This is a genomic window from Pseudomonas sp. WS 5411, from assembly GCF_012985595.1.
In the GTDB taxonomy this organism is placed as follows: domain Bacteria; phylum Pseudomonadota; class Gammaproteobacteria; order Pseudomonadales; family Pseudomonadaceae; genus Aquipseudomonas; species Aquipseudomonas shahriarae.
Genome location: NZ_JAARMC010000001.1, coordinates 458322 through 513781, shown reverse-complemented (window position 1 = coordinate 513781; position 55460 = coordinate 458322). Strand labels below are relative to the sequence as shown.

Below are 55460 nucleotides of genomic sequence, written 5' to 3'. Positions count from 1 at the left end.
GTCGACGATGTGCTTGCGGTTGTGCTTGAGCTGGCCGTCGCGGATGTAGTCGATGGTGTTGCCGGGGCCGGCGATCTTGCTGGCGAGGATCCAGTCGGCGCGGTCGCCCCGACTCTTGAAGTAGTTGCCGATGTAGCGTTCGGTGGTGGCGTAGGTGTCAGCCTTGGGGGGGACCGGGTACATTTCTGCGGTATCGAGGAAGTTGATCCCCGCACCTTTGGCTCTTTCAATCTGGGCGAAGGCCTCTGCCTCGGTGTTTTGCTCGCCCCAGGTCATGGTCCCGAGGCAGATCGCGCTCACGTTCAGATCGGTCCGGCCCAGCTGTCGATAATCCATCGGGTGCTCCTTCGGGGAAAACAATCATAAAAGCAGGTTGAATTTTTTTTCGCAATCTGCATAATTGCCCACCTCTTTCTGCAGTGGAAGTGATGCGCCGCCTGCCGAAGAATCTTGCCGTTGAACGGACGCGCTGACCCGAGCCCCCGATAGCGTCTGTATCCGGCTGCCTTTGACTTGTCAAAGTACGCACTATTCAGTAAGATCCGCCGTCTAATTTACAGGGCGGCCCCTGAGGCTATTAAAGAATGACAACTTTTACTGCAAAACCGGAAACAGTTCAGCGCGACTGGTTTGTCGTCGACGCCGCTGGTCAGACCCTGGGTCGTCTGGCCACTGAAGTCGCCAGCCGTCTGCGTGGCAAGCACAAGCCTGAGTACACCCCTCACGTTGATACCGGTGACTACATCGTAATCATCAACGCTGAGCAGGTTCGTGTAACCGGCAACAAAGCAAGCGACAAAATGTACTACCGTCACTCCGGTTTCCCAGGCGGTATCAAGTCTTCGAACTTCGAAGGCCTGATTGCCAAGAAGCCTGAAGCCCCGATCGAGATCGCGGTTAAAGGTATGCTGCCGAAGGGCCCACTGGGTCGCGACATGTATCGCAAGCTGAAAGTCTATGCGGGCGCTGCTCACCCTCATGCTGCTCAGCAGCCCCAAGAACTGAAGTTTTAACGGAATAGTTCATTATGTCGGCGACTCAAAATTACGGCACTGGCCGTCGCAAAACCGCAACCGCACGCGTTTTCCTGCGTCCGGGCACTGGTAACATCTCGATCAACAACCGCACTCTGGACAACTTCTTCGGCCGCGAAACTGCCCGCATGGTAGTTCGTCAGCCGCTGGAACTGACCGAGACCGTTGAAAAGTTCGACATCTACGTCACCGTTATCGGTGGCGGTGTAAGTGGTCAAGCTGGCGCAATCCGCCACGGTATCACTCGCGCTCTGATGCAGTACGACGAAACCCTGCGCGGCGCTCTGCGCAAAGCTGGCTTCGTGACTCGCGATGCCCGTGAAGTTGAACGTAAGAAAGTCGGTCTGCGTAAAGCGCGTAAGCGTCCGCAGTACTCGAAGCGTTAATTCGCTTTACGTTCCACAAAAACGCCCAGCCTCCTCGCGGAGCTGGGCGTTTTTTATTGCCCGCTTTTTATGCAGGTTTTTTCTGTGTGACAACTTGCCACATCCGTAGACCCCCTATACTACAAGGCTTGGGGCTTAGGCTCCGGGTAATTACCTTGTCAGAGGTGGGGCTTTTCATTACCATTCGGCAAAATTTTTATAAGTTCAGATTTAATACTTAGTAGACGCCTGATTTAACAGGCCAAAAAGCTGATGGGAGAGGACTGAATGAGCAATGACGGCGTGAATGCAGGCCGGCGTCGCTTCTTGGTAGCAGCCACATCCGTTGTGGGTGCTGCAGGAGCGGTGGGGGCTGCGGTCCCGTTCGTGGGGTCATGGTTTCCCAGTGCCAAGGCGAAAGCCGCAGGTGCACCGGTGAAGGTGAATGTCAGCAAGATCGAGCCAGGCCAGCAGATGATTGCTGAGTGGCGCGGCCAGCCAGTATTCATCGTTCGTCGTACCGAGGAAATCCTGGGGAATCTGAAGAAAATCGAGGGCCAGTTGTCTGACCCCGAATCCAAGAATTCCGAACAACCCGCCTACGCCCAAAACGAAGCGCGTTCGATCAAGCCAGAGATTCTGCTGCTGGTCGGTCTTTGCACGCACCTGGGCTGCTCGCCGACCTTCCGCCCGGAAGTCGCGCCTGTGGATCTGGGCAAGGACTGGGTTGGCGGCTATTTCTGCCCTTGCCACGGTTCCCACTACGACCTGGCCGGTCGCGTCTACAAATCCCAGCCTGCTCCGTTGAACCTGCCGGTTCCGCCGCACAACTACGAATCTGACGACGTTATTGTCATTGGTGTCGATAAGGAGAGCGCGTAATGAGCAAGTTCATGGATTGGGTGGATGCGCGCTTCCCCGCCACCAAAATGTGGGAAGACCATCTCAGCAAGTATTACGCGCCGAAGAACTTCAACTTCTTCTATTTCTTTGGCTCCCTGGCATTGCTGGTACTGGTCAATCAGATCGTGACCGGTGTCTGGCTGACCATGAGCTACACCCCGTCGGCGGAAGAAGCGTTTGCCTCCGTCGAATACATCATGCGCGACGTCGAGTACGGCTCGATCCTGCGTCTGTTGCACTCCACTGGCGCTTCGGCGTTCTTCATCGTGGTCTATCTGCACATGTTCCGTGGCTTGCTCTACGGCTCGTACCAGAAGCCGCGTGAGCTGGTGTGGGTGTTTGGCATGCTGATCTACCTGGCACTGATGGCAGAGGCCTTCATGGGCTACCTGCTGCCTTGGGGCCAGATGTCCTACTGGGGTGCCCAGGTGATCATCTCGCTGTTTGGCGCGATCCCGGTCATCGGCAACGACCTGACCCAGTGGATCCGTGGTGACTACCTGATTTCGGGCATCACCCTGAACCGCTTCTTTGCCTTGCATGTGGTGGCCTTGCCGATCGTGATTCTCGGTCTGGTGGTGCTGCACATCCTGGCGCTGCACGAAGTGGGTTCGAACAACCCGGACGGCGTGGACATCAAGAAGCACAAGGACGAGAACGGCATTCCGCTGGACGGCATTCCTTTCCACCCTTACTACACCGTGAAAGATATCGTCGGCGTGGTGGTGTTCCTGTTTGTCTTCTGCTCGATTGTGTTCTTCTTCCCGGAAATGGGCGGCTATTTCCTCGAAAAGCCTAACTTCGAACAGGCGAACGCATTCAAGACTCCGGAACACATTGCCCCGGTCTGGTACTTCACGCCGTTCTACGCCATTTTGCGGGCGATCCCCGACAAGCTCATGGGCGTTATCGCCATGGGTGCGGCCATTGCGGTGCTGTTCGTGTTGCCTTGGCTCGACCGTAGCCCGGTCAAGTCCATGCGCTACAAGGGCTGGCTGAGCAAAATCTGGCTGTGGGTGTTCTGCATCTCGTTCGTGATCCTGGGCGTGCTGGGCGTACTGGCGCCGACCCCTGAGCGGACGTTGTTGTCGCAGGTCTGCACCTTCCTGTACTTCGCCTACTTCATTCTGATGCCGTTCTACACCCGGCTCGAGAAGACAAAACCGGTTCCGGAAAGGGTGACTGGCTGATGAAAAAATTATTCGCTGCATTGATTCTTGCTGCCCTGCCGGCACTGTCCTTCGCGGCCGGGTCTGGCGTGGCACTGGAAAAAGTCGACATTGACGTTTCTGACAAGGCTGCCATGCAAGACGGCGCCCGTACGTTCGCCAACTACTGCATGGGCTGCCACAGCGCCAAGTTCCAGCGTTACGAGCGCGTGGCCGATGACCTGGGCATCCCTCATGAGCTGATGCTCAAGAACCTGGTGTTCACCGGTGCCAAGATTGGCGACCACATGAACATCGGCATGCAACCGGCCGACGCCAAGGCCTGGTTCGGGGCTGCACCGCCCGACCTGACCCTGGTAGCACGCGTACGTGGTACCGACTGGCTGTATGGCTACCTGAAATCGTTCTACGAAGACCCTACGCGCCCATGGGGCGTGAACAACAAGGTCTTCCCGAACGTGGGTATGCCTAACGTGCTGGTCGGCCTGCAAGGCCGTCAGGTGGTCGGATGCAAGCAGGTTCAAGTCGTGGAAAACGGCAAGAAGCAATATGACCCGCTGACCGGCACGCCGTTGACCCACGAAGCCTGTGACCAACTGACCATCGTGCCCAAGAGCGGCGCGCTGAACGAGGAGCAGTTCGACGAGAAGATCAAGAACCTGGTGACCTTCCTGGCTTACTCCGCCAACCCGGTCAAACTGGAGCATCAACGCATCGGTACCTATGTGTTGCTGTACCTGGCTTTCTTCTTCGTATTCGCTTATTTGCTCAAGCGTGAATACTGGAAGGATGTGCATTGATCCAACCTTAGGCAATTGCTGTTAATCTTGCGCGCCCAGCGACGTCTCTGAACGGGTAACGCTCTGGTTGATCCAGGTGTTACAGGAGATGCTTTCTGGGCGCGCTCGTTTTTGAGCTTTCGATAATTTCAACAAGCGAGGAGGACCGCCATGGGCGTGACCAACCGGTTGGCCTGTTACTCCGACCCCGCCGACCACTATTCCCACCGAGTACGCATCGTGCTCGCAGAGAAGGGTGTCAGCGCCGAGATCATCAGTGTGGAGGTGGGACGTCACCCGCCGAAACTGATCGAAGTGAACCCTTACGGCAGCTTGCCCACCCTGGTCGATCGTGACCTGGCGTTGTGGGAGTCAACCGTGGTGATGGAATATCTGGATGAGCGTTACCCCCATCCACCTTTGCTGCCGGTGTATCCGGTGGCGCGTGCCAACAGCCGCCTGCTGATCCATCGGATCCAGCGTGACTGGTGTGGGCTGGTGGATCTGATTCTGGATACACGCAGCAAAGAAGCGGCCCGTGTGCAGGCGCGTAAGGAATTGCGCGAGAGCCTGACCGGCGTTTCTCCATTGTTCGCCGACAAACCTTTTTTCCTCAGTGAGGAACAAAGCCTGGTGGATTGCTGCCTATTACCCATACTCTGGCGTTTGCCGATTCTGGGCATTGAACTGCCGCGGCCTGCCAAGCCGCTGCTTGATTACATGGAGCGCCAGTTTGCGCGTGAGGCTTTCCAGGCAAGTCTGTCTGGCGTCGAACGTGATATGCGCTAAGGCTTAAGGAGCCGTTGATGAACTCCAGTCGACCTTACCTGGTCCGCGCGCTCTACGAGTGGATTGTGGACAACGATTGCACCCCGCATATGCTGGTCAATTCCGAGTTTCCTGCGGTGCAGGTGCCACAAGGTTTTGCCAGTGACGGACAGATTGTCCTGAACGTTTCGCCCAGTGCCGTGCGTCAACTGCACATGGACAATGAAGCGGTCAGCTTTGAAGGGCGTTTTGGTGGGGTACCCCATACGCTCTATGTGCCCATCGGCGCGATCCTGGGCATTTATGCCCGGGAGAATGGCCAGGGCATGGTGTTTGATCTGGAGTCGTCCCTTGAAGACGACGAAGCGATTGAAATTGAAGATGATCTGCCGCCACCTGATTCCGAGCCACCGCGCCCTAGCGGCCGGCCGAGCTTGAAAGTGGTGAAGTGACAAAACATGCGCCTTCGGGCATGTGTTGAAAGTGCCCCGGCTTAGGCTGGGGCATTTTTTTGCGCGCGATAAACCTTGGGCAAATCATGCAGGGCGGTGATCGTACAACTCGCTTGGGCTATGATGCCCTTTTGAATCATCGAGATAGTTGCCTGCCCATGGAAAACCTCAGCACAGCCCCGCGTCTTCCCCGCAAGCGCCGTAGCCTTGCCCAGGAACTGGTCACGGTGTTGTCCGAACAGATCCGCGATGGCCAGCTCAAGCGTGGCGACAAACTGCCCACCGAGTCAGCCATCATGGAAGCCCATGGGGTCAGCCGCACGGTGGTGCGCGAAGCGATCTCGCGGCTGCAGGCAGCCGGGCAGGTGGAAACCCGGCATGGCATCGGCACCTTTGTGCTGGATACGCCGAGCCCCAGCGGGTTCCGCATTGATCCGGCGACCGTGGTCACGCTGCGTGATGTACTGGCGATCCTCGAATTGCGCATCAGCCTGGAAGTGGAGTCTGCTGGTCTCGCGGCCCAGCGTCGCAGTGACGAGCAGTTGGCAGCGATGCGCGCGGCCCTCGATGCCCTGAATGAAAGTGCAGCGCACGCCAGTGATGCGGTAGCGTCGGACTTCCAGTTCCACTTGCAGATTGCCCTGTCCACCGGCAACCGTTACTTCACCGATATCATGACCCACCTGGGCACCAGCATTATTCCGCGGACCCGCCTGAATTCTGCGCGCCTGGCCCATGACGACCAGCAGCACTACATGAGCCGCCTGAGCCGTGAGCACGAAGAGATTTATGAGGCGATTGCCCGCCAGGATTCGGATGCAGCGCGGGCGGCGATGAGATTGCATTTGACCAATAGTCGAGAGCGGCTGCGCCAGGCTCATGAAGAGGCGCAGGCGCAGCGGGGGTAATTCGGTGATTGCTAGGGAGGCATTTACGCCAGGAAAAAGTCGATTTGCTTAACTTCGCCATCTTTGATTTGGAAGTTTTTGCCTATGATCAATTCAGGCGGATCACCATCAAGTTGAACGGTATCACCGATATTGGGTAGGTCCACAGCATCGATATTTTGCGTTGCTGCTTTGAATTTGTTGGATTTGGATGTAAACGTGCATTTTCTAGTAGCCATGGCATGCCTCACTATTTCTCGATTACTGAAGGGCCTCCAGGGTGACTGCACCTCTTGCGGCTGAGGTTGCCCGGTGGTGGCGTTCAATCTAGGGGCGACGGGTACATCGCTGATACTGTCAGAATTCACAGTGACGACGAACGGTCCCCTGTATACGAGTCATCCGTACACAGGGGCGCTGTGGCTACATCAAGGCAGCGGGTTATTTGGCTTGTAGTCCTTAAGCAACAGATACGTACTCCACCCCCACCAATCATTGGTCCACTGCTTGTCATTCAAGTTGTTGACGTCCTTGCGCCGCAATACCTTGTCGCCCTCGGCCTTGAACAGTGGCGAAAAGTTATTCGCTGGATTGTTCGCCGCGTTCAAGTCCGGCACATGCAGTGGTGCCTTGAACGTGGCCGGGGAGGGCGCGATACCGCTGATGTACGCGTCGAAGATCTCATCGGCCGAAGCCTGTACCGCACGCTTGACCTGAGTGCGGTTGGCGGCGTCATTGCTATCGAAATAGCGTTTGTCGCCATAGGCATGCCACTCATCGCCCAGGGCATTGCGTACATTGAGCCCGAACTTGCTGTCTTCATCGTGCATAAAGCGGCTGATCAACGACCCCAGTTCACCCGGTGTCACCACGGCCGCCAGTTGTTTGCGTGGGACGCGCAGGTGCCCTGCGGAAAACAGGTCGGTCAAAAAGTGATCAGCAAAGCTGTTCATGGCGTAAGCCAGTTCCAATTGCTGGCTACTGCCGCTTTGGTGAGCCACCACCGCTTGTTGCAGGGCGGCAGAATGCCCGGCCAGGTAGGCAGACAGCGCCCACTCGCCGAAATGGTCGGCATTATCGGCCGCCAGCTTCAAGTAGCGCCCCAGGGGAACCATGGCTGAAACCACGCTGCCGCCGCCGGTGATACGGTTCCACTCTTCAGACAACGTATCTCCTAGTGCGTCGTAAGCCTCATGGGGTTGCTTGCCATCCTGAATGGCCTGCTTCACTGCGTTGATCTCTTTTTGCATGACCGCGAGGATTTTGCCCGCTTCCTCCCTTGACGCCGGCAAAGTCGCCAGCGAGTTAAACGCGGCGGTGAAGCGCTGCACACGCTCGGTGGGTGACGCACCGTCACTGATGGGCTGGCCGGGAATTCCGTAGAAGTCACCGCCCAGGGAGATGATCTGACCATAGGTCAGGGCCAGGCCGTTGGGTAGGTGAAGCTTGACTTGCGCGCCCGGAATAGAGGGCGCGCCCTGCACGAAGCGCAGCTGGGTGTCATCGCCAATGGCGGTGTGCTCGCCGCCTTCAAAGCGCAGGGAGGGGAGGGTTTTGCGAGTAATGACCGATTCAAGTTCTGACATGTTAGCTCCTTGCTATGTCGTAGGAATCTTCCTTAATAACTGTATGCATATACAGTTATTGCGAGAATAGAGGAATAATTCCCTACGTCAAGGCGCTCGCTACTAATGACCTCGAAATACCGGCAAGCCGACAAAAGAAGGTTGACGAACATTTTTATAGTTGTACGATGACGTACGACATCAATAATAACGTTCCAGTCTTCGTCTTTGCCCAGGGTGTTCAAATAATGAATCCACAAGAACTGAAGTCCATCCTCTCCCACGGTCTGCTGTCTTTCCCGGTCACCGATTTCAATGCCCAGGGTGAGTTCCACCCGGCGGGCTATATCAAGCGCCTGGAGTGGCTGGCCCCGTATGGCGCCTCTGCGTTGTTTGCGGCGGGCGGCACCGGTGAGTTTTTCTCCCTGGCAGCCAGTGAATACGCCCAAGTGGTGAAAACCGCCGTTGATACCTGCGCCACCAGCGTGCCGATCCTCGCCGGTGTCGGCGGCTCCACCCGCCAGGCCATCGAGTACGCCCAGGAAGCCGAGCGCCTGGGAGCCAAGGGCCTGCTGCTGTTGCCGCACTACCTGACCGAAGCCAGCCAGGATGGCGTCGCCGCCCATGTCGAGGCGGTGTGCAAGTCGGTAAAAATCGGTGTGGTGGTCTACAACCGCAACGTCTGCCGCCTGACCGCGCCGCTGCTGGAGCGCCTGGCCGAACGTTGCCCGAACCTGATCGGCTACAAGGATGGCTTGGGTGATATCGAGCTGATGGTGTCGATCCGCCGTCGTCTCGGTGATCGTTTCAGCTACCTGGGCGGCTTGCCGACTGCAGAGGTTTACGCCGCTGCCTACAAGGCCCTGGGCGTGCCGGTGTACTCCTCGGCAGTCTTCAACTTTATTCCCAAGACCGCGATGGACTTCTACCACGCCATTGCCCGGGAAGATCACGCCACCGTCAACAAGATCATCGACGACTTCTTCCTGCCTTACCTGGACCTGCGTAACCGCAAGGCCGGCTATGCCGTGAGCATCGTCAAGGCGGGCGCAAAAATCGCCGGCTATGACGCAGGCCCGGTACGTACCCCGCTGACCGATCTGCTGCCAGAAGAATACGAAGCCCTGGCCGCGCTGATCGACAAGCAAGGTGCTCAGTAACCCATTAATAAAGCCGCTGAGTGATCAGCGGCTTTTTGCGTAAGGAGAAGAGGCGTGTCCCAAACCAAGCGTTTTGACAACTACATCGGCGGCCAATGGGTGGCCGGTGCGGACTACTCAAGCAATATCAACCCGTCGGATCTGTCGGATGTCATCGGCGATTTCGCCACGGCCGACCTGGCCCAGGTCAACGCCGCCATCGACGCAGCCCGCGCAGCGTTCCCGGCGTGGTCGACCTCCGGCATCCAGGCCCGGCATGACGCCCTGGATAAAGTCGGCAGCGAGATCCTCGCCCGCCGTGGAGAACTCGGTACGCTGCTGGCCCGCGAAGAGGGCAAGACCCTGCCGGAAGCCATCGGCGAAGTGACCCGTGCCGGTAACATCTTCAAGTTTTTTGCCGGCGAGTGCCTGCGCCTGTCCGGTGATTACCTGCCGTCGGTGCGCCCTGGGGTCAATGTTGAAGTCACCCGCGAAGCCTTGGGCGTGGTAGGCCTGATTACCCCGTGGAACTTCCCGATTGCCATCCCCGCCTGGAAAATCGCCCCGGCCCTGGCCTACGGCAACTGCGTGGTGCTCAAACCGGCAGACCTGGTGCCCGGCTGTGCCTGGGCCCTGGCCGAAATCATCTCCCGCGCCGGCTTCCCCAGTGGCGTGTTCAACCTGGTGATGGGCAGCGGCCGCGTCGTCGGCGATGCGCTGGTCAACAGCCCGCAGGTCGATGGCATCAGCTTTACCGGCTCCGTGGGCGTGGGCCGACAGATCGCAGTCAGTTGCGTGTCGCGCCAGGCCAAGGTGCAGTTGGAAATGGGCGGCAAAAACCCGCAGATCATTCTCGACGATGCCGACCTCAAGCAGGCCGTCGAGTTGTCGGTGCAGAGCGCGTTCTACTCCACCGGCCAGCGTTGCACGGCGTCCAGTCGCTTTATCGTCACGGCGGGGATCCACGACCGGTTCGTCGCGGCCATGGCCGAGCGCATGCAGTCGATCAAGGTCGGCCATGCCCTGCACGCCGGCACCGATATCGGACCGGTGGTGTCCCAGGCCCAACTGGACCAGGACCTGAAATACATCGACATCGGCCAGGGCGAGGGTGCGCGGCTGGTCAGCGGTGGTGGCTTGGTGACGTGTGACACCGAAGGTTACTTCCTGGCGCCGACTCTGTTCGCCGACAGCCAGGCCGCCATGCGCATCAGCCGTGAAGAAATCTTCGGCCCGGTGGCCAATGTCGTGCGCGTGGCGGACTACGAAGCGGCACTGGCCATGGCCAACGACACCGAATTCGGTTTGTCGGCAGGCATTGCCACCACCTCGCTCAAGTATGCCAACCACTTCAAGCGCCACTCCCAGGCCGGGATGGTGATGGTCAACCTGCCGACGGCGGGTGTGGATTATCACGTTCCCTTTGGTGGGCGTAAGGGCTCATCCTACGGTTCGCGTGAGCAAGGTCGCTATGCGCAAGAGTTCTACACCGTGGTGAAAACCAGCTACATCGGCTCGTAAACGCAATACGTGTGGGAGCCGGCAATCCAGCTCCCACAAAAAAGCAGTGCGCAGCACCAAAACCATTACCCGCAAAAAAAATAATTAGTGGGAGTACATCTACATGCAAGCGACCAAGCCGACGCACGTCCGTTATTTGATCTTGCTCATGCTGTTCCTGGTGACCACGATCAACTATGCCGACCGCGCCACCATCGCCATTGCAGGGTCCAGCCTGCAAAAAGACCTCGGCATCGACGCGGTCACCCTCGGTTATATCTTCTCTGCGTTCGGTTGGGCCTATGTGGCCGGGCAAATCCCCGGCGGCTGGCTGCTCGACCGTTTCGGCTCGAAAAAAGTCTATGCCCTGAGCATCTTCACCTGGTCGCTATTCACCGTGCTGCAAGGCTATGTCGGTGAGTTCGGGGTTTCCACCGCCGTGGTGGCGCTGTTTATGCTGCGATTTTTGGTGGGCCTGGCAGAGGCGCCATCCTTCCCAGGTAACGCACGGATCGTCGCGGCCTGGTTCCCCACTGCCGAACGCGGTACGGCTTCGGCGATCTTCAACTCGGCGCAGTACTTCGCCACCGTGTTGTTTGCACCGCTGATGGGCTGGATCGTCTACAGCTTCGGCTGGCAGCACGTGTTTATCGTGATGGGCGTGATCGGCATCGTGTTCTCCCTGATCTGGCTGAAAGTAATCTACAGCCCGCGCCAGCACCCGCTGATCAACGAAGCCGAGTTCAACCACATCGCTGCCAACGGGGCGATGGTCGATATGGATCAGGACAAGGCCAAGGGTAAGAAAACCGACGGGCCGAAGTGGGATTACATCCGCCAGTTGCTGACCAACCGCATGATGCTCGGGGTCTACCTGGGCCAGTACTGCATCAACGGTATTACCTACTTCTTTCTCACCTGGTTCCCCGTGTACCTGGTGCAGGACCGTGGCATGACCATCCTCAAGGCCGGTTTTATCGCCTCGTTGCCGGCGATCTGCGGTTTTATCGGCGGCGTGCTGGGCGGGGTGATTTCCGATTACCTGTTGCGCAAGGGCCACTCCCTGACCTTCGCTCGCAAGGCGCCGATCATTGCCGGTTTGTTGGTCTCCAGTAGCATCATTGCCTGCAACTACGTGGATGTGGAATGGATGGTGGTCGGCTTTATGGCCCTGGCCTTCTTCGGCAAAGGCGTTGGCGCACTGGGTTGGGCGGTGGTGTCTGACACCTCGCCGAAACAAATCGCCGGCCTCAGCGGCGGCTTGTTCAACACCTTCGGCAACCTGGCTTCCATCACCACGCCCATCGTGATTGGCTACATCATCAGCACTACCGGTTCGTTCAAGTGGGCCCTGGTGTTCGTCGGCGCCAATGCGCTGGTGGCGGTATTCAGCTACCTGGTGATCGTCGGCCCGATCAAGCGCGTGGTGCTCAACGAGCCACCGAGCAAAGGCCCCGAGTTGACTAACCTTTCCCAAGTGCAATCCTGAAGGGGCCGTGTGATGCAGTTGATTGAACATGCCGACTCGCCGCGCTCCATTCGTCTGCACGAGCGCGACAACGTAGTAATCGTGGTCAGTGACCAGGGCGTACCGGCGGGCACCGAGTTCCCGGACGGCCTGGTGACCGTGGAGTTCATCCCCCAGAGCCACAAGGTGACCCTGGAAGATATCCCGCAAGGTGGTCAGATCATTCGCTATGGCCAAACCATCGGTTACGCCTTGCAGCCGATACCGCGCGGCAGTTGGGTCCAGGAAGATCAACTGCGCATGCCTACCGCACCGCCGCTGGACAGCCTGCCGCTGTCCACCGAGGTCCCCGAGGCCCAGGCGCCATTGGAAGGCTTTACTTTCGAAGGTTATCGTAATGCCGACGGCACCGTCGGTACGCGCAATATCCTTGGCATCACCACCACTGTGCAGTGCGTGACCGGCGTGCTGGACCATGCGGTCAAGCGCATCAAGGACGAGTTGCTGCCCAAGTACCCGAATGTCGATGACGTAGTGGCACTGACCCACAGCTACGGCTGTGGCGTGGCCATTACCGCCACCGACGCCTATATCCCGATCCGCACTGTGCGCAACCTGGCACGCAACCCGAACCTGGGGGGCGAAGCGCTGGTGATCAGCCTGGGCTGCGAGAAATTGCAGGCCGGGCAAGTGATGCACGACAACGACAGCTCGGTGGACCTCAGCGAGCCGTGGCTGTACCGCCTGCAGGACGCCAGCCACGGCTTCAGTGAAATGATCGAGCAGATCATGGCGCTGGCCGAAGTCCGCCTGAAGAAACTCGACCTGCGCCGGCGGGAAACCGTACCGGCCTCGGAGCTGATCCTCGGCATGCAATGCGGCGGCAGTGACGCGTTTTCCGGGATCACCGCCAACCCGGCGCTGGGTTACGCCTCGGACTTATTGCTGCGGGCCGGGGCGACGGTGATGTTTTCCGAAGTCACTGAAGTGCGCGATGCCATTTACCTGCTGACCTCCCGTGCCGAGAGCCAAGACGTTGCCCGGGAATTGGTACGGGAAATGGACTGGTACGACCGCTACCTGGCCAAGGGCGAGGCCGACCGCAGCGCCAACACCACGCCGGGCAACAAGAAGGGCGGGTTGTCGAACATTGTCGAAAAATCCCTGGGCTCCATCGTCAAATCCGGCAGCAGCGCGATCAACGGCGTACTGGGGCCGGGCGAGCGCTTCAAGGGCAAAGGCCTGATCTTTTGCGCGACACCGGCCAGCGATTTTGTCTGCGGCACCTTGCAACTGGCGGCGGGGATGAACCTGCACGTCTTCACCACCGGTCGCGGCACGCCTTACGGGCTGGCGATGGCGCCGGTGGTGAAGGTCTCGACCCGCACGGAACTGGCCCAGCGCTGGCCAGACCTGATCGATATCGACGCCGGACGCATCGCCACCGGCCGTGCGACCATCGAGGAGCTGGGCTGGGAGTTGTTCCACTTCTACCTGGATGTAGCCAGCGGCAAGAAGCAGACCTGGGCCGAGCGGCATAAATTGCACAATGACATTACGTTGTTCAATCCGGCGCCGATCACCTGAGACCGTGTCGCATCATCGCGGGCTTGCTCGCGATGCAGACCTGCCGGGCGCAATGGTGCTGGATGTTTTATGATTAGCCACCTACTGACCCTCACCAAGGTTCTCCCTGGCATGCTGGCTATCTTCCTGCAAACCCTGACCATCACCGCGCCGGTGTTTGCCATGCTGTTCCTGGGCGTCCTGCTCAAGCGCATCAACTGGATCAACGACGACTTTATCCACACTGCGTCGGCCTTGGTGTTTAACGTCACCATGCCGGCGTTGCTGTTTCTGGGGATTCTGCATGCCGACCTGCATTCGGCGCTCAAGCCGGAACTGCTGATCTATTTCTCGGTTGCGACGTTGGTCGGCTTCGCCCTGGCCTGGGGATGGGCGATTTTCCGTTGCCCGCGTGAGGACCGGGGTATTTATGCCCAAGGTGCATTTCGTGGTAACAACGGGGTGATTGGCCTGGCCCTGGCGGCCAGTATGTACGGCGACTACGGGATTTCCCTTGGCGCGATCCTCGCCGCCCTGGTGATCCTGTTCTACAACACCCTGTCGACCATCGTGCTGGCGGTCTACAGTCCGGTGATCAAGTCCGATCCGTGGAGCATCTGCAAAAGCGTGTTGGCCAATCCATTGATTATCAGCGTGATTGCGGCCACACCCTTCGCGTATTTCCAGATTGGCTTGCCCGGCTGGCTGGAAAAGTCCGGGCAATACCTGGCAGATACCACATTGCCATTGGCGTTGATCTGCATCGGCGGCACGTTGTCCATGGCTGCCCTGCGGAAAAGCGGCAGCATTGCCCTGAGCGCCAGCCTGATGAAGATGATCTGGCTGCCCCTGGTGGCGACTGCCGGCGCGTGGCTGTACGGGTTCCGCGGGCCGGAACTGGGGATCCTGTTTTTGTATTTCGGCGCGCCGACGGCCGCCGCCAGTTTTGTCATGGCTCGCGCGGCCCAGGGCAACCATGAGTTGGCGGCAGCGATCATTGTGATCACCACCTTGATGGCGGCGGTGACCACTAATATCGGGATCTTCGTGTTGCAGGCGGGTGGCTGGATCTGAAATGTTCTGGTGAAGGTGTGCACAATCAAAATTGTGGGAGCGGGCTTGCCCGCGATAGCGATCTAACAGTCACTGCGGGCCTGACTGATACGCCTCAATCACTTCCTGCGCCGCCCGAAACGCATCAATCGCCGCCGGCACGCCGGCATACACCGCGCAATGCAGCAGCGCCTCGCGAATTTCTTCAACAGTACAGCCATTATTCAGCGCGCCGCGCACATGGCCCTTGAGTTCCTGCGGGCACTTCAAGGCGGTCAATGCCGCGAGTGTAATCAGGCTGCGGGTCTTCAGTGGCAGGCCTTCACGGTTCCACACCCCGCCCCAGGCATGTTCGTTGACGAAGTCCTGCAGTGGCTGGGTGAATTCGGTGGCATTGTCCAGCGCGCGGTCGACAAACACATCACCCATGACCTGGCGACGCATTTGCTCGCCGGATTTCGGTTGATCGGTCATTGCGATTCCCTCTTGTGGTGTTGGCGGCGCCAGGCTCGCAGCGAGGTGAACAACAGGAAAGCCACCAGCGCTGGCAGGACGTAGTACAGCATCAGTTGTTCGAGTTTATTGGCCAGCGGCATGCCGGTGGTGAACGACAGCACATGCAGCCCATACGCCAGATACAACCCCAGCAGCAGCAAGCCTTCGGCGCGGGTAATGCGGTAGCCGGTGTAAAACACCGGCAAGCACAACACCACGACGCCGAGCATTACCGGCAGGTCGAAATCCAGGGCATTGGGCGATACCGACAAGGGCGACGGCGCCACCAGCGCGGTAAAGCCCAGTACCCCCAACAGGTTGAACAGGTTGCTGCCGATCACGTTGCCTACCGCAATCTCCCGCTCGCCGCGTACGGCGGCGATCAGGGATGTGGCGAGGCACGGCAGGGAGGTACTGACGGCAACAATGGTCAGGCCGATCACCCGCTCGGACAGGCCCAGGTCGCCGGCCACTTCCACAGCCGCCCCCAGCACCAGATGCCCGGCGAACACCAGCAGCACGAGCCCACCGATCATCCACAGCAAACTGCTCAACCACGGCGCCTGCACCACGGTGTCGCGGGTCCGTGGGCGGCGCGAATGGCGGGTCTGGTACAGCAACAGGGCGAGGTAGGCGAGTAGGGCGACCAGCAAGGTCAGGCCGTCAAGCGGGGTCAGGGCTTCATCGCTGGCGAGAATAAACAGCAGCAGGCTGGCGCCGATCATCACCGGGATATCCAGGCGCACCAGTTGGCGCGACACGCGCAAGGGAATGATCAGCGCCGACAGGCCCAGGGTGACGAGGATATTGAAGATGCTGCTGCCGATCACACTGCCCACGGCAATATCGGTATTGCCGGCCAGGGTGGCCTGCAGGCTGACGGCGATTTGCGGCGCGCTGCTGCCAAAGGCCACGATGCTCAAGCCAATGATCAGCGGCCTGACCTTGAGGCTGGCGGCCAGGCGCACGGCGGCGCGTACCAGCATTTCGGCGCCGGCAATCAGCAGCAGCAGGCCGCTGATCAGTTCAATCAGGCTGATGGGCGAGAGGGCGCTTAATCCGAAAATGGTCAGGGCTCCGACAGTCAGTTGCTCAGGGCTTGTACGCGCACGCGCGCGGTTCCGCTGCGCAGCATACCCAACTGTTCGGCGGCCTGGCGTGAAAGATCAATCAGTCGGCCACGGGTGTGTGGGCCGCGATCATTGATGCGTACCACCACGGATCTATCGTTGGACAGGTTGGTGACCTGCACCCGCGTGCCGAATGGCAGGCGTCGGTGGGCGGCGGTCATTGCGTGTTGGTTGAAGGGTTCACCGCTGGCGGTTTTCTTGCCGTGGTGCTTGGCGCCGTAGTAGGACGCGGTGCCGGTTTCGTCGTAACCGTTGGGGTCGATCAGGCCACTGGCGCAGCCGGTGAGCAGGGAGAACAGGGCGCAGAGGCCGAGTAGACGCTTCATTATCAAAATATCCCCATCACAAATGTGGGAGCGGCGGTGCGACGATTCGAATCGTCGCACCGCCGCTCCCACATGGGGTCCGAGTCGCAAGTAAAATCCCGCTCGGACCATTCATTGCTATCAGCCTTCGAGCTTGCTCTTGAGCAATTCGTTCACCTGTTGCGGGTTGGCCTTGCCTTTGGAGGCTTTCATCGCCTGGCCCACAAAGAAGCCGAACATCTTGCCGCGCTTGGCTTCATCCGCCGCACGGTATTGCTCGACCTGCTCGGCGTTGGCCGCCAGCATTTCATCCAGCACGGCCGAGATGGCGCCGCTGTCGGTGACTTGCTTGAGGCCGCGCTTCTCGATGATCTCGTCGGCGTTGCCTTCACCGCTGGCCATGGCCTCGAATACGGTCTTGGCGATTTTGCCGGAGATGGTGTTGTCCTTGATGCGCAGCAACATGCCGCCCAGTTGTTCGGCCGAGACCGGGGCTTCGTCGATTTCCAGGCCCTGTTTGTTCAACAGGCTGCCCAGCTCGACCATGACCCAGTTGGCGGCCAGCTTGGCGTCACCGGCAATGCTCACGACTTTTTCGAAGTAGTCGGCTTGCTCGCGGCTCGAAGCCAGCACGCTGGCGTCATACACCGACAGACCGAACTGCGCCTGGAAACGCTCGCGTTTTTGCGGTGGCAATTCCGGCAGGGTGGCGCGCACGTCATTGAGGAACGAATCCTCGAGCACCACTGGCAACAGGTCCGGATCGGGGAAGTAACGGTAGTCGTTGGCTTCCTCTTTGCTGCGCATGGCACGGGTTTCGTCTTTGTTCGGGTCGTACAGGCGGGTCTGCTGGATCACTTTGCCGCCGTCTTCGATCAGCTCGATCTGGCGACGGACTTCGGTGTTGATCGCCTTCTCGATGAAACGGAACGAGTTGACGTTCTTGATCTCGCAGCGGGTGCCGTACTCGACCTGGCCTTTTGGCCGCACCGACACGTTGCAGTCGCAACGCAGGGAGCCTTCGGCCATGTTGCCGTCGCAGATGCCCAGGTAGCGCACCAGCGCGTGGATGGTCTTGACGTAGGCCACGGCTTCCTTGGCACTGCGCATGTCCGGCTCGGACACGATCTCCAGCAGCGGCGTGCCGGCGCGGTTCAGGTCGATGCCGGTGGCGCCATTGAATTCTTCATGCAGGCTCTTGCCGGCATCTTCTTCCAGGTGCGCACGGGTCACGCCGACGCGTTTGATCGTGCCGTCTTCCAGAGGGATATCCAGGTAGCCCTTGCCGACGATCGGCAATTCCATCTGGCTGATCTGGTAGCCCTTGGGCAGGTCCGGGTAGAAGTAGTTCTTGCGCGCAAACACGTTGTGCTGGCCGATCTCGGCGTCAATCGCCAGGCCGAACATCACCGCCATGCGCACGGCTTCCTGGTTCAGTACTGGCAGTACGCCAGGCATGCCCAGGTCTACCAGGCTGGCCTGGGTGTTGGGCTCGGAGCCGAACGTGGTGGCGCTACCGGAGAAAATCTTCGATTGGGTGGCGAGCTGGGTATGAATCTCCAGCCCGATCACAACTTCCCATTGCATAGTGTTCTCCTCAGAAGCCGGTTGGGGTGCGAGTGTGCCAGTCAGTGTGCAACTGGTACTGGTGCGCCACATTGAGCAAGCGGCTTTCCTGGAAATACGGGGCGAGTAGTTGCACGCCCACTGGCAAACCGTCGACAAAGCCTGCAGGCATGGACAAGCCCGGCAGGCCGGCGAGGTTGGCGGTGATGGTGTACAGGTCTTCCAGGTATTCGGCGATCGGGTCGCCGGTCTTGGCGCCGATCTTCCAGGCCGGGTTTGGCGTGGTTGGGCCGAGGATCACGTCGACTTCATTAAAGGCTGCCATGAAGTCGTTCTTGATCAGGCGACGGATCTTTTGCGCCTTGAGGTAGTACGCGTCGTAGTAACCGGCCGACAGGGCGTAGGCACCGACCATGATCCGGCGTTGTACTTCCACGCCGAAACCTTCGCCACGGGAGCGCTTGTACAGGTCGGTGAGGTCTTTCGGGTCTTCACAGCGGTAGCCGAAACGCACGCCGTCGAAGCGCGACAGGTTCGACGAGGCCTCTGCCGGGGCGATCACGTAGTACGCCGGAATTGCGTGCTGGTTGTTCGGCAGGCTGATTTCCTTGATCACCGCGCCGAGCTTTTCCAGCTCCTTGACGCTGTTGTGCACCAGCTCGGCGATACGCGGGTCGAGGCCGGCGCTGAAATACTCTTTCGGCACGCCGATGCGCAGGCCTTGGATCGAGGTATTGAGGCTGGCGCTGTAGTCCGGCACCGGCTCATCAATGCTGGTGGAGTCCTTCGCATCGAACCCGGCCATGCCTTGTAACAATATTGCGCAGTCTTCGGCAGTGCGGGCCAAAGGGCCGCCCTGGTCGAGGCTGGACGCGTAGGCAATCATGCCCCAGCGGGAAACACGACCGTAGGTCGGTTTCAGGCCGGTGAGGTTGGTGAACGCGGCAGGCTGGCGGATCGAGCCACCGGTATCGGTGGCTGTGGCGGCCGGAAGCAGGCGGGCGGCCACGGCTGCAGCCGAACCACCGGACGAACCGCCGGGCACGTGCTCCAGGTTCCACGGGTTTTTCACCGCGCCGTAGTAGCTCGATTCGTTGGCCGAGCCCATGGCGAATTCGTCCATGTTGGTCTTGCCCAGGGTCACGGCCCCGGCTTCGGCCAGCTTGGCGACCACGGTCGCATCGTAGGGCGCCTTGAAGTTGTCGAGCATCTTCGAGCCGCAGCTGGTGCGGATGCCCTGGGTGCAGAACAGGTCCTTGTGACCGATTGGCGCACCCAGCAGCGCGCCGCCTTCACCGTTGGCGCGACGGGCGTCAGCGGCCTTGGCCTGGCTAAGGGCCAGCTCTTCGGTGAGGCTGATGAAGCTGTTGACCTTCGGGTCCAGCGCGGTGATACGCGCCAGCAGGGCCTTGGTCAGCTCTTCGGAAGAAAACTTTTTGTCGGCGAGACCGCGGGCGATCTCGGCCAGAGTCAATTGATGCATTGCAGGCTCTTTCCCTTTAGTCGATGACTTTCGGAACCAGGTACAGGCCGTTTTCGACCGCTGGTGCGATGGACTGGTAGGCCTCGCGATTATTGCGTTCGGTCACGACGTCTGCGCGCAGGCGCTGGCTGGCTTCCAGTGGGTGGGCCAGGGGTTCGATGCCATCGGTATTCACCGCTTGCATCTGGTCGACCAGCCCGAGAATGCTGTTCAGGGCTGCGGTGGTCTGTGGAAGATCGGCTTCATTGAGGCCCAGGCAGGCCAAATGAGCGATTTTTTCCACGTCGGAGCGTTCAAGCGCCATGGGATTCTCCAGTGGAAAACAGAACGGAAGCTATCCGTGTGTTAGATTGTCGGAACACTACCGCATTTCTACGGTCATAAGGCCGCGATTGTGGGGTTAGGTGCACAGAAAGTCGGCCAATTTAGCACATTGGCGCCTTGCCCAAAATCCCTGTCGTTGTTAGAGTTTGCCGCACTTTTTTACCCACGCGTTGCCTAGGGTCCCTTTCCCATGTTCAAGAAACTGCGTGGCATGTTTTCCAGCGATCTTTCCATCGACCTGGGCACTGCCAACACCCTTATTTACGTGCGCGAGCGCGGTATCGTCCTGAATGAGCCATCGGTTGTGGCCATTCGGACCCATGGTAATCAGAAAAGTGTCGTTGCCGTGGGCACCGAGGCCAAGCGCATGCTCGGCCGTACACCTGGCAACATTGCCGCCATTCGTCCGATGAAAGACGGCGTGATCGCCGACTTCAGTGTCTGCGAGAAGATGCTGCAGTACTTCATCAACAAGGTTCATGAAAACAGTTTCCTGCAGCCCAGCCCTCGTGTGCTGATCTGCGTACCGTGCAAATCCACCCAGGTGGAGCGTCGTGCCATCCGTGAATCGGCCCTTGGTGCCGGTGCCCGCGAAGTGTTCCTGATCGAAGAGCCAATGGCTGCTGCCATCGGCGCCGGCCTGCCGGTTGAAGAGGCGCGCGGTTCGATGGTGGTGGATATCGGTGGCGGTACCACTGAAATCGCCCTGATCTCCCTCAATGGCGTGGTGTATGCCGAATCCGTACGGGTTGGCGGCGACCGCTTCGACGAAGCGATCATCACGTATGTGCGTCGTAACTACGGCAGCCTGATCGGCGAATCCACCGCCGAGCGCATCAAGCAGGAAATCGGTACCGCCTACCCGGGTGGCGAAGTGCGCGAAGTCGATGTTCGCGGTCGCAACCTGGCCGAGGGCGTGCCACGTGCCTTTACCCTGAACTCCAATGAAGTGCTGGAAGCTCTGCAAGAGTCCCTGGCCACCATCGTTCAGGCGGTCAAGAGCGCGCTGGAGCAGTCGCCGCCGGAACTGGCTTCCGATATCGCCGAGCGTGGCCTGGTGCTGACCGGTGGTGGCGCCTTGCTGCGTGACCTCGACAAGCTGCTGGCCCAGGAAACCGGCCTGCCGGTGATCGTCGCCGAAGACCCGCTGACCTGCGTTGCCCGTGGCGGTGGTCGTGCACTGGAAATGATGGATAAACACACCATGGACCTGCTCTCCAGCGAATAAGATCGTTGGTTGCGCCATGTTTCACTAACAGGCAGCACTTTGCAGTGCTGCCTGTTGGCGTTTATCTTCTTCAATCTGCATCCAGGCCGGTTTGATGCCGTATGAATAAAGAGAATATCTGCCCGGGAGTAGCGGCCTATTAAACCGCTCTTCACTAAAGGCCCCTCATTGGGCGTGCGCTTGTTGGTGCTGGTCGTGCTATCGGTCGCGCTGATGGTGGTCGATGCCCGCTTCACACTGCTCAAGCCAGTGCGTAGCCAGATGTCGCTGGTATTGATGCAGTCCTACTGGATCACCGACCTGCCGCAACGGCTATGGCAAGGTGTGGCCAGCCAGTTTGGCAGCCGCACAGAACTGGTGGCCGAGAACGAAAAGCTCAAGACCGAAAACCTGCTGCTGCAGGGGCGCATGCAAAAGCTGGCGGCCCTGACCGAGCAGAACGTCCGGCTGCGCGAGTTGCTCAATTCTTCCGCGTTGGTCAACGAAAAGGTCGAAGTGGCCGAGTTGATCGGCATGGACCCCAACCCCTTCACCCATCGCATCATCATCAACAAGGGCGAGCGCGATGGCGTGGTCCTTGGCCAGCCGGTGCTCGATGCCCGTGGCCTGATGGGCCAGGTGGTGGAGTTGATGCCCTATACCTCCCGCGTGCTGCTGCTCACCGACACCACCCACAGCATTCCGGTGCAGGTCAATCGCAATGGCCTGCGGGCGATTGCCAGCGGTACCGGCAACCCGGAACGCCTGGAATTGCGGCATGTGGCCGACACCGCTGACATCAAGGAAGGCGACCTGCTGGTCAGCTCCGGCCTCGGCCAGCGATTCCCGGCGGGCTATCCGGTGGCGACGGTCAAGGAAGTGATCCACGATTCCGGCCAGCCATTCGCGATTGTCCGTGCCGTGCCGACGGCCGCGCTGAACCGTAGCCGCTACCTGTTGCTGGTGTTCAGTGACACGCGCACGCCGGAAGAGCGCGCCAACGAGGCTGCCCAGGCCCAGGAAGCGCAGGACCGGCAGGACGGCACCACCACGCCGATCATCCCGGCCACCGTACCCAAGCCTGCGACACCGGCTGCACCCGCCGCGCCTGCTTCGGCAACACCTGCCCGGCCGGTCAGGCCTGCGGCGTCCACGCCTGCTGCTGCACCTGCGCCGGCAACCACTCGACAGGGGGCGCAATAATGGCCGGTACACATTCACGCAATGGCTGGATGGTCTGGTTGACCTTCGCCATCGGTATGTTGCTCAGCGTTTCGCCGATGCCGCAATTCATGGAAATCCTGCGCCCGCTGTGGCTGGCCTTGCTGCTGGCCTTCTGGGCCCTGGCCTTGCCGCACAAGGTCGGCATGGTCACCGCGATGTGCCTGGGGCTGGCTGAAGACGTGATGTATGGCACCTTGCTCGGCCAGAACGCCTTGATTCTCACGCTGATCACCTTCCTGGTGCTGTCGCTGCAGCAACGCCTGCGCATGTTTCCGATGTGGCAGCAATGCCTGGTGATCCTGGTGATCTTCGGTCTGGCCCAGTTGGTGCAACTGTGGCTTAGCGCCTTGACCGGTAACCGCCAGCCGACCCTCGCGCTGGTCTTGCCGGCGCTGGTCAGCGCGCTGTTGTGGCCATGGGTCAGCTTCGGTCTGCGTGGGTTGTGTCGCCGCTATAAAATCAATTGAGTGGGGCGCGAAGCTCTGCCTGGTTATCGAACCCGCAGGGAGAGTTTGCAATGCAATCGCTTTATCTGGCCTCCGGCTCTCCTCGGCGGCGTGAACTGCTGACCCAGATTGGCGTGCCGTTCACCGTGGTCAACGCCGCTATTGATGAAACACCCCTGGGCGACGAGTCGCCTGCGTCCTACGTCGAGCGCCTGGCCCGTGGCAAAGCCGCTGCAGGCCTGGCGACATTAGCCGATACCGCAAATGCCTGCGTGCTAGGGGCCGATACTGCCGTCATCCTGGATGGCCGGATCCTCGGTAAGCCCGTTGACCAGGCCGATGCCCTGGCCATGCTGCTGGCCCTTTCTGATCGTGAGCACGAAGTCCTCACCGCCATTGCGCTGCTTGATGGCCAGCGTTGCGAAACGCGCCTGGTCAGCAGTCGCGTGCGCTTTCGCCAGGTTTCCACACAAGAAGCAACGACTTACTGGCACAGCGGTGAACCCCAGGACAAGGCGGGCGGCTATGCTATTCAAGGGTTGGCGGCGGTATTTGTCGCCGGGCTCAATGGCAGCTACTCGGCAGTCGTTGGCCTGCCGGTCTGCGAAACAGCAGAACTGCTGGGCCATTTCGGCATACCCTGTTGGCAACACCTTTCCGTGCGCTGAACGCTCTACTCCAGCGCCACCTTTAAGCGATCGGCCACTATTGTGAAAACGCCTGAACGAGACCCAGCCATGAGTGAAGAGATTCTGATCAATATCACGCCGATGGAATCGCGCGTGGCGGTGGTAGAAAACGGTGTTTTGCAGGAAGTGCACGTCGAGCGCACCCAGAAGCGCGGGATCGTTGGCAATATCTATAAAGGTAAGGTTGTGCGGGTGTTGCCGGGCATGCAGGCAGCCTTTGTCGATATCGGCCTGGACCGTGCTGCATTTATCCATGCCTCGGAAATCTCCCTGCGCGAAGGCCCTGCGGTCGAGAGCATCAGCGCCCTGGTGCACGAAGGGCAGAGCCTGGTGGTGCAAGTCACCAAAGACCCGATTGGTTCCAAGGGCGCGCGCCTGACCACGCAATTGTCAATTCCTTCGCGTTACCTGGTGTACATGCCGCGCACCGCCCACGTCGGTATTTCCCTGAAAATCGAAGACGAAGGTGAGCGTGAGCGCCTGAAAAAGGTGGTCAGCGATTGCGTGGCGGCCGAAGGTATCAAAGAGGCGGGCGGCTTTATCCTGCGCACCGCCGCCGAAGGTGCCGGTGCCGATGAAATCCTCATGGACATCCGCTACCTGCGGCGCCTGTGGGACCAGATCGCAGCCCAGATCAAGACCGTCGGCGCGCCGAGTGTCATCTACGAAGACCTGGGCCTGGCCCTGCGAACCCTGCGTGATCTGGTCAGCCCGAAGATCGAGAAAATCCGCATCGACTCGCGGGAAACCTTCCAGCGCACCACGCAATTTGTCGCCGAACTGATGCCGGAAATCGCCGATCGCCTGGAACACTACCCCGGCGAACGGCCGATTTTCGACCTGTATGGCGTCGAGGACGAAATCCAGAAGGCCCTGGAGCGCAAGGTGCCGCTCAAGTCCGGTGGCTACCTGGTGGTCGACCCGGCCGAAGCCATGAGCACCATCGACGTCAACACCGGCGCCTTCGTCGGCCATCGCAACCTTGAAGAAACCATCTTCAAGACCAACCTCGAAGCCGCCACCGCCATTGCCCGTCAACTGCGCCTGCGCAACCTGGGCGGGATCATCATCATCGACTTCATCGACATGGAAGATGAAGAACACCAGCGCCAGGTGTTGCGCACCCTTGAAAAGCAGCTGGAGCGCGATCACGCCAAGACCAACATCATCGGGATCACCGAGTTGGGCCTGGTACAGATGACCCGCAAGCGTACCCGTGAAAGCCTTGAGCAAGTGCTGTGCGAACCGTGCAGCAGTTGCCAGGGCCGCGGCAAGTTGAAGACCCCGGAAACGGTTTGCTACGAGATTTTCCGGGAAATTCTACGAGAGGCACGCGCTTACCAGGCCGAGGGTTATAGAGTCCTGGCCAATCAGAAGGTGGTTGATCGGCTGCTCGACGAAGAGTCGGGCAACGTTGCGGAACTGGAGGGCTTTATTGGCCGTACCATCCGTTTCCAGGTCGAAACCATGTATTCACAGGAACAATACGACGTGGTGCTGCTCTGATTCGCATCCGTCCTGTTCAACGAGACCGCCAGACCTTGATCTGCCGTCCGACTATTACCTTGAGGGTCGCCTGACATGGAGCGTCTACAACGCTTTTTTGCCGCACTGACCCGTTGGGGCCTTGGCCTGTGTGCATTGCTGTTGGTACTGGCGGCGGTCTACGTCAGCCTGGGCCGTGAATTGACGCCATTGGTGGCGGAGTACCGTGCCGAAGTCGAGGCCAAGGCGCAGGCGGCGGTCGACATGCCCCTGAGCATTGGCAGCCTGGAAGGGCGCTGGAGAGGCTTTGCCCCGGTCTTGCTGGCCCATGACGTGATGGTCGGCGAGGGCAGCAGTGCCTTGCGCCTGGACCAGGTGCAAGTGGTGCCCGATCTCTGGGCCAGCCTGCTGGCGTGGGATGTGCGCATTGCCCACTTGGAAGTCAGCGGGTTGCGGCTCAGTGTCAAGGAGGACCAGGACGGTCGTTGGGCGCTGCAAGGCCTGCCGTTGCAGGACGACCAGCCCCTGGACCCGGAACAACTGCTCACGCGCATGCAAGCGGTGGCGAAGATCTCGCTGCTCGACAGCCAGGTCACTTTGCAACCGTTTGAACAAGCGCCGCTGACCCTGACCTATGTGGGCCTGAGCCTGCAAACCGGCACCACCCGCCAGCGCCTGGATGCACGCCTGACCTTGCCCGATGGGCAGCCGCTGGCCCTCAGCCTGCGCACGCGGATCCGCGCTAGCCAGTGGCGCGATGGTGAAGTCCAGGCCTACCTGAGCCTGCCCCAGAGCAATTGGGCGCAATGGATTCCGGCGAAGTTGACCCGGGACTGGAAACTCAATGAGCTGAAAGCCGGCGGCGAACTCTGGCTGACCTGGGCCGGCGGAACGCTGCAAAGCGCCGCCGCGCGGCTCAATGCGCCGCAAGTGAAGGTGCGGTATGCCCAGCGCAAACCTGTGAGCATCCACAACCTGGGCCTGACGGCCTACGTGCAACGCAGTGACCGCGGCCTTAAGGTGGTCTTCGACTCGCTGGCCATGAACCTGGGCGACACCCGTTGGGAGTCGCACCTGCAATTGCAGCAAACCCTGGCCACCGACAAGGCCCAGGAAACCTGGAACCTGCAGGCCGATCGCCTGGACCTGACGCCGATCACCCCCTTGCTCAACGCCCTGGCGCCATTGCCCGAGGGTTTTGCCAAGACCGTCGAAGCGTTGAAAGCCACGGGCGTGCTGCGCAATGTCCTGGTGGATTATCGTCCCCAGGAGACGGGCGATCAACGCGTCAGCTTTGCCGCCAACCTCGAGCGGGTGGGCTTTGATGCGTATTTCGGCGCACCGGCGGCCCGCAATGTCTCCGGCAGCATCAGCGGCGACCTGGGCCAGGGCGAGCTGCGCATGGACAGCAAGGACTTTGCCTTGCACCTGTACCCGATTTTCGCCAAGCCCTGGCAGTACATCCAGGCCAACGCGCGCCTGACGTGGAAGCTGGATAAACAAGGCTTCACGCTGATCGCTCCGTATATCAAGGTGCTGGGGGAAGAGGGCAAGGTCGCGGCGGACTTCCTGATTCGTCTGCATTTCGATCATAACCAGGAAGACTACATGGACCTGCGGGTCGGCATGGTCGAGGGCGATGGACGCTTTACCCCCAAATACCTGCCGGCGGTGTTGAGCCCGGCCCTGGATGAATGGCTGCGTACGGCCATTCTCAAGGGCGCGGTCGATGAAGGCTTCTTCCAGTATCAAGGCTCGTTGAACCACGATGCGGTGACGGCGGCGCGCAATATCAGCCTGTTCTTCAAGGTGCATGACGCCGAGCTGGCGTTCCAGCCTGGCTGGCCCCATGTGAGCAAGGTGACCGGTGAAGTGTTTGTCGAAGAAACCGGTGTGCGCATCCTGGCCAGCAAGGGGCAATTGCTCGACACCAAGGTCAAGGATATCTACGTCAACATTCCCCATGCGCTTCCTGGCCATGACAGTCATCTGTTGCTGACGGGCGGGTTTGCCGGTGGGCTGGGTGACGGCCTGAAGATCCTGCAGGAAGCCCCCATCGGCACGGCGTCGACGTTTGCCGGCTGGAAAGGCGAGGGCGACCTGCAAGGTTCACTCGACCTGGACATCCCCCTGGCCAAAGGCACCGAGCCGAAAATCGTGGTGGACTTCAAGACTGACAAGGCGCACCTGCAACTGGCCGAGCCGACCCTGGACCTGAATCAGCTCAAGGGCGAATTCCGCTTCGACAGCACCAAGGGTCTGAGTGGCCAGAACATCAGTGCCCAGGCCTTTGACCGGCCGATCACGGCGCAGATTGCTGCTGGTGGCAAGCCGGGCAATCTCAGCACGCGGGTCACCGCCAAGGGCCAGGTGACGGTCAAGCGCCTCACCGACTGGCTGAAAGTCGGCCAGCCGCTGCCGGTGTCCGGGGATATCCCGTATCAACTGCAACTGGACCTCGACGGTGCCGACAGCCAGTTGCGGGTCAGTTCCAACCTCAAGGGCGTGGCGGTGGATTTGCCTGCGCCGTTTGGCATGTCCGCCAGTCAGGGCCGCGACAGTGTGTTCCGCATGACCTTGCAGGGCGCAGAGCGACGCTACTGGTTTGATTACGGCGAGCTGGCGAACTTTACTTTTGCAGCCCCGGCGAACAACTTTGCCCAGGGCCGTGGCGAACTGTTCCTCGGGGATGGCGATGCCTTGCTGCCCGGTGGCAAGGGCCTGCGGATTCGCGGGGTGCTGTCGGAGCTGGATATAGATCCGTGGAAGAAACTGGTGGACCGCTACGCCGGCAATGATCCGGGTGGCAATGCCAAGCAGCTGTTGAGCAGTGCCGATTTCAAGATCGGCAAGCTGACAGGCTTTGGTACTCAATTCGACCAGGTCAGCCTGCAACTGGAGCGCAAGCCCGCCGCCTGGGGCCTGCAGCTCGACAGCCAGCAAGCCAAGGGGACTGTTGGCCTGCCGGATGCCAAGGGCGCGCCTATCGCCATCAATCTGCAATACGTGAAGCTGCCGGCGGTTGACCCTACGGTACAGGCTGACGAGAACGCACCTGATCCCCTGGCGAACATTGATCCCAAGGACATTCCGGCGCTGGATATTTCCATTGGCCAGTTGTTGCAGGGGCCCGACTTGATCGGCGCCTGGTCCTTGAAGGTGCGCCCGACGGCCAAGGGCATGGCTTTCAACAACCTCGACCTGGGCCTCAAGGGCATGCGGCTCAAGGGGGCCGGTGGCTGGGAAGGCGCGCCGGGCGCCAGCAGCAGTTGGTACAAGGGGCGCCTGGACGGCAAGAATATCGCCGATGTGCTCAAAGGCTGGGGCTTCGCGCCCACCGTGACCAGCCAGGACTTCCATCTGGACGTTGACGGGCGCTGGCCGGGTTCGCCTGCGTGGGTTGGGCCCAAGCGGTTTTCCGGGAGCCTGGATGCATCGTTCCGCAAGGGCCAGTTTGTCGAGGTCGAGGGCGGTGCCCAGGCGTTGCGGGTGTTTGGCCTGCTGAACTTCAACTCGATTGGCCGGCGTTTGCGCCTGGACTTCTCGGACTTGCTCGGCAAGGGCCTGAGCTACGACCGGGTCAAGGGCCTGCTGGCCGCCAGCAATGGTGTGTTTGTGACCCGTGAGCCGATTGTTCTCACCGGGCCGTCGAGCAACCTGGAGCTTAACGGTACCCTGGACCTGGTGGCTGACCGTGTCGATGCCAAGTTGCTGGTGACCCTGCCGGTGACCAACAACCTGCCGATTGCCGCGTTGATCGTGGGGGCGCCGGCCATTGGCGGCGCACTGTTCCTGATCGACAAACTGATTGGCGATCGGGTCTCGCGTTTCGCCAGCGTCCAGTACAAGGTGGAAGGGCCATGGAAAGATCCAAAAATCACCTTCGACAAGCCATTTGAAAAACCGCAGTAAGCCCCTGTGGAGTAGCATGGCGCCATGCTTTTTATGGAGTGTCGGCCCATGTCCTTTGCGGTAATCCAGATGGTCAGCCAGAGCGATGTTCTGGCTAACCTGGCCCAGGCCCGGCGGTTGCTGGAGCAGGCGGCGGCAGGGGGCGCGCAACTGGCAGTGCTGCCGGAAAACTTCGCCGCCATGGGCCGCCGCGACGTGGCCGCTATCGGCCACGCCGAAGCGGTGGGCGAGGGGCCGATCCTGCCGTGGTTGAAACTGGCCGCCCGTGACCTCAACTTATGGATAGTGGCCGGTACCTTGCCGTTGCCCCCGCTCGGGCAGCCCGACGCCAAGTCCAACGCGTGCTCGCTGTTGATCGACGCGCAGGGGCAGATTGTGGCGCGCTACGACAAGCTGCATCTGTTCGACGTGGACGTGGCGGATGCGCGCGGTCGTTATCGCGAATCTGACGACTATGCTTACGGTAACCAGGTAGTGGTGGCCGATACGCCGGTTGGACGCCTGGGGCTGACGGTCTGTTATGACCTGCGCTTCCCCGAGCTGTACAGCGAATTGCGTGCGGCGGGCGCCGAGTTGATTACTGCGCCTTCGGCCTTTACGGCGGTAACGGGGGCTGCGCACTGGGATGTGCTGATCCGGGCCCGAGCCATAGAAACCCAGTGCTATCTGCTGGCGGCCGCCCAGGGCGGGGTGCATCCGGGGCCACGGGAAACATTCGGCCATGGGGCAATTATCGACCCATGGGGGCGCGTACTGGCGCAACAAGATCAAGGCGAAGCGGTGTTGTTGGCCGAACGCGATAGCAGCGAACAAGCGTCGATACGGGCGCGCATGCCGGTGGCAGGCCACCGGCGCTTTTTCTCGCAGGGCGCACAGCGACCTGCTTCAGAACGATGAATTTAAGGCCGAACCTATGAGCGAGTTGTTGTCCTCAGTCAGTGAACACCTCCTGGCGCCCGGTGGCGTGACCATCGAAAGTCTGCAAACCGTACTGGGTGACCTGGCCGGGCCGGGTATTGATGCTGCAGACCTGTATTTCCAGGGGCAGATTTCCGAGTCATGGTCCCTGGAAGACGGGATCGTCAAGGACGGCAGCTTCAACCTTGACCAAGGGGTTGGCGTGCGCGCGCAGTCCGGTGAGAAGACCGGCTTTGCCTATAGCAATGCCATCACCCTCGAAGCCCTGGGCCTGGCGGCCCGCGCGGCGCGTTCGATTTCCCGCGCTGGGCAGAACGGCACCGTGCAGGCGTTCAGTACCCAGGACGTGGCCCAGTTGTACGGCCCGGATAATCCACTGGAAGTAATGACCCGTGCCGAAAAGGTCGAGTTGCTCAAGCGTGTGGATGCTGCAACCCGGGCCCTCGACCCGCGTATCCAGCAAGTGAGCGTGAGCATGGCCGGGGTCTGGGAGCGCATCCTGGTGGCGTCCACCGATGGCAGCCTGGCGGCGGATGTGCGCCCGCTGGTGCGCTTTAATGTCAGTGTGATCGTCGAACAGAACGGGCGTCGCGAGCGCGGCGGCCACGGTGGCGGTGGGCGTACGGATTATCGCTATTTCCTAACCGACGACCGCGCCATGGGCTACGCCCGCGAGGCGTTGCGCCAGGCGCTGGTCAACCTGGAAGCCATTCCGGCGCCAGCGGGTACGCTGCCGGTGGTCCTGGGTTCGGGCTGGTCCGGGGTTTTGCTGCATGAAGCGGTGGGGCATGGCCTGGAAGGTGACTTCAACCGCAAGGGCAGCTCCGCCTACAGCGGGCGCATGGGCGAAATGGTCGCCTCCAAGCTCTGCACCATTGTCGACGACGGCACATTGGCCGGTCGCCGTGGTTCCCTGAGCGTCGACGACGAAGGTACGCCGACCGAGTGCACCACGTTGATCGAAAATGGCGTGCTCAAGGGCTATATGCAAGACAAGCTCAACGCGCGCCTGATGGGCGTGGCGCGTACCGGCAACGGCCGTCGCGAGTCCTACGCGCATTTGCCGATGCCGCGCATGACCAACACCTACATGCTCGCGGGCGAAAGCGACCCGGCAGAGATCATTGCTTCGGTGAAGCGTGGGATCTATTGCGCCAATCTTGGTGGCGGCCAGGTGGATATCACCAGCGGCAAGTTCGTGTTCTCTACCAGCGAAGCCTATCTGATCGAAGACGGCAAGATCACCGCGCCGGTCAAGGGTGCAACCCTGATTGGCAACGGCCCGGAAGCCATGAGCAAGGTGTCGATGGTCGGTAACGACCTGGCGCTGGACAGCGGTGTGGGGATGTGTGGCAAGGATGGGCAGTCGGTGCCGGTGGGTGTCGGCCAGCCAACCCTGAAAATTGACGCGATCACCGTGGGTGGCACGGGGTCGTAAGGCGTGGAGCTTCGGGTGGCGATGACCGCCACCCGGGGAAGAGGATCAGCGCAGGCCGCGTTGAGTCTCGTCCAGCTCACGGATGTACTTGAAGATTTTACGGCTGGTGGCCGGCGCCTTGTTCTGTGCCAGTTCGTGCTGGGCCTGACGGATCAGGGAGCGCAGTTGCTGGCGGTCGGCGTCCGGATAGTCCAGGACGAACTTCTCCAATACAGCGTCGTCACCGCCGATCAGGCGGTCACGCCAACGTTCCAGGTTATGGAAACGTTCGTTGTATTGGCGGGTGGAAGCATCGAGTTGATCGAGCAAAGTCAGAATGGCGTCAGTGTCCTGGTCGCGCATCAGCTTGCCGATAAACATGATGTGCCGTTTACGCGCGATATTCGCGGTGTGCTTGGGTGCATCCGCCAAGGCCCGGCGCATTTCGTCGGTCAGTGGCAGTTTGGCAATCAAGTCCGGCTTGAGTGTTGTAAGGCGCTCGCCGAGATCAACCAGAGCATGCAGCTCGCGTTTGACCTGGGTTTTGCTTTTCTCCCCATCGAGGGAGTCGTCGTAAGAATCAACCATGGTGGCAGTCCGCAAAGAAACGCCGCCATGATAACCAGTCGGGGGCCGCTTGTCCGGCCCGGTCGCTCGATGGCCTTAACCGAAAGCAGAATTTGAGTGGAGAGAACCATGAGTGCAGCCCAAAGCGTCGGTCCACAAGCGTTACCGGCACTGCAGGAACAAGTTGAGCAGATCATTGCCGAGGCCAAGCGCCAGGGCGCCAGTGCCTGTGAAGTGGCGGTGTCGCTGGAGCAGGGCCTGTCGACTTCGGTACGCCAGCGGGAAGTGGAAACCGTTGAGTTCAACCGCGACCAGGGTTTTGGCATCACCTTGTATGTGGGGCAGCGCAAAGGCTCGGCCAGCACTTCGGCCAGCGGCCCGGAAGCGATTCGCGAGACGGTTGCCGCCGCACTGGCGATTGCCAAGCACACCTCCGAAGACGAGGCCTCGGGTTTGGCGGATGCGGCCTTGATGGCGCGGGATCTCAAGGATTTCGACCTGTTTCACGCCTGGGATATCACTCCCGAGCAGGCCATCGAAAAGGCCCTGGCCTGCGAAGCCGCGGCGTTTGATGCCGACAGCCGGATCAAGAATGCCGATGGCACCACCCTGAGCACCCACCAGGGTTGCCGGGTGTATGGCAACAGCCACGGGTTTATCGGCGGCTATGCGTCGACGCGCCATAGCTTGAGCTGCGTGATGATCGCCGAGGCCGATGGCCAGATGCAGCGTGACTACTGGTATGACGTGAGTCGCCAGGGTGAGCTGTTGGCGAACCCGGTGAGCATCGGCCAGCGCGCCGCGCAACGGGCGGCGAGCCGCCTGGGTGCGCGCCCGGTGCCGACGTGCGAAGTGCCGGTGTTGTTTTCGGCGGAACTGGCGGGTGGTCTGTTCGGCAGCTTTCTCGGGGCGATTTCCGGGGGCAATCTGTATCGCAAATCGTCGTTCCTTGAAGGCGCGCTGGGGCAGAAGCTGTTTCCTGAGTGGCTGACCCTGGACGAACGCCCGCACCTGATGCGCGCCATGGGCAGCTCGGCCTTTGATGGCGACGGCCTGGCAACCTACGCCAAGCCGTTTGTCGAGAATGGTGAGCTGGTGTCCTACGTGCTTGGCACCTACGCCGGGCGCAAGCTCGGTCTGCCGAGTACCGCCAACTCCGGTGGGGTTCACAACCTGTTCGTGACCCATGGTGACGAAGACCAGGCGGCGCTCTTGCGGCGCATGGGCCGTGGTTTGCTGGTGACCGAGCTGATGGGGCATGGCTTGAATATGGTGACGGGCGATTACTCCCGAGGCGCGGCGGGGTTCTGGGTGGAGAATGGCGAAATCCAGTTCGCGGTCCAGGAAGTGACCATCGCCGGCAATATGCGCGACATGTTCAAGCAGATCGTCGCCGTGGGTAACGATCTGGAATTGCGCAGCAATATTCGCACCGGCTCGGTGCTGATCGAACGCATGACCGTCGCCGGCAGCTAAGCCGCAACCCGTTACACAACAGCGCCACCCCCAGGGTGGCGCTTTTTTTTGCCTGGAATATCACAAGGCCGACAAAGGTATCGGTTCAATAGCTTGTTTTGATTCTCAATATCATTTAATAATAAATATCATTATCGAGTGAGCATGGGTCATGAGTTCTGTCCTGCACGAGGATCCCTACCTGGAAAGCTGGCGCTGGATGAGTCGTCAGATTCGCTGCGGGCTCAACCCTGACGAGCCGCGCCTGATCGAACACTACCTCAGCGAAGGCCGCTATCTGGCCTGTTGCACGGCCACGCACCCGTGGACCATCGCCGAAACCTCGTTCCGCCTGCTGCTCGACACTGCCACCGATATCGCCTTGCCCTGGCATTGGCGCTCCACATGCCTGGACCAGGCTTGGCGCCCGCTGCGCGACCTGGAAAACCTGTCTCACTGTGCCTGCCGCCTCAAGCGCTGGCAGACCTTTGCCTGGCAATTGGCGACTTGCGAACTGCAACCTTCGATTTCTCACTCCGACTTGGTGCAAGGATCTTCCGATGAGTAACACCCGTATCGAACGCGACAGCATGGGCGAACTACAGGTACCGGCCGACGCGTTGTATGGCGCGCAAACCCAGCGTGCGGTGGATAACTTCCCGATCAGCCGCCAGCGCATGCCGACCCAGTTCATCCGCGCCCTGATCCTGGCCAAGGCCGCCGCCGCCAAGGCCAACGTCGATCTCAAGCAGATCAGCGCAAGCCAGGGCAAAGCCATCGTCGACGCCGCCCAAGGCTTGCTGGAAGGCGACTTCATGCAGCACTTCCCAGTGGATATTTTCCAGACCGGCTCCGGCACCAGCTCCAACATGAACGCCAACGAAGTGATTGCGACCCTGGCCAGCCGCCTGCTGGGCGAGCCGGTCAACCCCAATGACCACGTCAATTGCGGGCAAAGCAGCAACGACATCATCCCGACCACCATTCACGTCAGCGCCGCGCTGGTGCTGCATGAACAGACGTTGCCGGCGTTGCTGCATCTGGTTGCGGTGATCGAGCGCAAGGCGGTGGAAGTTCATCCGTTCATCAAGACCGGGCGTACTCACCTGATGGACGCCATGCCGGTGCGCATGAGCCAGGTGCTTGAAGGATGGGCGCAGCAACTCAAGGCCAATATCGCGCACTTGCAGGGCTTGCTGCCAAGCCTGCAGGCCCTGGCTCAGGGCGGTACGGCCGTTGGCACCGGGATCAACGCGCATCCTGAGTTTGCTGCGCGTTTCAGTCAGCAGTTGAGCAGCCTGACCCAGGTGCAGTTCACTCCGGGCAAGAACCTGTTTGCTCTGATCGGCTCCCAGGACACCGCCGTTGCCGTCTCCGGCCAACTCAAAGCGATTGCCGTGTCGCTGATGAAAATCGCCAACGACCTGCGCTGGATGAACTCCGGCCCCCTTGCCGGTCTCGGTGAGATCGAACTCGAAGGCCTGCAGCCGGGCTCGTCGATCATGCCGGGCAAGGTCAACCCGGTGATTCCTGAGGCTACGGCCATGGTCGCGGCCCAGGTGATCGGCAATGACAGCGTAATCACCATCGCCGGTCAGTCCGGCAACTTCGAACTCAACGTGATGCTGCCGATCATCGCCCAGAACCTGCTCAGCAGCCTGGAACTGTTGGCCAACTCCAGCCGTCTGCTGGCAGACAAGGCCATCGCCAGCTTCAAGGTCAACGAACCCAAGCTCAAGGAAGCGCTGTCGCGTAACCCGATCCTGGTTACCGCACTCAACCCGATCATTGGTTACCAAAAGGCCGCTGAAATCGCCAAGAAAGCCTATCAACAAGGCCGGCCGGTGATTGATGTGGCGCTTGAGCACACCGACTTGCCCCGCAGCCAACTGGAAATCCTCCTGGATCCGGAAAAGCTCACGGCGGGTGGCGTGTAATCACCGACCCTGCTTTGGAGGCTCACCATGGAGCATTGGAAACGCACGATCGAACGGGCCAATCACTGCTTTATGCAGGGCGAACTGGTGGATGCCCGCGAGCATTACCTGCAAGCCCTGGCCCTGGCCCAAGTGTTGTTCGAGCGCTGGGGTGATGCCGACGAAGCCGTAGCCGCTTGCGTCATTTCCCATCACAACCTGGCGGACCTGCACCTGCGCCTGAACCAGCCGGAAGAAAGCGCGGAATACCTCTGCGCCATTCACCAGCGCTTGCTGCAGACCATGCAGGACACCCGGCTGCCTCAGCCTCTGCGCGAGGCGGCCTTGCGCCAGAGCAGCAAGACCTACGTCGAACTGTTGAATTTCATCAGCGATCACGGTGAATACCCCCGTACCCATCGCTTGCTAGGCAGCCATACGGCGTCGACGGATGCGCCGACCCGCAACAGCCCTTTTTATGGAGCACATTGATATGTCCTACACCCTGCCTGCCTTGCCTTACGCCTACGATGCCCTGGAGCCGCATATTGATGCGCAAACCATGGAAATCCACTACACCAAGCACCACCAGACCTACATCAATAACCTCAATGCGGCGGTCGAAGGTACTGAGTTTGCTGGCTGGCCCATCGAGAAACTGGTCTCCAGCGTCCAGCAACTGCCGGAAAAGCTGCGCGCAGCGGTGATTAACCAGGGGGGCGGGCATGCCAACCACTCATTGTTCTGGGCCGTCATGTCGCCCAAGGGCGGCGGCAAGCCCGAAGGTGCCCTGGGCCAGGCGATTGATGAGCAGTTGGGTGGCTTTGACGCCTTCAAGGAGGCCTTTACCAAAGCTGCGCTGACCCGCTTCGGCAGTGGCTGGGCCTGGTTGAGCGTGACCCCGCAAAAGACCCTGGTAGTCGAGAGCAGTGGCAACCAGGACAGCCCGTTGATGAATGGCAATACGCCGATCCTCGGTCTGGACGTGTGGGAACACGCCTACTACCTGCTTTATCAGAACCGCCGTCCTGAATACATCAACGCCTTCTACAGTGTTATCAACTGGCCGGAAGTCGCTGAGCGCTACCAGGCGGCCCTCGCTTAATGACCTTTCATAACAAGACTTAAGGCCGACTATGGGCACTGAAACACTGGCGATCAGCAGCGTACGAATGTTTCGTTATGCGTTTGGCTCGCTGCTGCTGTTGGCGGGAACGGCATTGCTGGTGGCCCACGGGCTGGCCTGGCTGAACCTGGAGCCGCGGATCCTGCGCGCACTGCAAGGTGGCGCAATCTGCGCCCTGGGTACGGCGTTGGGTGCGGTGCCGGTGCTGGTGATCCGGCGGATGCCGTTGGCGGTCAGCGATACGTTGCTGGGCTTCGGTGCTGGAGTGATGCTCGCGGCGACCGCGTTTTCGCTGGTCGTGCCAGGGATTGCCGCCGCCGAAAACCTGGGGCTCACTCCCTGGGCGTCCAGCGGCCTGGTCAGCTTCGGCATCATGCTCGGTGCCTTCGGCCTGTTTCTGGTGGACCGCAAGGTCTCCGGTGCCAGCCCGGAGATGCTGGTCGGTACGCCCGATAAACCGGTAATCCCGCCGCGTATCTGGCTGTTTGTGTTCGCGATCATTGCCCACAATATTCCCGAAGGCATGGCGGTAGGCGTTTCGGCGGGTGGCGGTATGCCCGATGCCGACAGCCTGGCCATGGGCATCGCCTTACAGGATGTGCCGGAAGGCCTAGTGATTGCGCTGGTGCTGGCTGGGGCGGGGATGTCGCGGGTCAAGGCATTCCTGATTGGGGCGGCATCCGGCCTGGTAGAGCCGGTGTTTGCCGTGCTCTGCGCCTGGCTGGTCAGTCTGGCCGAGATGCTGCTGCCTCTGGGTTTGGCCCTTGCGGCCGGGGCGATGTTATTGGTGGTGACTCACGAAGTAATCCCCGAGTCGCGACGCAATGGCCATGACAAACTTGCCAGCCTGGGGTTGTGCATCGGGTTTTGCCTGATGATGGCCATGGATACAGCGCTGGGCTGATGCCTAACGCAAAAAGCAATGTGGCAGCTGGCTAGTGTGGGAGCTGGCTTGCTTGCGATGCAGACACCTCGGCATAAAAAATGTGGGAGCGGGCTTGCCCGCGATAGCGGTGTATCAGTCAAGTATGTATCGACTGACTCCCAGCTATCGCGGGCAAGCCCACTCCCACATTGATTTGTGCTGCATTCAGGAAAGAAGGGCTATTCGCCTTCATCGAAGTAGTTGTTGATCAACTTCACCAGCGCATCCAGCGCTTCCTGTTCCTGCTCACCCTCGGTCTTCAGATGAATCGTCGTGCCCTTGCCTGCGGCGAGCATCATCATGGCCATGATGCTTTTGCCATCGACCATGGATTCTGGCGTACGCCCGGCACGCACCTGGCAAGGAAACTGGCCCGCAACTCCGACGAACTTGGCCGACGCGCGGGCATGCAAGCCCAGTTTGTTGATGATTTCAATTTCCAGAGCGGGCATCGCGAAGGTGTTCCTTTCAGCTGAGGTCGCGGTGGCGAACCTGGACATTCTTGAGGGTTTGCTGCAAGACCTGGCCCAGGCGCTCGGTCAGGTAGACGGAGCGGTGATGCCCGCCAGTGCAGCCGATAGCGATGGTGACATAGGCCCGGTTGCTGGCGGCAAAGCGCGGTAGCCACTTGAGCAGGTAGCTGGAGATATCCTGGAACATCTCCTCGACATCCGGTTGCGCCGCCAGGTAATCGGCAACCGGTTGGTCCAGCCCGGACTGATCGCGCAGCTCCGGCTTCCAGTAAGGATTGGGCAGACAACGCACGTCAAATACGAGGTCGGCGTCTACCGGCATGCCCCGCTTGAAGCCAAAGGACTCAACAAGGAACGCGGTGCCGGGTTCCGGCTGGTTCAGCAGGCGCAGCTTGATGGCGTCACGCAGTTGGTAAAGGTTCAGGCTGGTGGTGTTGATCTTGAGGTCGGCCAGGTCAATGATCGGCCCCAGCAGCTTGGTCTCGTCCTCGATGGCTTCGGCCAACGAGCGGTGCGGGCTGCTCAGCGGGTGGCGGCGACGGGTTTCCGAAAAGCGCTTGAGCAGCGTTTCTTCGTCGGCATCCAGGTACAGCACGTCGCAATGGATATGCTTGGCGCGTACCTCTTCGAGCAATTCCGGGAAGCGCGTGAGGTGGCTGGGCAGGTTGCGTGCGTCAATGGACACCGCCACCAGCGGTTGTGCCAGCTCGGTATGGATCAAGGCGCGTTCTGCCAGCTCGGGCAGCAGGCCGGCCGGCAAGTTGTCGATGCAATAGAAGCCGCTGTCCTCAAGTACGTTGAGGGCCGTACTTTTACCTGAGCCGGAACGCCCGCTGACGATGATCAAACGCATGATTACTGCCCGCTTTGCTCATCCAGGACAACCTGATACAGCGCTTCATTGGTGCTGGCGCTACGCAGTTTCTTACGTACTTCTTCACGATCGAGCATGCTGGCGATCTGCCGGAGCAGCTCCAGATGCGCATCGGTGGCCGCTTCCGGGACCAGCAGGACGAACAGCAGGTCAACCGGGGCGCCGTCGATGGCGTCGAAATCAGTGGGGGCGTCCAGGTGCAACAGGGCGCTCACCGGTGTTTCACAGCCTTTTAGGCGGCAATGAGGAATAGCGATGCCGTTGCCAAAACCGGTCGAACCGAGTTTTTCACGGGCAATCAGAGCCTCGTATACATCTTGCATCACCAGCTCAGGCACTTCGCGGCTGATCAGGTTGGCAATCTGTTCGAGGGCTTTCTTTTTACTGCCACCCGGCGCGTTCACGAGTGAACGGCCGGGGGTCAGGATGGTTTCAAGTCGAATCATGGGTGGGGAGTGTTAGCGGCCTGTGCCTTGAAGAAGGCTCTGCTGCTTTTCCTTATGCTTTTTGATTTGGCGATCCAGCTTGTCGGTCAGGTCGTCAATGGCGGCATACATGTCTGAATGCTCTGCATTGGCGACTACTTCCCCGCCGGGTATACGCAAGGTGGCTTCGATTTTCTGCTTCAGCTTTTCGACAGACATGATGACTTGCACATTGGTGATCTTGTCGAAATGCCCCTCAATTCGTTTGAGTTTCTCGCTGATGTAGGCGCGCAGCGGTTCGGTCACTTCCAGTTGGTGTCCACTGATGTTGACTTGCATACAGCTTCTCCTTCGTTGCCAGTGCATAAAGCGGCGGGTAGGAGTACCCGCCACTGGAACGCTATGGCCCGCCCGTCACATCAATCGCTTACGCTCGCTGGAAGGCGCGATCCCAAGGGACTCGCGGTACTTGGCGACGGTTCGACGGGCGACCTGAATGCCTTGTGCCTCCAGTAAACCAGCGATCTTGCTGTCACTCAACGGCTTTTTCTGATTTTCCGCCGCAACGAGTTTTTTGATGATCGCGCGGATCGCCGTGGACGAGCATTCACCGCCTTCGGAGGTGCTGACGTGGCTGGAGAAAAAGTATTTCAGCTCATATATACCCCGTGGGGTATGCATGAATTTTTGGGTGGTGACCCGGGAAATGGTCGATTCGTGCATGCCCACTGCTTCGGCAATGTCATGCAGCACCAACGGTTTCATCGCCTCGTCGCCATATTCCAGGAAGCCGCGCTGATGCTCGACGATCTGGGTGGCCACTTTCATCAGGGTCTCGTTGCGGCTTTGCAGGCTCTTGATGAACCAGCGAGCCTCCTGCAACTGATTGCGCATGAAGGTGTTGTCGGCGCTGGTGTCGGCCCGGCGTACGAAACCTGCGTATTGCGGGTTGACCCGCAGGCGCGGCACTGATTCCTGGTTCAGCTCCACCAGCCAGCGCTCGTTGTCCTTGCGCACGATCACGTCGGGGACGACATACTCGGCTTCGCTGGACTCGATCTGCGAGCCGGGACGCGGGTTGAGGCTCTGTACCAGTTCGATGATCTGGCGCAGGTCATCTTCCTTGAGCTTCATCCGACGCATCAGCTGGCTGTAGTCGCGGCTGCCCAGCAGGTCGATATAGTCGGTGACCAGGCGTTGGGCTTCGGCCAGCCACGGTGTCTTGGCGGGCAGTTGGCGCAGTTGCAGCAACAGGCACTCGCTGAGGTTGCGCGCGCCGATGCCGGCGGGCTCGAACTGCTGGATGCGGTGCAGGACCGCCTCGATTTCGTCCAGCTCGATGTCCAGTTCCGGGTCGAAAGCCTCGAGGATTTCTTCGAGGGTCTCGTCCAGGTAGCCCTGATTGTTGATGCAGTCGATCAGGGTCACCGCGATCAAGCGATCGGTGTCGGACATCGGGGCAAGGTTCAGTTGCCACAGCAAGTGGCTCTGCAGGCTTTCGCCGACGGAGGTGCGGGTGGTGAAGTCCCACTCGTCATCGTCGTTGCTGGGCAGGCTGCTGGCGCTGGTCTGGTAGACATCTTCCCAGGCCGTATCCACCGGCAGTTCATTGGGAATGCGTTCGTTCCATTCGCCTTCTTCCAGGTTATCCACCGTGGGTGCGGTTTCCTGGTAGGACGGTTCCTGGACGTCGGGATTGGGTTTTTGCTCTATGTTGTCGGCCAGTGGGTCGGCATTATCGAAGTCGTCGCCTTCTTCCTGGCGTTCGAGCATCGGGTTGGACTCCAGGGCCTCCTGGATTTCCTGTTGCAGGTCCAGGGTCGACAATTGGAGCAGGCGGATGGCCTGTTGCAGCTGCGGTGTCATCGTCAGCTGCTGGCCCATTCTCAGGACTAGCGATGGTTTCATGGCAGGGGCTTAACACCTTATTCGCCGGCGCAATGCGCCATCCACGACAGGGCGCGTGAGCGCCAAACATAAGCAAATTATATGCCTGATATCGGGGGCTTTGCCTAGAGCGCGGTAACAATAAAAACAATAAGGTTTTTATTGACTCCCGCGCCTGATGGCGAATGTCCTGACACCCCAGTGGTTACAGGCGGAACTCGTGCCCCAGATACACTTCCTTGACCAGTTCGTTGGCCAGGATGGTGGCGGAGTCGCCTTCGGCAATCAGTTGGCCGTCGTTGACGATATACGCGGTTTCGCAGATATCCAGGGTCTCACGCACGTTGTGGTCGGTGATCAGCACGCCGATCCCCTTGGCCTTGAGGTGATGGATAATCTGCTTGATGTCGCCTACCGAAATCGGGTCGACACCGGCGAAGGGTTCGTCCAGCAGGATGAACTTAGGTGCGGTGGCCAGGGCGCGGGCGATTTCCACGCGGCGCCGCTCGCCGCCGGACAGGCTCATGCCGAGGTTGTCGCGAATATGGTTGATGTGGAACTCCTGCAGCAGGCTTTCCAGCTCCTGGCGGCGTCCGTCGCGATCCAGTTCCTTGCGGGTTTCCAGGATCGCCATGATGTTGTCGGACACTGACAGTTTGCGGAAGATCGACGCCTCCTGGGGGAGATAGCCGATACCGGCCCGCGCACGGCCGTGCATGGGCTGGTGGCTGACGTCCAGGTCGTCGATCAATACACGGCCCTGGTCCGCCTGGACCAGGCCGACGATCATGTAGAAGCAGGTGGTCTTGCCGGCACCATTGGGGCCAAGCAGGCCGACGATCTGGCCGCTGTCGATCGACAGGCTGACGTCGCGCACGACCTGACGGCTTTTATAGGCCTTGGCCAGATGCTGGGCTTTCAGGGTTGCCATTACTGGGCCTTCTTCTTCGGCTGGATAACCATGTCGATGCGCGGACGTGGCGCAGTGACCTTGGTGCCATTGGCGCGGCCGGCAGTGGCGACTTGCTTGACGGTGTCATAGACGATTTTCTCGCCTTCGGTCGAGTTGCCGTCGCTGCTGATCACTTTGGCGCGGTCAGTCAGTACGATGCGGTTCTGCGGCGCGTGATACTGGATGGTCACGCCGTAGCCTTTGATCGGACCTGGATCGGCGGCGTTTTGCTTCTGTTCGAAGTAGGCAAGGTTGCCCACCGAAGTCACGACGTCGATGTCGCCGGCCGGAGTACGGGTCAGGGTCACGGTGTTACCGGTAATCTTCATCGAACCTTGGGTGATGATGACGTCGCCCTTGTAGGTCGCGACACCTTGCTTGTCATCCAGCTGCGCATCGTCAGCCTGAATGTGGATCGGTTGCTGGCTATCGTTCGGCAGAGCCCAGGCGCTCACGCTTCCCAGTGCTGCGCCCAGACCGAGCAAAATAGGGAGGGTTTTAACGAGCCTCATACTGTCCTCTTACGTTCGATAGCAGGTGTATCCTGCTTTCTTTCAAATACGCTTTCATTCCCTTGCCAGTCGATACACCGCCAGCGCCGTCGATTCTAACGTCTTGCTCGGTCTGCGCATATTGCTTCTGTGGGAATACGGTCATGCGACTGCTGGTAATGATGGTGTCGCGCTTCTGGGCGTCGGTGCGCGCAACGCGCACCGAGTCGATCAGTTCCACTTCGGTGCCGTCCGGGTTGACCTCGCCACGCTTGCTGGTGACGTGCCACGGGAACTCGGTGCCGCGATACAGGTTCAGGTCCGGATTGGTCAGCAATGTGACCTCGGAAGCCTTCAGGTGTTCGACCTTGTCCGACGTCATTTCGTATTGCACCTTGCCGTCAGGCAGGAACTGCACGCTGTAGGCGTTGGTGGCGTAATAGTCGATGGCGCCCTGGTCGACCTGCGCAACAGGCTGGTCGAGGAAGCGCTCCGGGCTGATATTCCAGTAGCCCACCGCGAGGAACAGCGCGGCGATGGCTCCGAATATCAGGAAGTTGCGAATCTTTTTACTCAGCATAGAGGGCTCTATAGGTAGGCGGCGTGGGCCGCTTCAAGGCTGCCCTGGGCACGCAGGATCAGTTCGCAGAACTCGCGGGCGGCGCCTTCGCCGCCGCGGGCCTGGGTAATGCCGTGGGCGTGTTCGCGAACAAACGACGCGGCATTGGCTACAGCCATGCCCAGGCCGACGCGGCGAATCACCGGCAAGTCAGGCAAATCATCGCCCAGATAGGCGACCTGCTCATAGCTTAGGTTGAGTTTGCCAAGAAGCTCGTCCAGAACCACGAGTTTATCCTCACGGCCCTGGTAGAGGTAAGGAATCCCCAGGTTTTGTGCGCGGCGCTCCACGACCGGGGTCTTGCGACCACTGATGATCGCGGTTTGTACGCCAGAGGCCATCAGCATCTTGATGCCCTGGCCGTCCAGGGTATTGAACGTCTTGAATTCGCTGCCGTCTTCGAGGAAGTACAGGCGACCGTCGGTCAGCACGCCATCCACGTCGAAAATCGCCAGTTTGATGGCCTTGCCCCGTTGCAACAGGTCGGTGTTCATTTACATCACTCCCGCGCGCAGCAAATCGTGCATGTTCAGGGCGCCAATCGGGTGATCGGCATCATCGACCACCACCAGGGCGCCGATTTTGTGGTCTTCCATGATCTTCAGGGCTTCAGCCGCGAGCATTTCGGCGCGGGCGGTCTTGCCGTGAGGGGTCATGACTTGATCAATGGTGGCGGTATGGATATCAATGGTGCGGTCCAGGGTGCGACGCAGGTCACCGTCGGTGAAGACCCCGGCCAGGCGCCCGTCGGCCTCAAGGATCACGGTCATGCCCAGGCCCTTGCGGGTCATTTCCATCAAGGCATCCTTGAGCAGGGTGCCACGTTGTACCTGTGGCAGCTCGTCACCCGCATGCATCACGTTTTCCACTTTCAGCAGCAGGCGACGGCCGAGGGCGCCACCGGGGTGGGAAAAGGCGAAGTCTTCGGCGGTAAAACCACGGGCTTCCAGCAGGGCCACGGCCAGCGCGTCGCCCATGACCAGGGCGGCGGTGGTGGAGGAGGTGGGCGCCAGGTTAAGCGGGCAGGCCTCATGGGCCACATGCACGTTCAGGTTCACTTCGGCGGCCTTGGCCAGCGTCGAGTCCGGGTTGCCGGTCATGCTGATCAGCTTGATGCCCAGGCGCTTGATCAGGGGCAGCAGGGTCACGATTTCGTTGGTGGTGCCGGAGTTGGACAGGGCGAGGATCACGTCATCGCGGGTGATCATGCCCATGTCACCATGGCTGGCTTCGGCCGGGTGCACGAAAAACGCCGTGGTGCCGGTACTGGCCAGGGTGGCGGCAATCTTGTTGCCGACATGGCCTGACTTGCCCATGCCGACCACGACAACCCGGCCTTTACTGGCCAGGATCATCTCGCAGGCGCGTACGAAATCTGCGTCGATATGGGCCAGCAAGCCTTCTACGGCTTCAAGCTCGAGGCGGATGGTGCGTTGTGCGGATTGAATAAGGTCGCTGGATTGGCTCATGTCTGAAATCGTATAGCCTGACGAAAAGTCGGCGATTATAGCGGTAATGATCAATTCCCTCACGCAAGTTCGTCAGGCGTTGTTCTACTTAAGAGTGAGATCGCTCTCAAATGCGCAATTACCTGTCCTCTTTCTGAACAAGCACAGCTCCGGCCTTGGGCGCTTTATGTCAGCAGTGATATAGTTCGCCGCCAGTTCGGTCCGCGCAGCGCACATGTGTCTAACTGTCGCAAGCAGTTGTCCCAAGCATGGTGTCTGAGTGAGAAGCTGCATCCCAAGGAGTTTAGATGAGTGCCGATAACGCCTACGCGGTCGAGCTGAAGGGTCTTTCCTTCAAGCGCGGTACGCGCAGCATCTTCAATAATGTCGATATTCGCATTCCCCGCGGCAAGGTGACGGGCATCATGGGCCCTTCCGGCTGCGGCAAGACGACCCTGCTGCGCCTGATGGGCATGCAACTGCGGCCTACCGCCGGGGAAGTCTGGGTCAATGGCCAGAACCTGCCGACCCTGTCGCGCAGCGATCTGTTCGATGCGCGCAAGCACATGGGTGTGCTGTTCCAGAGCGGTGCACTGTTCACCGACCTCGACGTTTTCGAAAACGTCGCGTTCCCGTTGCGGGTGCATACCCAACTGTCGGAAGAAATGATCCGTGACATTGTGTTGTTGAAGCTGCAGGCCGTAGGGCTTCGCGGTGCCATCGACCTGATGCCGGATGAGCTTTCTGGTGGTATGAAGCGGCGCGTGGCTCTGGCGCGGGCGATTGCCCTCGACCCGCAGATCCTCATGTATGACGAGCCGTTCGTCGGCCAGGACCCTATCGCCATGGGCGTATTGGTGCGCCTGATCCGCCTGCTCAATGACGCGCTGGGTATCACCAGCATCGTGGTTTCCCATGACTTGGCCGAAACCGCGAGCATTGCCGACTACCTCTATGTCGTCGGCGATGGCCAGGTATTGGGGCAGGGCACGCCTGAAGAACTGATGAACGCCGATAACCCGCGTATTCGCCAATTCATGACCGGCGACCCTGATGGCCCGGTGCCTTTTCATTTTCCGGCAGCGGATTACCGCGCAGATCTTCTGGGGAAGCGCTGATGCGCAAGATATCTTTAATCGAGAAGGTGCGCCTTTTCGGTCGTTCCGGCATCGACATTGTCGAAGTGCTCGGGCGTTCGACGATTTTCCTGTTTCACGCCTTGCTTGGCCGCGGTGGTATCGGCGGTGGTTTTGGCTTGCTGCTCAAGCAACTGCACTCGGTGGGCGTGATGTCACTGGTGATCATCGTGGTTTCCGGGGTGTTCATCGGCATGGTGCTGGCGTTGCAGGGCTTCAATATCCTGTCCAGCTACGGTTCCGAGCAGGCGGTGGGGCAGATGGTTGCACTGACGCTGCTGCGTGAGCTGGGGCCGGTGGTCACCGCCTTGCTGTTTGCCGGTCGCGCCGGCTCTGCGTTGACCGCCGAGATCGGCAACATGAAGGCCACCGAGCAACTGTCCAGCCTGGAAATGATCGGTGTGGACCCGCTCAAGTACATTGTTGCCCCGCGCCTGTGGGCCGGCTTCATCTCCCTGCCACTGCTGGCAATGATTTTCAGCGTGGTCGGGATCTGGGGCGGTTCGTGGGTGGCGGTGGACTGGCTGGGGGTCTACGACGGCTCCTACTGGGCCAACATGCAAAACAGCGTGACCTTCAGCGGTGACGTGCTCAATGGCATTATCAAGAGCATCGTCTTCGCCTTCGTCGTGACTTGGATCGCCGTATTCCAGGGCTATGACTGTGAACCCACTTCAGAAGGGATCAGTCGAGCCACTACCAAGACCGTTGTGTACGCCTCGCTGGCGGTACTGGGCCTTGACTTCATTTTGACCGCCTTGATGTTTGGAGATTTCTGATGCAAAACCGCACTGTGGAAATCGGTGTAGGCCTTTTCTTGTTGGCTGGCATCCTGGCTTTGCTGTTGCTCGCCCTGCGAGTCAGCGGCTTGTCGGCCAGCTCGGGCGCCGATACCTATAAACTTTACGCCTACTTCGACAATATCGCCGGTTTGACGGTCAGATCCAAAGTGACCATGGCCGGTGTGACCATCGGCAAGGTCACAGCAATCGATCTGGACCGCGACAGCTTCACCGGCCGCGTGACCCTGCAACTGGACAAGAAGGTAGATAACCTGCCGACTGACTCCACAGCGTCCATCCTCACGGCCGGTCTGCTGGGCGAGAAGTACATCGGTATCAGCGTGGGCGGGGAAGAAGCCTTGCTCAAGGATGGTTCGACCATTCATGACACACAGTCGTCGTTGGTATTAGAGGACCTGATCGGTAAATTCCTGCTTAATACGGTTAGTAAAGACGCCAAATGAGGAGTTTGTTCATGATCTCAACCTTGCGACGTGGCCTGTTGGTGCTGTTGGCAGCCTTGCCATTGATGGCTAACGCCGTGGCGGCACCTTCGGCGCACGACATTATTGATAGAACCACCAAAGAGCTGCTGGCTGACCTTGCCGCGAACAAGGAGCAGTACAAGCAGAGCCCGAGCGCGTTCTACGATGCCCTCAACGGTATCGTGGGCCCGGTGGTCGACGCTGACGGCATCTCGCGCAGCATCATGACCGTCAAGTATTCGCGTAAAGCTACGCCTGCGCAGATGCAGCGCTTCCAGGAAAACTTCAAGCGCAGCCTGATGCAGTTCTACGGCAACGCCCTGCTGGAATACAACAACCAGGGTATCGTCGTTTCCCCGGCCAAGGATGAGTCTGGCAACCGCACCAGCGTGGATATGCAGGTCAAGGGCAACAATGGCTCGATCTATCCGGTTTCCTACACCCTTGAGAAAATCAACGGTGAGTGGAAAGTGCGCAACGTGATCATCAACGGCATCAACATCGGCAAGCTGTTCCGTGATCAGTTCGCCGATGCCATGCAGCGCAATGGCAACAACCTGGACAAGACCATTGATGGCTGGGCCGGCGAAGTGGCCAAGGCCAAGGAAGTGACCGAAGAAGCTGCAGAGAAGCAGGCCCCATGACTGAGTCGGCTGTTCGTCAAGGCCAGGCCGGCGAGCTGCTCCTCAGTGGCGTGCTCGACTACAGCACCGGGCCGGCCCTGCGTAAGCAGGGCCAGGCACTGATCAATGCCAGCACTGCGCCGGCATTGGTCCTCGATTGCTCGGCGGTGGTGAAGTCCAGCAGTGTTGGCTTGTCATTGCTCTTGTGTTTCCTACGTGACGCCGCGGCGGTCAACAAACCTATCAGTATTCGCGCATTACCCGAGGATATGCGTGAAATTGCCCAGGTTTGTGGTCTGGCCGAGCTGTTGGCGCATCCTTAATACACATTATTGAAGAAGCCCCCCGTCAGAGTCCTGCTATGCGGGGTTCGCAGGCGCGGGGCTTTTTTGTATGATGTGCGACCCGCGCGCACTTGGCGCCGATAGAGGTTGAGCATGCAGGCCCTAGAAGTTAAAAGCTTCCTTGAAGGAAAGCTGCCGAATACTGAGGTTGCAGTTGAAGGCGAAGGCTGCAATTTCCAGCTGAACGTGATTAGCGATGAACTGGCGGCATTGAGCCCGGTCAAGCGTCAGCAGCAGATCTATGCCCATTTGAACCCGTGGATCACCGATGGCAGCATCCATGCGGTCACTATGAAATTTTTCAGCCGCGCGGCCTGGGCCGAGCGCACCTGAGCCCCCAAGGCGTCGAGATTCTTATGGATAAATTGATTATTACCGGCGGTGCCCGTCTTGATGGCGAAATCCGTATCTCCGGGGCTAAAAACTCGGCCTTGCCGATCCTGGCCGCCACCTTGCTGTGCGATGGCCCGGTTACCGTAGCCAACCTGCCGCACCTGCACGACATCACCACCATGATCGAGCTGTTCGGTCGCATGGGCATTGAGCCGGTGATCGACGAGAAGCTGTCGGTCGAAATCGACCCGCGCACCATCAAGACCCTGATCGCACCGTACGAACTGGTGAAAACCATGCGTGCCTCGATCCTGGTACTGGGTCCGATGGTTGCCCGTTTCGGCGAAGCCGAAGTGGCACTGCCTGGCGGTTGCGCCATTGGTTCGCGTCCGGTGGACCTGCACATCCGTGGTCTTGAAGCCATGGGTGCGACCATCGACGTCGAAGGTGGCTACATCAAGGCCAAGGCGCCGGAAGGCGGCCTGCGTGGTGCAAACTTCTTCTTTGATACCGTCAGCGTGACCGGTACCGAGAACATCATGATGGCCGCTGCCCTGGCCAATGGCCGCAGCGTCCTGCAAAACGCCGCGCGCGAGCCGGAAGTGGTCGACCTGGCCAACTTCCTGATCGCCATGGGTGCCAACATCACTGGCGCCGGCACCGACACCATCACCATCGACGGTGTGAAACGCCTGCACTCGGCCACCTACAAAGTGATGCCGGACCGTATCGAGACCGGTACCTACCTGGTTGCGGCTGCCGTGACCGGTGGTCGCGTCAAGGTCAAGGACACCGATCCGACCATCCTTGAAGCGGTCCTGGAAAAGCTGCGCGAAGCCGGTGCCGAAATCACCACCGGCGAAGACTGGATCGAGCTGGACATGCACGGCAAGCGGCCAAAAGCCGTCAACGTGCGTACCGCTCCGTACCCGGCGTTCCCGACCGACATGCAGGCGCAGTTCATTTCCCTGAACGCGATTGCCGAAGGCACTGGTGCGGTCATCGAGACCATCTTCGAAAACCGCTTCATGCACGTGTACGAACTGCACCGCATGGGCGCCAAGATCCAGGTCGAAGGCAACACTGCCATCGTCACCGGTATCGAGCAGCTCAAGGGCGCGCCAGTGATGGCCACCGACCTGCGGGCTTCGGCCAGCCTGGTGATTTCGGCGTTGTGCGCTGACGGTGACACCCTGATCGATCGCATCTACCACATAGATCGTGGCTACGAGTGCATCGAAGAAAAACTGCAGATGCTTGGCGCGAAAATCCGCCGCGTACCGGGCTAACCCCCACTGCTCGGGCGCAGGGAAGCGCCCGCCCGAGGTGTGCACAGGCACGCCTCGGCTGAATTTGTTTCAAATCGAGGCTGTAATGGCCTCGATCTGTGTCTGGCGCCATTTGCGACCGGACAGCAATAGCCTGATGAAGGATTGACGTTTCCCATGTTGACCATCGCACTGTCCAAGGGCCGCATCCTTGACGATACTTTGCCGCTTCTGGCTGAAGCGGGCATCGTGCCGACCGAGAATCCGGACAAGAGCCGCAAGCTGATCATCCCCACGACCCAGGACGACGTTCGCCTGTTGATCGTGCGTGCTACCGACGTGCCGACCTACGTTGAACATGGCGCCGCCGACCTCGGTGTCGCCGGTAAAGACGTGCTGATGGAATACGGCGGCCAGGGCCTGTACGAGCCGCTGGACCTGCGTATCGCCCTGTGCAAGCTGATGACCGCCGGCCGTGTCGGTGACGTCGAGCCAAAAGGCCGCCTGCGGGTGGCCACCAAGTTCGTCAACGTCGCCAAGCGTTATTACGCCGAGCAAGGCCGTCAGGTCGATATCATCAAGCTCTATGGCTCGATGGAGCTGGCGCCGCTGATCGGCCTGGCCGACAAGATCATCGACGTGGTCGACACCGGCAACACCCTGCGCGCCAATGGCCTGGAACCCCAGGACTTTATCGCTGACATCAGCTCTCGCCTGATCGTCAACAAAGCTTCGATGAAAATGCAACACGCCCGGATCCAGGCGTTGATCGACACCCTGCGCAAGGCAGTGGAGTCTCGACACCGCGGTTGACTCACCTGCGCGGCCCTAGGTCGCGCCCGTCTATCCGCCTCATAGCCAGAATTCTCAGGTGCCCAAGCGGAAACGACTGCTAGTTTAGGGCGCCTGAGTTTTTGCCAATTCTATTGAGGCCCTCGCTATGACCACGTCCACTGCAATTGCCCGACTCAACGCTGCCGACCCGGATTTCGCCCATCATCTGGATCATCTGCTGAGCTGGGAAAGTGTGTCCGACGACTCGGTCAACCAGCGGGTGCTCGACATCATCAAGGCCGTGCGCGAGCGCGGCGATGCGGCGCTGGTGGACTTTACCCGCCAGTTCGACGGCCTGGACGTCAAGTCCATGGCCGACCTGATCCTGCCCCGCGAACGCCTGGAACTGGCCCTGACGCGCATCACCGCGCCGCAGCGCGAAGCCCTGGAAGTCGCAGCGGCGCGGGTGCGCAGCTACCACGAAAAACAGAAACAGGACTCCTGGAGCTACACCGAAGCCGATGGCACGGTGCTGGGCCAGAAAGTCACACCGCTGGACCGCGCCGGCCTGTACGTGCCGGGCGGCAAGGCTTCATACCCGTCGTCGGTGCTGATGAATGCCATTCCCGCCAAAGTGGCGGGTGTGACCGAGGTGGTCATGGTGGTCCCGACCCCGCGCGGTGAAATCAACGAACTGGTGCTGGCCGCTGCCTGCATCGCCGGCGTTGACCGAGTGTTCACCATCGGGGGGGCCCAGGCCGTCGCCGCGTTGGCCTATGGCACCGAAAGCGTGCCGAAAGTCGACAAGGTGGTCGGCCCCGGCAACATCTACGTTGCCACTGCCAAGCGCCATGTGTTTGGCCAGGTCGGTATCGACATGATCGCTGGCCCCTCGGAAATCCTCGTGGTGTGCGACGGCCAGACCGATCCGGACTGGATTGCCATGGACCTGTTCTCCCAGGCCGAGCACGACGAAGACGCCCAGGCGATCCTGGTCAGCCCCGACGCCGAGTTCCTCGACAAGGTGGCGGCGAGCATCAATAAGCTGCTGCCGACCATGGAGCGTGCCGAGATTATCGAGAAGTCGATCAATGGCCGGGGTGCGTTGATCCTGGTGCGTGACATGGAGCAGGCCATCGAAGTGGCCAACCGCATCGCCCCCGAGCATTTGGAGCTGTCGGTGGCCGACCCACAGGCCTGGCTGCCGTCGATTCGTCACGCCGGTGCGATCTTCATGGGCCGCCACACCAGCGAAGCCCTGGGCGACTACTGCGCGGGCCCCAACCACGTGTTGCCGACCTCCGGTACAGCGCGATTCTCGTCGCCGCTGGGGGTGTATGACTTCCAGAAGCGCTCGTCGATCATCTTTTGCTCGCCACAAGGTGCTTCCGAGCTGGGCAAGACCGCCTCGGTGCTGGCCCGTGGTGAATCGTTGAGCGCGCACGCCCGCAGCGCCGAATACCGCATCGTCAAGGGAGAGTAAGACATGAGCAAATTCTGGAGCCCTTTCGTCAAGGACCTCGTGCCTTACGTGCCCGGCGAGCAGCCGAAGCTGACCAAGCTGGTCAAGCTCAACACCAATGAAAACCCCTACGGCCCGTCGCCCAAGGCGCTGGCAGCGATGCAGGCCGAGTTGAACGACAACCTGCGTTTGTACCCCGACCCCAACAGCGACCTGCTCAAGCAGGCCGTGGCCAAGTACTACGGGGTGGATGGGAGCAAGGTATTCCTCGGTAACGGTTCCGACGAAGTCCTGGCGCATATCTTCCACGGTCTGTTCCAGCACGACCTGCCACTGCTGTTCCCGGATATCAGCTACAGCTTCTACCCGGTGTACTGCGGGCTGTATGGCATCACCTCGGCCCCGGTGCCGCTGGATGAGCAGTTCCAGATCCGCGTGGCGGACTACGCCAAGCCTAATGGCGGGATCATCTTCCCCAACCCGAACGCGCCGACCGGCTGCGTGATGGCGCTGGACGCGGTGGAGCAGCTCCTCAAGGCCAGCCCGGATTCGGTGGTGGTGGTCGATGAAGCCTATATCGACTTCGGCGGCGAAACCGCCATCAGCCTGGTGGACCGCTACCCCAACCTGCTGGTGACCCAGACCCTCTCCAAGTCGCGCTCACTGGCCGGTTTGCGGGTAGGCCTGGCGGTGGGCCACCCGGACCTGATCGAGGCGCTGGAGCGGGTCAAGAACAGCTTCAACTCCTATCCACTGGATCGCCTGGCGATTGTCGGCGCGGCGGCGGCCTTCGAAGACCGTGAATACTTCGAGAAGACCTGCCAACTGGTGATCGATAGCCGCGAGACGCTTGTGGCGCAGTTGCGAGAGAAGGGCTTTGAGGTGTTGCCGTCAGCGGCCAACTTCATCTTTGCCCGCCACCCACGGCACGACGCGGCCGGCCTGGCGGCCAAGTTGCGGGAGCAAGGGGTGATCGTGCGGCACTTCAAGCAGGAGCGGATTGCCCAGTTCCTGCGGATCAGCATCGGGACGCCTGAGCAGAACCAGGCGTTGATTGATGGTTTGGGTGATCTTTAAGGCTTGAATCTATATGGGCTGGACGGGCCTCATCGCGAGCAAGCCCGGCTCCCGCATGGAAATGCATTCCAATGTGGGAGCCGGGCTTGCCCGCGATGAGGCCATCAGCTACACCGACACTCCGTAGCCTTTAGAGCAACGGCTCGTCCGGCTTCTTGTGCTTCCAGCCATCATTGCCCGGCAGCAGCAGGTTCAAACCAATCGCTACCACGGCGCACAGGGCGATGCCCTTCAGGCCGAAATCATCGGGACCGGTACCGGTGCCGATCAGCACACCGCCAATCCCGAACACCAGGGTCACCGACACAATCACCAGATTGCGCGCCTCACCCAGGTCGATCTTGTGACGGATCAGGGTGTTCATCCCCACCGCGGCAATCGAGCCGAACAACAGGCATAGAATCCCGCCCATCACCGGCACCGGAATGCTCTGCAGCAGCGCGCCGAACTTACCGACAAAGGCCAGGGTGATGGCAAATACCGCCGCCCAGGTCATGATTTTCGGGTTGTAGTTCTTGGTCAGCATCACCGCGCCGGTCACTTCGGCGTAAGTGGTGTTGGGCGGGCCGCCGAACAGGCCAGCCGTGGTGGTGGCGATACCGTCGCCCAACAGCGTGCGATGCAGGCCGGGCTTTTTCAGGTAGTCACGACCGGTCACGCTACCCACGGCAATCACGCCGCCGATGTGTTCAATGGCCGGCGCCAGGGCCACCGGGACGATGAACAGAATCGCCTGCCAGTTGAATTCCGGCGCGGTGAAGTGGGGCAGGGCAAACCACGGTGCGGCGGCGATCTTCGCGGTGTCGACCACGCCGAAGTAGAACGACATGCCAAAACCCACCAGCACCCCGGCAATGATCGGCACCAGGCGGAAAATGCCCTTGCCGAACACGGCCACGATCAGCGTGGTCAGCAGCGCGGGCATCGAGATCAGCATTGCCGTCTGGTAAGGGATCAACTCGGCACCGTCACCCGACTTGCCCATTGCCATGTTCGCGGCAATCGGCGCCATGGCCAGGCCGATGGAGATGATCACCGGCCCGATCACCACGGGCGGCAGCAGCCGGTCGATAAAACCGGTGCCCTTGATCTTCACGGCGAGGCCGAGGAAGGTGTAGACGAAACCCGCCGCCATCACCCCGCCCATGGTCGCCGCGAGGCCGAACTGGCCCTTGGCGAGAATGATCGGGGTGATAAACGCAAAGCTCGATGCCAGGAACACCGGCACTTGGCGCCCGGTGACAATCTGGAACAACAACGTGCCAAGGCCTGCGGTAAACAGTGCAACGTTTGGATCAAGACCTGTGATCAGCGGCATCAACACCAGCGCGCCAAATGCTACGAAGAGCATTTGTGCGCCAGACAGGATCTGGCGCCAAAGCGGGTCGTTGAATTCATCCTGCATGTTCACGCGTCCTTCTGCTTGGTGCCGAAGATCTTGTCGCCAGCATCGCCCAGGCCCGGAATGATGTAGCCGTGCTCGTTCAGGCGCTCATCAATGGACGCGGTGTAAATCACTACATCCGGGTGAGCTTTTTCTACGGCGGCGATACCTTCGGGTGCCGCTACCAGCACCATGGCGCGGATATCCTTGCAACCGGCTTTCTTCAGCAGGTCGATGGTAGCGACCATGGAGCTACCGGTGGCCAGCATCGGGTCGATGATCATCGCCAGGCGCTCGTCAATCTCGGGGACGAGTTTTTCCAGGTAGGTGTGGGCCTGCAGGGTTTCTTCGTTGCGGGCTACGCCCACAGCGCTGACCTTGGCGCCCGGGATCAGGCTCAGCACGCCTTCAAGCATGCCGATACCGGCGCGCAGGATCGGCACCACGGTAATTTTCTTGCCAGCGATTTTCTCGACCTGGACGGGACCGCACCAACCGGGGATCTCGTAGTTTTCCAGGGGTAAATCTTTGGTGGCTTCGTAGGTGAGCAACGCTCCGACTTCCTGAGCAAGCTCACGGAAGTTCTTCGTGCTAATGTCGGCGCGGCGCATAAGGCCGAGCTTGTGTCGGATCAGCGGGTGGCGGATCTCACGGATGGGCATGGGGAAAGGCTCCGGCGGCGGGCAAAAAAACCGGCCTAGATTAATCTATCCGAGGGTGTTGTCCTATAGACAACCAGTACGTTAGTCCATAAAGGCTTGAACGTTGCGTCCCAGAGGCGTACCTTCGCCCGCTTTTCTTGCCACAGTACCCCTGGAGAGCGCCATGTCCGCTGATCTCGAGCATATCCGTCAAATCATGCGCGAGGCTGACTGCCTGTACACCGAAGCACAAGTCGAAGAGGCTATCGCCAAGGTCGGCGCGCACATCACCCGTGAAATGGCTGAAACCAACCCGGTGGTGTTCTGTGTGATGAACGGCGGTCTTATTTTCGCCGGCAAATTGCTGACGCATCTGCAATTCCCGCTGGAAGCGTCCTACCTGCACGCCACGCGCTATCGTAATGAAACCAGTGGCGGCGACCTGTTCTGGAAAGCCAAGCCGGAAGTGTCGTTCATCGACCGCGACGTCTTGATCATCGACGACATCCTCGACGAAGGTCACACCCTGGGCGCGATTGTCGACTTCTGCAAACACGCCGGCGCGCGCAACGTGCACACCGCCGTGCTGATCGACAAAGACCACGACCGCAAGGCCCGCCCGGACCTGAAGGCCAATTACGTCGGCCTGCCGTGCATCGACCGCTACATCTTCGGTTACGGCATGGATTACAAAGGCTACTGGCGCAATGCCAATGGCATCTTTGCTGTGAAGGGGATGTAAGT

The 55460-nt window shown here is 60.2% G+C and carries 60 protein-coding genes (1 of these 60 only partly in view); 38 read left to right on the top strand and 22 right to left on the bottom strand.

Going from position 1 to position 55460, the window contains the following annotated elements; all coding sequences use genetic code 11:
- A protein-coding gene (locus tag HBR93_RS02335; protein ID WP_169959768.1) for an NADP(H)-dependent aldo-keto reductase crosses the window boundary here: on the bottom strand, positions 1-336 show its 5' portion. It extends 705 nt beyond the left edge of the window; 336 of the gene's 1041 nt are visible here — the first part of the coding sequence; it begins with the start codon at positions 334-336; its stop codon lies beyond the left edge, outside the window.
- Between the two features lie 248 nt (positions 337-584).
- Between HBR93_RS02335 and rplM the strand changes: the two genes are divergently transcribed.
- The 8 genes from rplM to HBR93_RS02295 all read left to right on the top strand — a co-directional run bounded on the left by rplM (position 585) and on the right by HBR93_RS02295 (position 6378).
- Positions 585-1013, top strand: coding sequence for a 50S ribosomal protein L13 (gene rplM / locus HBR93_RS02330; RefSeq protein WP_029291908.1), 429 nt, complete (start codon positions 585-587; stop codon positions 1011-1013).
- Between the two features lie 14 nt (positions 1014-1027).
- Positions 1028-1420, top strand: coding sequence for a 30S ribosomal protein S9 (gene rpsI / locus HBR93_RS02325; protein WP_003171743.1), 393 nt, complete (start codon positions 1028-1030; stop codon positions 1418-1420).
- Positions 1421-1687: 267 nt separating this feature from the next.
- Complete coding sequence (petA, locus tag HBR93_RS02320; protein WP_032860120.1) at positions 1688-2281, top strand: ubiquinol-cytochrome c reductase iron-sulfur subunit; 594 nt, start codon at positions 1688-1690, stop codon at positions 2279-2281.
- The gene (locus HBR93_RS02315; protein ID WP_003188526.1) at positions 2281-3492 is read left to right on the top strand and encodes a cytochrome bc complex cytochrome b subunit; all 1212 of its coding nucleotides are present in this window, start codon (positions 2281-2283) and stop codon (positions 3490-3492) included. The genes petA and HBR93_RS02315 overlap by 1 nt, the downstream gene beginning before the upstream one ends.
- Positions 3492-4271: a cytochrome c1 gene (locus HBR93_RS02310; protein ID WP_169959767.1), complete on the top strand. Its 780-nt coding sequence runs from the start codon at positions 3492-3494 to the stop codon at positions 4269-4271. The genes HBR93_RS02315 and HBR93_RS02310 overlap by 1 nt, the downstream gene beginning before the upstream one ends.
- Positions 4272-4421: 150 nt before the next feature.
- Positions 4422-5039 carry a glutathione S-transferase N-terminal domain-containing protein gene (locus HBR93_RS02305; protein ID WP_027604841.1) on the top strand — a complete coding sequence of 206 codons (618 nt, stop codon included), beginning with the start codon at positions 4422-4424 and terminating at the stop codon, positions 5037-5039.
- A 17-nt stretch (positions 5040-5056) separates the two neighbouring features.
- The gene (locus HBR93_RS02300) at positions 5057-5470 is read left to right on the top strand and encodes a ClpXP protease specificity-enhancing factor (protein WP_057438071.1); all 414 of its coding nucleotides are present in this window, start codon (positions 5057-5059) and stop codon (positions 5468-5470) included.
- 158 nt (positions 5471-5628) lie between these two features.
- Positions 5629-6378, top strand: coding sequence for a FadR/GntR family transcriptional regulator (locus tag HBR93_RS02295; protein ID WP_057958438.1), 750 nt, complete (start codon positions 5629-5631; stop codon positions 6376-6378).
- A gap of 23 nt (positions 6379-6401) precedes the next feature.
- On the opposite strand, the gene HBR93_RS02290 is transcribed toward HBR93_RS02295, so the two are convergent.
- Both HBR93_RS02290 and HBR93_RS02285 read right to left on the bottom strand, forming a co-directional pair.
- Positions 6402-6596 (bottom strand): hypothetical protein, encoded by a 195-nt coding sequence (locus HBR93_RS02290; RefSeq protein ID WP_169959766.1) that lies wholly within the window; start codon positions 6594-6596, stop codon positions 6402-6404.
- Between the two features lie 189 nt (positions 6597-6785).
- The gene (locus tag HBR93_RS02285) at positions 6786-7943 is read right to left on the bottom strand and encodes a phospholipase (protein WP_169959765.1); all 1158 of its coding nucleotides are present in this window, start codon (positions 7941-7943) and stop codon (positions 6786-6788) included.
- 227 nt (positions 7944-8170) lie between these two features.
- On the opposite strand from HBR93_RS02285, the gene kdgD reads away from it, so the two are divergent.
- From kdgD to HBR93_RS02260, 5 genes are all read left to right on the top strand, one after another.
- A complete protein-coding gene (kdgD, locus tag HBR93_RS02280; RefSeq protein WP_057438078.1) occupies positions 8171-9082 on the top strand; it encodes a 5-dehydro-4-deoxyglucarate dehydratase in 912 nt (303 codons plus the stop codon).
- Positions 9083-9136: 54 nt separating this feature from the next.
- A complete protein-coding gene (locus HBR93_RS02275; protein WP_169959764.1) occupies positions 9137-10582 on the top strand; it encodes an aldehyde dehydrogenase family protein in 1446 nt (481 codons plus the stop codon).
- A 103-nt stretch (positions 10583-10685) separates the two neighbouring features.
- Complete coding sequence (locus tag HBR93_RS02270; protein WP_169959763.1) at positions 10686-12050, top strand: MFS transporter; 1365 nt, start codon at positions 10686-10688, stop codon at positions 12048-12050.
- Between the two features lie 12 nt (positions 12051-12062).
- Positions 12063-13616 carry a galactarate dehydratase gene (gene garD / locus HBR93_RS02265; protein WP_169959762.1) on the top strand — a complete coding sequence of 518 codons (1554 nt, stop codon included), beginning with the start codon at positions 12063-12065 and terminating at the stop codon, positions 13614-13616.
- Between the two features lie 111 nt (positions 13617-13727).
- Positions 13728-14669, top strand: a complete 942-nt coding sequence (locus HBR93_RS02260) for an AEC family transporter (RefSeq protein WP_057438376.1) — start codon at positions 13728-13730, stop codon at positions 14667-14669.
- Positions 14670-14738: 69 nt separating this feature from the next.
- Here HBR93_RS02260 and HBR93_RS02255 read toward each other — a convergent pair whose 3' ends face one another.
- The 6 genes from HBR93_RS02255 to gatC form a co-directional block, all read right to left on the bottom strand.
- Positions 14739-15122, bottom strand: a complete 384-nt coding sequence (locus HBR93_RS02255) for a carboxymuconolactone decarboxylase family protein (RefSeq protein WP_169959761.1) — start codon at positions 15120-15122, stop codon at positions 14739-14741.
- A complete protein-coding gene (locus tag HBR93_RS02250) occupies positions 15119-16177 on the bottom strand; it encodes a calcium/sodium antiporter (protein ID WP_115128998.1) in 1059 nt (352 codons plus the stop codon). Before HBR93_RS02250 ends, HBR93_RS02255 begins: the two co-directional genes overlap by 4 nt.
- Before the next feature lie 50 nt (positions 16178-16227).
- Entirely contained in the window at positions 16228-16599 is a 372-nt protein-coding gene (locus tag HBR93_RS02245; protein WP_057958448.1) for a septal ring lytic transglycosylase RlpA family protein, read from the bottom strand.
- Positions 16600-16719: 120 nt separating this feature from the next.
- The gene (gene gatB, locus HBR93_RS02240) at positions 16720-18165 is read right to left on the bottom strand and encodes an Asp-tRNA(Asn)/Glu-tRNA(Gln) amidotransferase subunit GatB (protein WP_057438093.1); all 1446 of its coding nucleotides are present in this window, start codon (positions 18163-18165) and stop codon (positions 16720-16722) included.
- A 10-nt stretch (positions 18166-18175) separates the two neighbouring features.
- The gene (gene gatA / locus HBR93_RS02235) at positions 18176-19627 is read right to left on the bottom strand and encodes an Asp-tRNA(Asn)/Glu-tRNA(Gln) amidotransferase subunit GatA (RefSeq protein WP_057438095.1); all 1452 of its coding nucleotides are present in this window, start codon (positions 19625-19627) and stop codon (positions 18176-18178) included.
- Positions 19628-19643: 16 nt separating this feature from the next.
- The gene (gatC, locus tag HBR93_RS02230) at positions 19644-19931 is read right to left on the bottom strand and encodes an Asp-tRNA(Asn)/Glu-tRNA(Gln) amidotransferase subunit GatC (RefSeq protein WP_003216077.1); all 288 of its coding nucleotides are present in this window, start codon (positions 19929-19931) and stop codon (positions 19644-19646) included.
- A gap of 210 nt (positions 19932-20141) precedes the next feature.
- Here gatC and mreB point away from each other — a divergent pair, with 210 nt between their 5' ends.
- From mreB to tldD, 8 genes are all read left to right on the top strand, one after another.
- Complete coding sequence (gene mreB, locus HBR93_RS02225) at positions 20142-21179, top strand: rod shape-determining protein MreB (protein ID WP_002555108.1); 1038 nt, start codon at positions 20142-20144, stop codon at positions 21177-21179.
- Positions 21180-21317: 138 nt separating this feature from the next.
- Positions 21318-22361, top strand: coding sequence for a rod shape-determining protein MreC (gene mreC / locus HBR93_RS02220; protein WP_169959849.1), 1044 nt, complete (start codon positions 21318-21320; stop codon positions 22359-22361).
- A complete protein-coding gene (mreD, locus tag HBR93_RS02215) occupies positions 22361-22849 on the top strand; it encodes a rod shape-determining protein MreD (RefSeq protein WP_057438103.1) in 489 nt (162 codons plus the stop codon). The genes mreC and mreD overlap by 1 nt, the downstream gene beginning before the upstream one ends.
- A 50-nt stretch (positions 22850-22899) precedes the next feature.
- Positions 22900-23496: a nucleoside triphosphate pyrophosphatase gene (locus HBR93_RS02210; RefSeq protein ID WP_115128996.1), complete on the top strand. Its 597-nt coding sequence runs from the start codon at positions 22900-22902 to the stop codon at positions 23494-23496.
- 69 nt (positions 23497-23565) lie between these two features.
- Complete coding sequence (rng, locus tag HBR93_RS02205; RefSeq protein ID WP_115128995.1) at positions 23566-25023, top strand: ribonuclease G; 1458 nt, start codon at positions 23566-23568, stop codon at positions 25021-25023.
- 75 nt (positions 25024-25098) lie between these two features.
- The gene (locus HBR93_RS02200; RefSeq protein WP_169959760.1) at positions 25099-28914 is read left to right on the top strand and encodes a YhdP family protein; all 3816 of its coding nucleotides are present in this window, start codon (positions 25099-25101) and stop codon (positions 28912-28914) included.
- Between the two features lie 48 nt (positions 28915-28962).
- Positions 28963-29811, top strand: a complete 849-nt coding sequence (locus HBR93_RS02195) for a carbon-nitrogen hydrolase family protein (RefSeq protein WP_057958455.1) — start codon at positions 28963-28965, stop codon at positions 29809-29811.
- Positions 29812-29827: 16 nt separating this feature from the next.
- Complete coding sequence (gene tldD / locus HBR93_RS02190) at positions 29828-31270, top strand: metalloprotease TldD (RefSeq protein WP_057438378.1); 1443 nt, start codon at positions 29828-29830, stop codon at positions 31268-31270.
- Between the two features lie 45 nt (positions 31271-31315).
- Here the strand turns inward: tldD and yjgA are convergent, their stop codons facing one another.
- Entirely contained in the window at positions 31316-31837 is a 522-nt protein-coding gene (gene yjgA, locus HBR93_RS02185) for a ribosome biogenesis factor YjgA (RefSeq protein WP_029291815.1), read from the bottom strand.
- Between the two features lie 108 nt (positions 31838-31945).
- Between yjgA and pmbA the strand changes: the two genes are divergently transcribed.
- From pmbA to HBR93_RS02155, 6 genes are all read left to right on the top strand, one after another.
- On the top strand, positions 31946-33292 hold the full coding sequence (pmbA, locus tag HBR93_RS02180; RefSeq protein ID WP_169959759.1) for a metalloprotease PmbA: 1347 nt from the start codon (positions 31946-31948) through the stop codon (positions 33290-33292).
- A gap of 151 nt (positions 33293-33443) precedes the next feature.
- Positions 33444-33839, top strand: a complete 396-nt coding sequence (locus HBR93_RS02175; protein WP_057438105.1) for a hypothetical protein — start codon at positions 33444-33446, stop codon at positions 33837-33839.
- Positions 33832-35208 carry a class II fumarate hydratase gene (locus HBR93_RS02170; protein ID WP_120734140.1) on the top strand — a complete coding sequence of 459 codons (1377 nt, stop codon included), beginning with the start codon at positions 33832-33834 and terminating at the stop codon, positions 35206-35208. Before HBR93_RS02175 ends, HBR93_RS02170 begins: the two co-directional genes overlap by 8 nt.
- 27 nt (positions 35209-35235) lie before the next feature.
- Positions 35236-35679 carry a hypothetical protein gene (locus HBR93_RS02165; RefSeq protein WP_057958459.1) on the top strand — a complete coding sequence of 148 codons (444 nt, stop codon included), beginning with the start codon at positions 35236-35238 and terminating at the stop codon, positions 35677-35679.
- A 1-nt stretch (position 35680) separates the two neighbouring features.
- A complete protein-coding gene (locus HBR93_RS02160; protein WP_057958460.1) occupies positions 35681-36292 on the top strand; it encodes a superoxide dismutase in 612 nt (203 codons plus the stop codon).
- A 31-nt stretch (positions 36293-36323) separates the two neighbouring features.
- A complete protein-coding gene (locus HBR93_RS02155) occupies positions 36324-37217 on the top strand; it encodes a ZIP family metal transporter (protein ID WP_115128989.1) in 894 nt (297 codons plus the stop codon).
- Positions 37218-37417: 200 nt separating this feature from the next.
- Here HBR93_RS02155 and HBR93_RS02150 read toward each other — a convergent pair whose 3' ends face one another.
- From HBR93_RS02150 to HBR93_RS02105, 10 genes are all read right to left on the bottom strand, one after another.
- Entirely contained in the window at positions 37418-37690 is a 273-nt protein-coding gene (locus tag HBR93_RS02150; protein ID WP_057438107.1) for an HPr family phosphocarrier protein, read from the bottom strand.
- Between the two features lie 16 nt (positions 37691-37706).
- Positions 37707-38564, bottom strand: coding sequence for an RNase adapter RapZ (gene rapZ, locus HBR93_RS02145; RefSeq protein ID WP_057438109.1), 858 nt, complete (start codon positions 38562-38564; stop codon positions 37707-37709).
- Between the two features lie 2 nt (positions 38565-38566).
- Positions 38567-39031, bottom strand: coding sequence for a PTS IIA-like nitrogen regulatory protein PtsN (gene ptsN / locus HBR93_RS02140; protein ID WP_029291796.1), 465 nt, complete (start codon positions 39029-39031; stop codon positions 38567-38569).
- A 12-nt stretch (positions 39032-39043) separates the two neighbouring features.
- Positions 39044-39349 carry a ribosome-associated translation inhibitor RaiA gene (gene raiA, locus HBR93_RS02135; protein ID WP_032860085.1) on the bottom strand — a complete coding sequence of 102 codons (306 nt, stop codon included), beginning with the start codon at positions 39347-39349 and terminating at the stop codon, positions 39044-39046.
- Positions 39350-39424: 75 nt separating this feature from the next.
- Positions 39425-40918, bottom strand: coding sequence for an RNA polymerase factor sigma-54 (locus HBR93_RS02130; RefSeq protein ID WP_057445159.1), 1494 nt, complete (start codon positions 40916-40918; stop codon positions 39425-39427).
- A gap of 184 nt (positions 40919-41102) precedes the next feature.
- Entirely contained in the window at positions 41103-41828 is a 726-nt protein-coding gene (gene lptB, locus HBR93_RS02125) for an LPS export ABC transporter ATP-binding protein (RefSeq protein ID WP_029291791.1), read from the bottom strand.
- A complete protein-coding gene (gene lptA / locus HBR93_RS02120; RefSeq protein ID WP_057438111.1) occupies positions 41828-42361 on the bottom strand; it encodes a lipopolysaccharide transport periplasmic protein LptA in 534 nt (177 codons plus the stop codon). The genes lptB and lptA overlap by 1 nt, the downstream gene beginning before the upstream one ends.
- Positions 42348-42920, bottom strand: a complete 573-nt coding sequence (lptC, locus tag HBR93_RS02115) for an LPS export ABC transporter periplasmic protein LptC (protein ID WP_057438113.1) — start codon at positions 42918-42920, stop codon at positions 42348-42350. Before lptC ends, lptA begins: the two co-directional genes overlap by 14 nt.
- An 8-nt stretch (positions 42921-42928) precedes the next feature.
- A complete protein-coding gene (locus HBR93_RS02110) occupies positions 42929-43453 on the bottom strand; it encodes an HAD family hydrolase (RefSeq protein WP_029291786.1) in 525 nt (174 codons plus the stop codon).
- Positions 43454-44428, bottom strand: coding sequence for a KpsF/GutQ family sugar-phosphate isomerase (locus tag HBR93_RS02105; protein WP_115128986.1), 975 nt, complete (start codon positions 44426-44428; stop codon positions 43454-43456). It lies immediately after the preceding gene.
- Between the two features lie 287 nt (positions 44429-44715).
- Here HBR93_RS02105 and HBR93_RS02100 point away from each other — a divergent pair, with 287 nt between their 5' ends.
- The 10 genes from HBR93_RS02100 (at position 44716) to hisC (ending at position 52691) form a co-directional block, all read left to right on the top strand.
- Complete coding sequence (locus HBR93_RS02100; protein ID WP_038443322.1) at positions 44716-45525, top strand: ATP-binding cassette domain-containing protein; 810 nt, start codon at positions 44716-44718, stop codon at positions 45523-45525.
- On the top strand, positions 45525-46322 hold the full coding sequence (gene mlaE, locus HBR93_RS02095; protein WP_169959758.1) for a lipid asymmetry maintenance ABC transporter permease subunit MlaE: 798 nt from the start codon (positions 45525-45527) through the stop codon (positions 46320-46322). The genes HBR93_RS02100 and mlaE overlap by 1 nt, the downstream gene beginning before the upstream one ends.
- Positions 46322-46789: an outer membrane lipid asymmetry maintenance protein MlaD gene (mlaD, locus tag HBR93_RS02090; protein WP_057438115.1), complete on the top strand. Its 468-nt coding sequence runs from the start codon at positions 46322-46324 to the stop codon at positions 46787-46789. The genes mlaE and mlaD overlap by 1 nt, the downstream gene beginning before the upstream one ends.
- An 11-nt stretch (positions 46790-46800) precedes the next feature.
- On the top strand, positions 46801-47454 hold the full coding sequence (locus HBR93_RS02085; RefSeq protein WP_057438117.1) for an ABC transporter substrate-binding protein: 654 nt from the start codon (positions 46801-46803) through the stop codon (positions 47452-47454).
- Complete coding sequence (locus tag HBR93_RS02080; RefSeq protein ID WP_169959757.1) at positions 47451-47756, top strand: STAS domain-containing protein; 306 nt, start codon at positions 47451-47453, stop codon at positions 47754-47756. The genes HBR93_RS02085 and HBR93_RS02080 overlap by 4 nt, the downstream gene beginning before the upstream one ends.
- A 114-nt stretch (positions 47757-47870) precedes the next feature.
- Positions 47871-48110 carry a BolA family protein gene (locus HBR93_RS02075; protein WP_010567702.1) on the top strand — a complete coding sequence of 80 codons (240 nt, stop codon included), beginning with the start codon at positions 47871-47873 and terminating at the stop codon, positions 48108-48110.
- 23 nt (positions 48111-48133) lie between these two features.
- The gene (murA, locus tag HBR93_RS02070) at positions 48134-49399 is read left to right on the top strand and encodes a UDP-N-acetylglucosamine 1-carboxyvinyltransferase (RefSeq protein WP_057438121.1); all 1266 of its coding nucleotides are present in this window, start codon (positions 48134-48136) and stop codon (positions 49397-49399) included.
- A 156-nt stretch (positions 49400-49555) separates the two neighbouring features.
- A complete protein-coding gene (gene hisG / locus HBR93_RS02065) occupies positions 49556-50191 on the top strand; it encodes an ATP phosphoribosyltransferase (RefSeq protein WP_003188599.1) in 636 nt (211 codons plus the stop codon).
- A 127-nt stretch (positions 50192-50318) separates the two neighbouring features.
- Positions 50319-51635: a histidinol dehydrogenase gene (gene hisD, locus HBR93_RS02060; RefSeq protein ID WP_003188601.1), complete on the top strand. Its 1317-nt coding sequence runs from the start codon at positions 50319-50321 to the stop codon at positions 51633-51635.
- 3 nt (positions 51636-51638) lie between these two features.
- The gene (hisC, locus tag HBR93_RS02055) at positions 51639-52691 is read left to right on the top strand and encodes a histidinol-phosphate transaminase (protein ID WP_057438123.1); all 1053 of its coding nucleotides are present in this window, start codon (positions 51639-51641) and stop codon (positions 52689-52691) included.
- Between the two features lie 130 nt (positions 52692-52821).
- Here hisC and HBR93_RS02050 read toward each other — a convergent pair whose 3' ends face one another.
- Complete coding sequence (locus HBR93_RS02050; RefSeq protein WP_057958466.1) at positions 52822-54096, bottom strand: uracil-xanthine permease family protein; 1275 nt, start codon at positions 54094-54096, stop codon at positions 52822-52824.
- A gap of 2 nt (positions 54097-54098) precedes the next feature.
- Positions 54099-54737 carry a uracil phosphoribosyltransferase gene (gene upp, locus HBR93_RS02045; protein WP_029291751.1) on the bottom strand — a complete coding sequence of 213 codons (639 nt, stop codon included), beginning with the start codon at positions 54735-54737 and terminating at the stop codon, positions 54099-54101.
- Positions 54738-54900: 163 nt separating this feature from the next.
- Between upp and HBR93_RS02040 the strand changes: the two genes are divergently transcribed.
- Positions 54901-55458, top strand: a complete 558-nt coding sequence (locus tag HBR93_RS02040; protein WP_057438125.1) for a hypoxanthine-guanine phosphoribosyltransferase — start codon at positions 54901-54903, stop codon at positions 55456-55458.
- Positions 55459-55460: the final 2 nt, after the last annotated feature.

Coding starts and splice junctions, on each gene's coding strand:
- rplM (WP_029291908.1), top strand. CDS start 585: ATGACAACTTTTACTGCAAAACCGGAAACAGTTCAGCGCGACTGGTTT.
- rpsI (WP_003171743.1), top strand. CDS start 1,028: ATGTCGGCGACTCAAAATTACGGCACTGGCCGTCGCAAAACCGCAACC.
- petA (WP_032860120.1), top strand. CDS start 1,688: ATGAGCAATGACGGCGTGAATGCAGGCCGGCGTCGCTTCTTGGTAGCA.
- HBR93_RS02315 (WP_003188526.1), top strand. CDS start 2,281: ATGAGCAAGTTCATGGATTGGGTGGATGCGCGCTTCCCCGCCACCAAA.
- HBR93_RS02310 (WP_169959767.1), top strand. CDS start 3,492: ATGAAAAAATTATTCGCTGCATTGATTCTTGCTGCCCTGCCGGCACTG.
- HBR93_RS02305 (WP_027604841.1), top strand. CDS start 4,422: ATGGGCGTGACCAACCGGTTGGCCTGTTACTCCGACCCCGCCGACCAC.
- HBR93_RS02300 (WP_057438071.1), top strand. CDS start 5,057: ATGAACTCCAGTCGACCTTACCTGGTCCGCGCGCTCTACGAGTGGATT.
- HBR93_RS02295 (WP_057958438.1), top strand. CDS start 5,629: ATGGAAAACCTCAGCACAGCCCCGCGTCTTCCCCGCAAGCGCCGTAGC.
- HBR93_RS02290 (WP_169959766.1), bottom strand. CDS start 6,596: ATGGCTACTAGAAAATGCACGTTTACATCCAAATCCAACAAATTCAAA.
- HBR93_RS02285 (WP_169959765.1), bottom strand. CDS start 7,943: ATGTCAGAACTTGAATCGGTCATTACTCGCAAAACCCTCCCCTCCCTG.
- kdgD (WP_057438078.1), top strand. CDS start 8,171: ATGAATCCACAAGAACTGAAGTCCATCCTCTCCCACGGTCTGCTGTCT.
- HBR93_RS02270 (WP_169959763.1), top strand. CDS start 10,686: ATGCAAGCGACCAAGCCGACGCACGTCCGTTATTTGATCTTGCTCATG.
- garD (WP_169959762.1), top strand. CDS start 12,063: ATGCAGTTGATTGAACATGCCGACTCGCCGCGCTCCATTCGTCTGCAC.
- HBR93_RS02260 (WP_057438376.1), top strand. CDS start 13,728: ATGCTGGCTATCTTCCTGCAAACCCTGACCATCACCGCGCCGGTGTTT.
- HBR93_RS02255 (WP_169959761.1), bottom strand. CDS start 15,122: ATGACCGATCAACCGAAATCCGGCGAGCAAATGCGTCGCCAGGTCATG.
- HBR93_RS02245 (WP_057958448.1), bottom strand. CDS start 16,599: ATGAAGCGTCTACTCGGCCTCTGCGCCCTGTTCTCCCTGCTCACCGGC.
- gatB (WP_057438093.1), bottom strand. CDS start 18,165: ATGCAATGGGAAGTTGTGATCGGGCTGGAGATTCATACCCAGCTCGCC.
- gatA (WP_057438095.1), bottom strand. CDS start 19,627: ATGCATCAATTGACTCTGGCCGAGATCGCCCGCGGTCTCGCCGACAAA.
- gatC (WP_003216077.1), bottom strand. CDS start 19,931: ATGGCGCTTGAACGCTCCGACGTGGAAAAAATCGCTCATTTGGCCTGC.
- mreB (WP_002555108.1), top strand. CDS start 20,142: ATGTTCAAGAAACTGCGTGGCATGTTTTCCAGCGATCTTTCCATCGAC.
- mreD (WP_057438103.1), top strand. CDS start 22,361: ATGGCCGGTACACATTCACGCAATGGCTGGATGGTCTGGTTGACCTTC.
- HBR93_RS02210 (WP_115128996.1), top strand. CDS start 22,900: ATGCAATCGCTTTATCTGGCCTCCGGCTCTCCTCGGCGGCGTGAACTG.
- rng (WP_115128995.1), top strand. CDS start 23,566: ATGAGTGAAGAGATTCTGATCAATATCACGCCGATGGAATCGCGCGTG.
- HBR93_RS02200 (WP_169959760.1), top strand. CDS start 25,099: ATGGAGCGTCTACAACGCTTTTTTGCCGCACTGACCCGTTGGGGCCTT.
- HBR93_RS02195 (WP_057958455.1), top strand. CDS start 28,963: ATGTCCTTTGCGGTAATCCAGATGGTCAGCCAGAGCGATGTTCTGGCT.
- tldD (WP_057438378.1), top strand. CDS start 29,828: ATGAGCGAGTTGTTGTCCTCAGTCAGTGAACACCTCCTGGCGCCCGGT.
- yjgA (WP_029291815.1), bottom strand. CDS start 31,837: ATGGTTGATTCTTACGACGACTCCCTCGATGGGGAGAAAAGCAAAACC.
- pmbA (WP_169959759.1), top strand. CDS start 31,946: ATGAGTGCAGCCCAAAGCGTCGGTCCACAAGCGTTACCGGCACTGCAG.
- HBR93_RS02175 (WP_057438105.1), top strand. CDS start 33,444: ATGAGTTCTGTCCTGCACGAGGATCCCTACCTGGAAAGCTGGCGCTGG.
- HBR93_RS02170 (WP_120734140.1), top strand. CDS start 33,832: ATGAGTAACACCCGTATCGAACGCGACAGCATGGGCGAACTACAGGTA.
- HBR93_RS02165 (WP_057958459.1), top strand. CDS start 35,236: ATGGAGCATTGGAAACGCACGATCGAACGGGCCAATCACTGCTTTATG.
- HBR93_RS02160 (WP_057958460.1), top strand. CDS start 35,681: ATGTCCTACACCCTGCCTGCCTTGCCTTACGCCTACGATGCCCTGGAG.
- HBR93_RS02155 (WP_115128989.1), top strand. CDS start 36,324: ATGGGCACTGAAACACTGGCGATCAGCAGCGTACGAATGTTTCGTTAT.
- HBR93_RS02150 (WP_057438107.1), bottom strand. CDS start 37,690: ATGCCCGCTCTGGAAATTGAAATCATCAACAAACTGGGCTTGCATGCC.
- rapZ (WP_057438109.1), bottom strand. CDS start 38,564: ATGCGTTTGATCATCGTCAGCGGGCGTTCCGGCTCAGGTAAAAGTACG.
- ptsN (WP_029291796.1), bottom strand. CDS start 39,031: ATGATTCGACTTGAAACCATCCTGACCCCCGGCCGTTCACTCGTGAAC.
- raiA (WP_032860085.1), bottom strand. CDS start 39,349: ATGCAAGTCAACATCAGTGGACACCAACTGGAAGTGACCGAACCGCTG.
- HBR93_RS02130 (WP_057445159.1), bottom strand. CDS start 40,918: ATGAAACCATCGCTAGTCCTGAGAATGGGCCAGCAGCTGACGATGACA.
- lptB (WP_029291791.1), bottom strand. CDS start 41,828: ATGGCAACCCTGAAAGCCCAGCATCTGGCCAAGGCCTATAAAAGCCGT.
- lptA (WP_057438111.1), bottom strand. CDS start 42,361: ATGAGGCTCGTTAAAACCCTCCCTATTTTGCTCGGTCTGGGCGCAGCA.
- lptC (WP_057438113.1), bottom strand. CDS start 42,920: ATGCTGAGTAAAAAGATTCGCAACTTCCTGATATTCGGAGCCATCGCC.
- HBR93_RS02110 (WP_029291786.1), bottom strand. CDS start 43,453: ATGAACACCGACCTGTTGCAACGGGGCAAGGCCATCAAACTGGCGATT.
- HBR93_RS02105 (WP_115128986.1), bottom strand. CDS start 44,428: ATGAGCCAATCCAGCGACCTTATTCAATCCGCACAACGCACCATCCGC.
- HBR93_RS02100 (WP_038443322.1), top strand. CDS start 44,716: ATGAGTGCCGATAACGCCTACGCGGTCGAGCTGAAGGGTCTTTCCTTC.
- mlaE (WP_169959758.1), top strand. CDS start 45,525: ATGCGCAAGATATCTTTAATCGAGAAGGTGCGCCTTTTCGGTCGTTCC.
- mlaD (WP_057438115.1), top strand. CDS start 46,322: ATGCAAAACCGCACTGTGGAAATCGGTGTAGGCCTTTTCTTGTTGGCT.
- HBR93_RS02085 (WP_057438117.1), top strand. CDS start 46,801: ATGATCTCAACCTTGCGACGTGGCCTGTTGGTGCTGTTGGCAGCCTTG.
- HBR93_RS02080 (WP_169959757.1), top strand. CDS start 47,451: ATGACTGAGTCGGCTGTTCGTCAAGGCCAGGCCGGCGAGCTGCTCCTC.
- HBR93_RS02075 (WP_010567702.1), top strand. CDS start 47,871: ATGCAGGCCCTAGAAGTTAAAAGCTTCCTTGAAGGAAAGCTGCCGAAT.
- murA (WP_057438121.1), top strand. CDS start 48,134: ATGGATAAATTGATTATTACCGGCGGTGCCCGTCTTGATGGCGAAATC.
- hisG (WP_003188599.1), top strand. CDS start 49,556: ATGTTGACCATCGCACTGTCCAAGGGCCGCATCCTTGACGATACTTTG.
- hisD (WP_003188601.1), top strand. CDS start 50,319: ATGACCACGTCCACTGCAATTGCCCGACTCAACGCTGCCGACCCGGAT.
- hisC (WP_057438123.1), top strand. CDS start 51,639: ATGAGCAAATTCTGGAGCCCTTTCGTCAAGGACCTCGTGCCTTACGTG.
- HBR93_RS02050 (WP_057958466.1), bottom strand. CDS start 54,096: ATGCAGGATGAATTCAACGACCCGCTTTGGCGCCAGATCCTGTCTGGC.
- upp (WP_029291751.1), bottom strand. CDS start 54,737: ATGCCCATCCGTGAGATCCGCCACCCGCTGATCCGACACAAGCTCGGC.
- HBR93_RS02040 (WP_057438125.1), top strand. CDS start 54,901: ATGTCCGCTGATCTCGAGCATATCCGTCAAATCATGCGCGAGGCTGAC.